General features: G+C 32.7%; 57 protein-coding genes (2 of these 57 running past the window's edge). 16 read left to right on the top strand and 41 right to left on the bottom strand.

Annotated features, from left to right (window positions below):
* From OS191_RS02140 to OS191_RS02115, 6 genes are all read right to left on the bottom strand, one after another.
* Positions 1-1460, bottom strand: partial view of a ligand-binding sensor domain-containing protein gene (locus OS191_RS02140; RefSeq protein WP_267154060.1) — the start only. Its footprint begins 1573 nt before the window's first position; 1460 of the gene's 3033 nt are visible here — the first part of the coding sequence; it begins with the start codon at positions 1458-1460; the stop codon falls past the left edge of the window.
* Between the two features lie 136 nt (positions 1461-1596).
* The gene (locus OS191_RS02135; RefSeq protein WP_267154059.1) at positions 1597-2631 is read right to left on the bottom strand and encodes a DUF4347 domain-containing protein; all 1035 of its coding nucleotides are present in this window, start codon (positions 2629-2631) and stop codon (positions 1597-1599) included.
* Between the two features lie 10 nt (positions 2632-2641).
* On the bottom strand, positions 2642-3550 hold the full coding sequence (locus OS191_RS02130; protein WP_267154058.1) for an SH3 domain-containing protein: 909 nt from the start codon (positions 3548-3550) through the stop codon (positions 2642-2644).
* Between the two features lie 25 nt (positions 3551-3575).
* Positions 3576-4151 carry a hypothetical protein gene (locus tag OS191_RS02125; RefSeq protein ID WP_267154057.1) on the bottom strand — a complete coding sequence of 192 codons (576 nt, stop codon included), beginning with the start codon at positions 4149-4151 and terminating at the stop codon, positions 3576-3578.
* Positions 4152-4454: 303 nt separating this feature from the next.
* The gene (locus tag OS191_RS02120; protein WP_267154056.1) at positions 4455-6608 is read right to left on the bottom strand and encodes a VIT and vWA domain-containing protein; all 2154 of its coding nucleotides are present in this window, start codon (positions 6606-6608) and stop codon (positions 4455-4457) included.
* Positions 6609-6844: 236 nt separating this feature from the next.
* A complete protein-coding gene (locus OS191_RS02115; protein ID WP_267154055.1) occupies positions 6845-8035 on the bottom strand; it encodes a CynX/NimT family MFS transporter in 1191 nt (396 codons plus the stop codon).
* Positions 8036-8253: 218 nt separating this feature from the next.
* Here OS191_RS02115 and xdhC point away from each other — a divergent pair, with 218 nt between their 5' ends.
* From xdhC to OS191_RS02100, 3 genes are read left to right on the top strand one after another with little or no spacing between them, the layout of a single operon-like run.
* Positions 8254-9057, top strand: coding sequence for a xanthine dehydrogenase accessory protein XdhC (xdhC, locus tag OS191_RS02110; protein WP_267154054.1), 804 nt, complete (start codon positions 8254-8256; stop codon positions 9055-9057).
* Between the two features lie 51 nt (positions 9058-9108).
* Positions 9109-10113 (top strand): hypothetical protein, encoded by a 1005-nt coding sequence (locus OS191_RS02105; protein ID WP_267154053.1) that lies wholly within the window; start codon positions 9109-9111, stop codon positions 10111-10113.
* Complete coding sequence (locus OS191_RS02100; RefSeq protein WP_267154052.1) at positions 10110-10595, top strand: nucleoside-triphosphatase; 486 nt, start codon at positions 10110-10112, stop codon at positions 10593-10595. The genes OS191_RS02105 and OS191_RS02100 overlap by 4 nt, the downstream gene beginning before the upstream one ends.
* Positions 10596-10622: 27 nt before the next feature.
* On the opposite strand, the gene OS191_RS02095 is transcribed toward OS191_RS02100, so the two are convergent.
* The 7 genes from OS191_RS02095 to OS191_RS02065 all read right to left on the bottom strand — a co-directional run bounded on the left by OS191_RS02095 (position 10623) and on the right by OS191_RS02065 (position 19193).
* A complete protein-coding gene (locus OS191_RS02095; RefSeq protein WP_267154051.1) occupies positions 10623-11192 on the bottom strand; it encodes a GNAT family N-acetyltransferase in 570 nt (189 codons plus the stop codon).
* Between the two features lie 9 nt (positions 11193-11201).
* Positions 11202-13538: a xanthine dehydrogenase molybdopterin binding subunit gene (locus tag OS191_RS02090; RefSeq protein ID WP_267154050.1), complete on the bottom strand. Its 2337-nt coding sequence runs from the start codon at positions 13536-13538 to the stop codon at positions 11202-11204.
* Positions 13531-14943, bottom strand: a complete 1413-nt coding sequence (locus OS191_RS02085) for an FAD binding domain-containing protein (protein WP_267154049.1) — start codon at positions 14941-14943, stop codon at positions 13531-13533. The genes OS191_RS02090 and OS191_RS02085 overlap by 8 nt, the downstream gene beginning before the upstream one ends.
* 78 nt (positions 14944-15021) lie before the next feature.
* Entirely contained in the window at positions 15022-15492 is a 471-nt protein-coding gene (locus OS191_RS02080; protein ID WP_267154048.1) for a nucleoside deaminase, read from the bottom strand.
* Positions 15493-15689: 197 nt separating this feature from the next.
* Positions 15690-15869 carry an adenylosuccinate synthetase gene (locus OS191_RS02075; RefSeq protein WP_267154047.1) on the bottom strand — a complete coding sequence of 60 codons (180 nt, stop codon included), beginning with the start codon at positions 15867-15869 and terminating at the stop codon, positions 15690-15692.
* A gap of 88 nt (positions 15870-15957) precedes the next feature.
* Entirely contained in the window at positions 15958-18453 is a 2496-nt protein-coding gene (locus OS191_RS02070) for an ABC transporter permease (protein ID WP_267154286.1), read from the bottom strand.
* Between the two features lie 38 nt (positions 18454-18491).
* Entirely contained in the window at positions 18492-19193 is a 702-nt protein-coding gene (locus OS191_RS02065; protein ID WP_267154046.1) for an ABC transporter ATP-binding protein, read from the bottom strand.
* A gap of 27 nt (positions 19194-19220) precedes the next feature.
* On the opposite strand from OS191_RS02065, the gene OS191_RS02060 reads away from it, so the two are divergent.
* Positions 19221-19964, top strand: coding sequence for an arylesterase (locus tag OS191_RS02060; protein ID WP_267154045.1), 744 nt, complete (start codon positions 19221-19223; stop codon positions 19962-19964).
* On the opposite strand, the gene OS191_RS02055 is transcribed toward OS191_RS02060, so the two are convergent.
* The 3 genes from OS191_RS02055 to OS191_RS02045 all read right to left on the bottom strand — a co-directional run bounded on the left by OS191_RS02055 (position 19965) and on the right by OS191_RS02045 (position 23293).
* Positions 19965-21086 (bottom strand): SO2930 family diheme c-type cytochrome, encoded by a 1122-nt coding sequence (locus tag OS191_RS02055; RefSeq protein WP_267154044.1) that lies wholly within the window; start codon positions 21084-21086, stop codon positions 19965-19967.
* Complete coding sequence (locus OS191_RS02050) at positions 21061-22329, bottom strand: parallel beta-helix domain-containing protein (RefSeq protein ID WP_267154043.1); 1269 nt, start codon at positions 22327-22329, stop codon at positions 21061-21063. Before OS191_RS02050 ends, OS191_RS02055 begins: the two co-directional genes overlap by 26 nt.
* 151 nt (positions 22330-22480) lie before the next feature.
* Positions 22481-23293 carry an RDD family protein gene (locus OS191_RS02045; RefSeq protein ID WP_267154042.1) on the bottom strand — a complete coding sequence of 271 codons (813 nt, stop codon included), beginning with the start codon at positions 23291-23293 and terminating at the stop codon, positions 22481-22483.
* A 21-nt stretch (positions 23294-23314) separates the two neighbouring features.
* Here OS191_RS02045 and OS191_RS02040 point away from each other — a divergent pair, with 21 nt between their 5' ends.
* From OS191_RS02040 to OS191_RS02015, 6 genes are all read left to right on the top strand, one after another.
* Complete coding sequence (locus OS191_RS02040; protein WP_267154041.1) at positions 23315-24280, top strand: stage II sporulation protein M; 966 nt, start codon at positions 23315-23317, stop codon at positions 24278-24280.
* On the top strand, positions 24280-24999 hold the full coding sequence (locus OS191_RS02035) for a hypothetical protein (protein WP_267154040.1): 720 nt from the start codon (positions 24280-24282) through the stop codon (positions 24997-24999). Before OS191_RS02040 ends, OS191_RS02035 begins: the two co-directional genes overlap by 1 nt.
* A gap of 35 nt (positions 25000-25034) precedes the next feature.
* A complete protein-coding gene (locus OS191_RS02030) occupies positions 25035-26204 on the top strand; it encodes a DUF4350 domain-containing protein (protein WP_267154039.1) in 1170 nt (389 codons plus the stop codon).
* A gap of 5 nt (positions 26205-26209) precedes the next feature.
* Positions 26210-27214 carry an AAA family ATPase gene (locus tag OS191_RS02025; protein ID WP_267148526.1) on the top strand — a complete coding sequence of 335 codons (1005 nt, stop codon included), beginning with the start codon at positions 26210-26212 and terminating at the stop codon, positions 27212-27214.
* 4 nt (positions 27215-27218) lie between these two features.
* Entirely contained in the window at positions 27219-28553 is a 1335-nt protein-coding gene (locus tag OS191_RS02020) for a DUF58 domain-containing protein (protein WP_267154038.1), read from the top strand.
* A gap of 73 nt (positions 28554-28626) precedes the next feature.
* Positions 28627-29019: a DUF805 domain-containing protein gene (locus tag OS191_RS02015; RefSeq protein WP_267154037.1), complete on the top strand. Its 393-nt coding sequence runs from the start codon at positions 28627-28629 to the stop codon at positions 29017-29019.
* Positions 29020-29126: 107 nt separating this feature from the next.
* Here the strand turns inward: OS191_RS02015 and OS191_RS02010 are convergent, their stop codons facing one another.
* From OS191_RS02010 to OS191_RS01995, 4 genes are all read right to left on the bottom strand, one after another.
* The gene (locus OS191_RS02010; RefSeq protein WP_267154036.1) at positions 29127-30077 is read right to left on the bottom strand and encodes a hypothetical protein; all 951 of its coding nucleotides are present in this window, start codon (positions 30075-30077) and stop codon (positions 29127-29129) included.
* 187 nt (positions 30078-30264) lie between these two features.
* Entirely contained in the window at positions 30265-31461 is a 1197-nt protein-coding gene (locus OS191_RS02005; protein ID WP_267154035.1) for an acyl-CoA dehydrogenase family protein, read from the bottom strand.
* An 83-nt stretch (positions 31462-31544) separates the two neighbouring features.
* Complete coding sequence (locus OS191_RS02000; protein WP_267154034.1) at positions 31545-31964, bottom strand: c-type cytochrome; 420 nt, start codon at positions 31962-31964, stop codon at positions 31545-31547.
* Between the two features lie 120 nt (positions 31965-32084).
* Entirely contained in the window at positions 32085-33221 is a 1137-nt protein-coding gene (locus tag OS191_RS01995) for an endonuclease/exonuclease/phosphatase family protein (protein WP_267154033.1), read from the bottom strand.
* Between the two features lie 331 nt (positions 33222-33552).
* On the opposite strand from OS191_RS01995, the gene OS191_RS01990 reads away from it, so the two are divergent.
* The 3 genes from OS191_RS01990 to OS191_RS01980 are packed head-to-tail and all read left to right on the top strand — an operon-like array spanning position 33553 to position 36332.
* Positions 33553-34140 (top strand): TetR/AcrR family transcriptional regulator, encoded by a 588-nt coding sequence (locus OS191_RS01990; RefSeq protein ID WP_267154032.1) that lies wholly within the window; start codon positions 33553-33555, stop codon positions 34138-34140.
* Between the two features lie 13 nt (positions 34141-34153).
* Complete coding sequence (locus OS191_RS01985; protein ID WP_267154031.1) at positions 34154-35152, top strand: NADP-dependent oxidoreductase; 999 nt, start codon at positions 34154-34156, stop codon at positions 35150-35152.
* Between the two features lie 19 nt (positions 35153-35171).
* The gene (locus tag OS191_RS01980; RefSeq protein WP_267154030.1) at positions 35172-36332 is read left to right on the top strand and encodes an iron-containing alcohol dehydrogenase; all 1161 of its coding nucleotides are present in this window, start codon (positions 35172-35174) and stop codon (positions 36330-36332) included.
* Between the two features lie 136 nt (positions 36333-36468).
* Here the strand turns inward: OS191_RS01980 and OS191_RS01975 are convergent, their stop codons facing one another.
* Complete coding sequence (locus OS191_RS01975) at positions 36469-36975, bottom strand: hypothetical protein (RefSeq protein ID WP_267154029.1); 507 nt, start codon at positions 36973-36975, stop codon at positions 36469-36471.
* Positions 36965-38644, bottom strand: a complete 1680-nt coding sequence (locus tag OS191_RS01970; protein WP_267154028.1) for a patatin-like phospholipase family protein — start codon at positions 38642-38644, stop codon at positions 36965-36967. The genes OS191_RS01975 and OS191_RS01970 overlap by 11 nt, the downstream gene beginning before the upstream one ends.
* A gap of 365 nt (positions 38645-39009) precedes the next feature.
* Here OS191_RS01970 and OS191_RS01965 point away from each other — a divergent pair, with 365 nt between their 5' ends.
* Positions 39010-39579 carry a Crp/Fnr family transcriptional regulator gene (locus tag OS191_RS01965; RefSeq protein ID WP_267154027.1) on the top strand — a complete coding sequence of 190 codons (570 nt, stop codon included), beginning with the start codon at positions 39010-39012 and terminating at the stop codon, positions 39577-39579.
* Between the two features lie 82 nt (positions 39580-39661).
* On the top strand, positions 39662-40402 hold the full coding sequence (locus tag OS191_RS01960) for an acyl-CoA desaturase (RefSeq protein ID WP_267154026.1): 741 nt from the start codon (positions 39662-39664) through the stop codon (positions 40400-40402).
* Positions 40403-40489: 87 nt separating this feature from the next.
* On the opposite strand, the gene OS191_RS01955 is transcribed toward OS191_RS01960, so the two are convergent.
* The 17 genes from OS191_RS01955 to OS191_RS01875 form a co-directional block, all read right to left on the bottom strand.
* Positions 40490-42334, bottom strand: a complete 1845-nt coding sequence (locus tag OS191_RS01955) for a PLP-dependent aminotransferase family protein (RefSeq protein ID WP_267154025.1) — start codon at positions 42332-42334, stop codon at positions 40490-40492.
* Between the two features lie 162 nt (positions 42335-42496).
* The gene (locus OS191_RS01950; protein WP_267154024.1) at positions 42497-42946 is read right to left on the bottom strand and encodes a phage tail protein; all 450 of its coding nucleotides are present in this window, start codon (positions 42944-42946) and stop codon (positions 42497-42499) included.
* A gap of 10 nt (positions 42947-42956) precedes the next feature.
* Positions 42957-43388, bottom strand: coding sequence for a phage tail protein (locus OS191_RS01945; RefSeq protein WP_267154023.1), 432 nt, complete (start codon positions 43386-43388; stop codon positions 42957-42959).
* 128 nt (positions 43389-43516) lie between these two features.
* Positions 43517-44122 (bottom strand): bifunctional nicotinamidase/pyrazinamidase, encoded by a 606-nt coding sequence (gene pncA, locus OS191_RS01940; protein ID WP_267154022.1) that lies wholly within the window; start codon positions 44120-44122, stop codon positions 43517-43519.
* A 10-nt stretch (positions 44123-44132) separates the two neighbouring features.
* Positions 44133-45530, bottom strand: a complete 1398-nt coding sequence (locus OS191_RS01935) for a nicotinate phosphoribosyltransferase (RefSeq protein WP_267154021.1) — start codon at positions 45528-45530, stop codon at positions 44133-44135.
* A gap of 227 nt (positions 45531-45757) precedes the next feature.
* The gene (locus OS191_RS01930; RefSeq protein ID WP_267154020.1) at positions 45758-46543 is read right to left on the bottom strand and encodes an alpha/beta fold hydrolase; all 786 of its coding nucleotides are present in this window, start codon (positions 46541-46543) and stop codon (positions 45758-45760) included.
* A gap of 173 nt (positions 46544-46716) precedes the next feature.
* Positions 46717-47166, bottom strand: a complete 450-nt coding sequence (locus OS191_RS01925) for a KTSC domain-containing protein (RefSeq protein WP_267154019.1) — start codon at positions 47164-47166, stop codon at positions 46717-46719.
* A gap of 80 nt (positions 47167-47246) precedes the next feature.
* On the bottom strand, positions 47247-48560 hold the full coding sequence (locus OS191_RS01920) for a DEAD/DEAH box helicase (protein WP_267154018.1): 1314 nt from the start codon (positions 48558-48560) through the stop codon (positions 47247-47249).
* Positions 48561-48565: 5 nt separating this feature from the next.
* Positions 48566-49897: a DEAD/DEAH box helicase gene (locus OS191_RS01915; RefSeq protein ID WP_267154017.1), complete on the bottom strand. Its 1332-nt coding sequence runs from the start codon at positions 49895-49897 to the stop codon at positions 48566-48568.
* Between the two features lie 156 nt (positions 49898-50053).
* Positions 50054-50272: a cold-shock protein gene (locus tag OS191_RS01910; protein ID WP_267154285.1), complete on the bottom strand. Its 219-nt coding sequence runs from the start codon at positions 50270-50272 to the stop codon at positions 50054-50056.
* A gap of 359 nt (positions 50273-50631) precedes the next feature.
* On the bottom strand, positions 50632-51717 hold the full coding sequence (locus OS191_RS01905) for a hypothetical protein (RefSeq protein WP_267154016.1): 1086 nt from the start codon (positions 51715-51717) through the stop codon (positions 50632-50634).
* Positions 51718-51720: 3 nt separating this feature from the next.
* On the bottom strand, positions 51721-52068 hold the full coding sequence (locus OS191_RS01900) for a hypothetical protein (protein WP_267154015.1): 348 nt from the start codon (positions 52066-52068) through the stop codon (positions 51721-51723).
* A gap of 326 nt (positions 52069-52394) precedes the next feature.
* Positions 52395-53021 carry a peptidase associated/transthyretin-like domain-containing protein gene (locus tag OS191_RS01895; protein ID WP_267154014.1) on the bottom strand — a complete coding sequence of 209 codons (627 nt, stop codon included), beginning with the start codon at positions 53019-53021 and terminating at the stop codon, positions 52395-52397.
* A gap of 150 nt (positions 53022-53171) precedes the next feature.
* Positions 53172-53654: a CIA30 family protein gene (locus tag OS191_RS01890; RefSeq protein WP_267154013.1), complete on the bottom strand. Its 483-nt coding sequence runs from the start codon at positions 53652-53654 to the stop codon at positions 53172-53174.
* Positions 53655-53669: 15 nt separating this feature from the next.
* A complete protein-coding gene (locus OS191_RS01885) occupies positions 53670-54152 on the bottom strand; it encodes an SRPBCC family protein (RefSeq protein WP_267154012.1) in 483 nt (160 codons plus the stop codon).
* 17 nt (positions 54153-54169) lie between these two features.
* Entirely contained in the window at positions 54170-54631 is a 462-nt protein-coding gene (locus tag OS191_RS01880) for a TspO/MBR family protein (RefSeq protein ID WP_267154011.1), read from the bottom strand.
* Positions 54631-55110 carry a glutathione peroxidase gene (locus OS191_RS01875; RefSeq protein WP_267154284.1) on the bottom strand — a complete coding sequence of 160 codons (480 nt, stop codon included), beginning with the start codon at positions 55108-55110 and terminating at the stop codon, positions 54631-54633. Before OS191_RS01875 ends, OS191_RS01880 begins: the two co-directional genes overlap by 1 nt.
* Before the next feature lie 422 nt (positions 55111-55532).
* Here OS191_RS01875 and OS191_RS01870 point away from each other — a divergent pair, with 422 nt between their 5' ends.
* Entirely contained in the window at positions 55533-56441 is a 909-nt protein-coding gene (locus OS191_RS01870; RefSeq protein ID WP_267154010.1) for a LysM peptidoglycan-binding domain-containing M23 family metallopeptidase, read from the top strand.
* Positions 56442-56504: 63 nt separating this feature from the next.
* On the opposite strand, the gene OS191_RS01865 is transcribed toward OS191_RS01870, so the two are convergent.
* Together OS191_RS01865 and OS191_RS01860 are read right to left on the bottom strand one after the other, a co-directional pair.
* A complete protein-coding gene (locus OS191_RS01865) occupies positions 56505-57026 on the bottom strand; it encodes a hypothetical protein (RefSeq protein ID WP_267154009.1) in 522 nt (173 codons plus the stop codon).
* 195 nt (positions 57027-57221) lie between these two features.
* Positions 57222-57671, bottom strand: the end of a protein-coding gene (locus OS191_RS01860; protein WP_267154008.1) for a tetratricopeptide repeat protein. It continues 1185 nt past the right edge of the window; the window shows 450 of its 1635 coding nt (coding positions 1186-1635); its start codon lies off the right edge, out of view; its stop codon occupies positions 57222-57224.

Genomic DNA, 57671 nt, shown 5'->3' with positions numbered 1-57671 from the left:
TTTTGAGAGTCTAATGCAAGATCGTTTATGTATAAATCTGTGATGCCAGATTTTTTGCCATATACTTCTTGAATCACGACACTATCTTTATCTGCGTTATAATGGAACTGAACCAAACCACTGGAATAGGTTGCTGCCCACATGGTGTTTTTTCCTTTTACAAGTTTTCTAATCCAATCGAAAGGGAAACCGTTTTCTGAATTTAGCACCTGATTTTTAATGACCGTTTTCGGAAACACTTTTGTATTAATGTTTAGAGAATCGGTATTATCAAGCACCAAACTATCTACTGTTTTGGTAGTTCTTAAAAGTACCCCTAGCCCATCTGATCCTGCCCAAATATTGCCTTGATCGTCACTTGTAATCGTTTTAATTTTGACGTTTGAAAAGCCTTTAATTTTAGGAATATCGTGAATGCCTAAAGAATCTATTTTTGTTAAACCTGCTTCGGAATTAGAGATCCAAATACTATTATTTACATGATGTACCGCATAAATACGATTGCCCTTTAATCCTGAGGAGGCATCGATATGATGAAAATTGTTTTGAAAATATTTATAGAAACCACCACCTGAAGTCGCTATCCAAATATTTGATTGTCTGTCTGAAAAGGTTTTTCTGATATGAGACACCGAAAGTCCTGATTCTTTATCAATATTTCTTTTTTCGGAATAATTTTCAGCATCAATAATGGTGATGCCATCATTATCGGTTGCCACCCAGATTTCATTTTTATTATGAAGAGTCATAGCATTAACACCAAGAGGTTCTCTTAATAAAATAGGTGCTTCTTTTTGTTTTGTATCTAGTATTAAAATACCATCTCTATAAGTAGCAGCAAAAATTTTATGGTGACTATAAACAATGGATCTAAAGTTATTTGTTTCTATTTTCTCTATTTCCTGTACTGTTCCCTCTAGTCTATTTGCTTTCCATAAGCCTGTATTAGTAGCTATCCAATAATGAGAGCCATCAAAAACAAGCCCATTTACTATGCTAGAATCTATGTCTGGGTGCAGGCTTAATCTTTTTAGTTTATCTGAACTTGAATAGCTATACAATCCTTGTTTTGTTCCCAGATAAAGTGTGTTTAGTGATTTATAAAATAGGTTGACTTGCGGACATTCAATATTAGAAAATTTATTTTTTGTTTTGATGGACAAACCGAGGTTGGTTCCAATATATAGACTATCACTACTGGTATATAAGGCATGAATATAATTGGAAAGTAGGCCATCATTTTCGTTCCAAACAGAAAAACCTGTACCATTAAATCTACAGAGTCCACCACCTTGAGTCCCTAACCATAAATAACCGATATTGTCCTGGATGATATCATATACCTGAGATTGAGGTAAACCATCTTCTATAGCATACGACCTTAATTGACTGTTTTGCGCACTCAGAAACGGGCTTAAAAAAAGCAGAATTAAAAGAGAGTATATTGGGTGATTTTTCAAATGGGGTTTGGTTTTACTTCAAATTTAAATGATGTCATAATCATTATAACTAAGCCTTGTATTTTGTTAGGAATACAAATAACAGCTCTTAGTAACAAATATATACAAACAGAGCTAATAGTTTTATGGCTTTCATTTATAATATCTGATATAAACTCGTGTCACTAACTATTGGACTTTTATATTCTGTTGTATCATTTTTCTGCAAAATTGGTTCCAAAACGCAAAGCACTGTTGTTTTTCCTTTAATAATGAGTTTGTTGCCACGGATGTCGCTCTTCCAACGGTATTTTTCTAAGGGAATATTTAGTTTATATAAGATGGATGCCATTTCTGGAGATTCTGAAACCCAATCCATAATAGCTTCTCTGTCTGTAAACTCAGGAATATCTGCTTTATCATCGAATGTAAACTCCCATTCGACTGGAATATTAAATTTATAACTATACACGTTGCCTAAAGTTGTTTCTTTTCTTGTTTTTAAAGCTGTAAACCAATCTATATTTGTGTTGGGATAACTGGCTTTAAAATCTTTAGACAGAGCTGTTGGTCCAGGAGATTCGGCCGTTGGATAATAACCATAATAAGGTTTCGCTAAATAATGTCCGGCATATTTACCTCCAAAGACATTAAAATAGGAAGAGGCTATTATTTGTGGAGTTTGTGTGGATTCTTCGGTTATAAAAAGTTGTTTCAATGCGAGTAACAAATCTTTATTCTCACCTATACCACAAGAATGAAAGATTATTTGGGAGGCATTATTCATCGCATGATTCAAAGTGGGCATGTTATTTTTAGCTTTAGACAAGCTTTCTACGGTTAAACGTTCGCCGTTTTTTGTGGTTTTTAAAGATATACCCATCCAAGGATTGCTATGACTTACAATATGAATCTTATCATATGTTTTCCTAGTGTCTTTATTTAGAAAGTCAATAATTTCAGCCATGGAAAACAAGTTGTCTATTACCTGAATGTTTTGTGCTTTAAAATAGTTTTTAGCTTGGGTGTAATAGCTATTATCACCTTCATCATAGCCGGCAATAAACACAATTGATTTTTCAGACATTGAAAATGCTATAGGGATAGCAAGTGCCGTTTCCGGGGTTTGCGAAAACGGCTTCTTGCAACCTAAGATTAGAATTAATAAGATTAAAAAAGGATATGGTTTCATTAATTCTTTTTTAGAAGTTATTCGTGATCTTATTATCAGCAGACACTATGTTTCCGGTGATTTTCGGAGTATCTTCCATTTTCACTAATTTGTATCCATTCCATTTGTAATGGCTAATAATTAGTCTTTTATTGTCTTGAGGACACTCGTTTTGGGTTGTGGTATAATGATCGGTAATAAAGGTTTCTAAAACCAGTCTGCTTTTTACGCCTTCCATATCTGAAGGAAAAATAAAGGACTCGGTTTTTGTATAAGACGCATCTGAGTGATTTACTAAACTAGCGACATTTGTAAATTTTCCATTGTTCCAAAAAATGTACATTTTTCCTTTAACACCCTCTCCATTTGCTCCTGGAATATCCAGAGCAATGATATCTTCCACATTAAACAGACCTTTGTTACCTATATTTTTCATTTTTAAAGCCATGGCTTGATGTCCGTTAAACACAATTTTATCTATTTGAACTCCGTTTTTGAAGGCTCTTAGTTGATGTTTTTGTTCTAAAACCCCCTCATCATTTATTGTAGCGCTTTCAAAACCATAGGCGAACTTGATATTGTGACTTGCTTCACTGCCAAAGGTTTTTTGAGCAATTAATCCACCCCAAATCCAACCAGAATCCTGACCAATACTTACGCGATACCAATGGCTTTTTATCCCATTCATACTGTCTTCATTTTTACTTTTTTCTTGAATGACTAATTTGGTTCCAATAGGTAATAATGCGACTGTTTTCCCTTTTAAAGAAGGGGTTTGTCTTAAGTACACATCGTTTGCAAGCAAGTATTGGTACGAGACTTTGTCTATGCCAGAACTCGGTATTGCTGTTGCGAAATTTACTTGTGGTGTTGTTTGTCCAAACATGGTGGACATGGCTACTAGGCATAAACCTAGGATACTGCTTTTTACATTTTTCATTTTGATTAAATTTAAAGATTACTAATTAATTATTGTCAATACCTGTATAGGCTATTGATTCGTTGTGATTAAAGTCATTGTCATTCCACGCAAAACGTTGTAGAATTTTAAGGCCTTTCATGGTATGAGTTTCTGTAAAGCTGACTTCTGTTTTTAAGATGATGGCTTCTTTACCAAGTGCTTGTACAGGAAATATGTATTGTATTTCAGATTCTGTATTCTCACAATAAATGTTTTCTACAGCTGGTAAGGAAATAGATTGGTTAGAATAAGTTACCATGAAATAGTGCGTTTCTGCTAGGTTGCAACAGGTGCTATAATTGATGTCTACTTTTATAATTTCATTAATATTATCAAGGTTTGGGTCTTTTAATAAACTAATCGTAACGTCTTCAAAAAAATCCAGATCGAGAATGTTTAAGCTTGCTATTTTTAAAGAAGGGTCTTCTGTGGCTACAATATCGAAACCAACTGAAGCATAAGCTTCCTGTTTGGTATCTATTCTATTTGCAACTGTATATTTATTGGTTGCAATAAACTCTTGTGCGTGTGCAAACTGAAAACTGATTGCTACGATTAAAAAAGTGATTATATTTTTCATGATGTATTATTTAGGTTGATATAATTCTATACCTCAAAATTACGAGAGAATTCATGTGTTATCTGGACGCTTTTAGTATTCGTTGACTATTAATTAGTATTCGTAGAAGAATGTTGTTTTTAGTTATTTTTATGTTGTTGCTTTTGGTTAATTTTTTTGATTTATTCATAAAAGAAAAACCTGTAAGAATTTTAAATCTCACAAGTTTTCTACTCTCAACATTTTGAGAGACCCACTCACTAAACAACATAATATAACTATTGATGGTTTTTCTCTAAGATCATGATTATAATGCTTTTAAGGCTATCTATTTAAAGTTAAAGTGATACTTTTATTTATATGGAAGGGTTTTACTGAGAGTCCTGTAAACTCTTTAAGAATATCTAAGTCATTCACCCAGATTCCATTTTCTAAAGTTTCAACTCTTGTAATTTCACCTGCTGTATTACATTTAATACGCAGGCTTACATATTGTTTTAAGTATTTGGTAACTAAGGTTGCGTATCTTGCATTAAATTCCATCTTTATTTTTCTTTGATTGGTTTTCAATATATTTTCATTTATAGTTATCGTAAAAGACTTCTTAAATGTTGTTTTTTTAGAGACCTCTGCTTCTGCTCCAACCGCCATATTACTAACGTTATTAGGCATTGGAAGAGCTTGTTTCACCGTTTTTAATACCCCATCTTTATTAACAATGGTTTCATCTACAGCAACAAAAGAGGTATAATTGGTGACCAGATTGTACTTTAAACCTAAAGCAATAACACTGTCTTTGACATTGCTGTAAAACAACCTATTATAATCGTCTAGTTGCTCTATTTTTTTTCTAGCCCATAAATAGCGTAAGGCTTTGTTTTTAGAACTCAGGTTGCTAGCAGACACCTTAAATTCTTGTTTGAATTTTTTTTTGCCCTGGTAGCCAGTAATTACAATACGTCCTTCTGGTTTGCCGTGGTATTTTCCATAAACAAGCACTGGTCTCCTTGCAAATACATCAGGAATAGTACTTGGAGCCATATCATAGATTTCAAAACTTTTTGTTTTAAGCTTTACCTGAGTTAATAAAGGTGTTTCTATATAATTTTTAAATGCTTTTGCTACTTCTAAAGCTTCCGTTTTTGAGGTTGCAATAAAAGATTCGCTATTAGAGACCTTTGCCATTCCTTCAATTAAGTATCGGTTAACACTAGAACCTATACCAAAAGTGAAGACATTTGCTTGGTCTAGATTGTTTTTAATAAGATCGAATGCTTCCTTTTCCACATTTACATATCCATCGGTTATTACAACCATAGAACGTGAACTACTTAAGTCTTTTCTTGGTAACTTATACCCCTCTTTTAAAGCGCTGAGTAATTCTGTTCCACCTCCACCTTGTCCTTCTGATAGAAAGCGGATGGCGGCTTCTATGTTTTGTTCGTTTGTTTCAACAGAGCTTGTACTAAAAACTGTAGAGCTAGAAGCAAATAATAGGACGTTAAAGGTATCTGTAGCTCTAAGATCGCAAAGTAAATTTCGCATGAGTTCTTTTGAAACTGTCAAGGGATAGCCATTCATAGAGCCTGATACATCCACAATAAAAAGGTATTCTCTTGATGGGATATCTTTAGAATGGATGTTTTTAGTAGGTTCCATTTGAAGAGCAAAGAAATTCTCCCCTTCATGTTCATATAATAACAAGCCCGATTGGATGCTATTCCCTCTTAGATTATAGTTTAAAATAAAATCCCTATTCCCAGGGTTTATATTGCTTTTTGATAAAAATATGTCGGCTGTTTTTGTGTTCGTATACTTAATATTTACTTGATGACTTGTGCTATTTATATTTTGTATAATCATACCAGCTTGAAGCGATACTTTTATATCGTATTCAAACGTTTCTGCCTCTCCTTTTAAGGTATATGGCATATTAAAAGCCTTTTCAATTTGTTCACTTTCTCCTGTAAATCTGGGTCCTACTACTGCTGGAGCAACAAACTGATAAGTACCATTTAGAGGTACTAATAGTTCCGTATAATAGATAGTAATGGTAATTTGATCACCAGCCATAATATTCCCAACATTCATTTGAAACACATTAGGTCTATGTTGGTCTAGCTTTGCTGCTCGCTGGCCTTTTTTCACAGCTGTTTCATATACTTTTTTAGCTTCTTGTTTTTCGAATATTTTAGCATTTATAATACGTTCGCCAATTTTCATCTGCATGTCATGCACTGCAGCTTGCGTAGAAAGTGGAAAAACATATGTAGCTTCTAAAGGCACATTCCCTTTGTTTTGGTAGACTTGAGTCAGCTTTACGTGTGCAATGGTTCCAGAAATCTCTACTTCAGTTTGAGATGATTTTAAAGGAATAACAGCATCTTTGGTAGATACAGACAAATAAGGGCTATCACTTTTTTGAGCAAAGCCTACGGAGATGGAACAAAAAAGTAAGAGTATTGCTAGATATTTCATGGTTTTAATTTTTAGATTGTTGTTATTGATACATCAAATCTAAAAGAGATGCCATGCTATATTAGACAGGTTTTAGAATTCGTAAGGATCCAAGTAGAATTCGTTACCTGATTATGTTATTTGAAGGAAAAAACAGTGGTATATGGTGAGCCAAAGCAGCAATTGGTATGTTGGATTTTTCGAAACTATATATTTAATCTAAGTTATTGCTTAAGTGGATTAAATACCTATTATACTTAAACTTTTATATCTTTTCCAACACCAATTCCCATAATTAATTTAATGATTGTAACGAATATCAGTAGTATTAAAGCATAACTCCATATATCTGTTAGGTCATAAATAAGCCCCACAATAAATGGACCTGTTGCTGCTATAAAATAACCAATGGATTGTACAATGCCAGATAATTCGGCAGCTGTTTCTGCATCATCTGATCGTAAGACAATTAGTAATAATGCTAATGCAAAGGTTCCTCCTAAAACCAATCCAATAAGTCCCACCCAGAGTTCTGTTAAGCTCATTTCTGGAAACAGTAAGCCTATAAACGCTATCACTTCAACCACAACCAATGAAACAATAACCAAGCGCTGATCTTTTCGGGAACCTGCCCAAATAGGAATAAAAATAGCACCAATAATTCCTGTGGCCTGCGATAAGGAGAGCATCCATCCTGCATAAGAAGCATCATAACCACGATCCATTAGTATGGCAGGTAACCAGGCTAAAACTACATAAAAGGCGAAGGATTGAAGTCCCATGTATAGAGCTAATTTCCAAACCAACTTGGAACCACTCAGTTTTTTAATGGCTTCACTAAAACTTCTATTTGGAACCGTGCGATTAATACGTTTTAAGTTTGGAATCCAGATTATAACAGCCAGAACAGCTAAGACTGCCCAAATGCCTAAAGATCCACGCCAACCTAAATTAAGATCCATTGCTAAAGGTACAGACAATCCTGCAGCAAAAGCAGCACCTAAAGACATGATTCCAGAATATAAACTGGTAACTAAACCCGCTTTATGAGGAAAATTTCTTTTTATTAAGGCTGGAATTAATACGTTTCCAAAGGCAATGGCTATTCCTAAAAATACAGTACCTAAATACAATTCAAAAACACTTCCAACAGAACGGATTATAATTCCTAAAGCCAGAAGTATTAAAGATCCTAATAGTGTATTTCCTATTCCAAAACGCTTAGTAAATAAAGGTGTTATTGTAGAAACGATTCCAAATGCAATAAGTGGTAGTGTTGTTAATAATCCTAATAAAGTATCGGAAAGGCCAACATCCTCACGTATCATATCGATTAAGGGGCCAATACTCGAAAGTGCTGGTCTTAAATTTACCGCAATAAATAAAATCCCAACGAGTAATAATATTCGTGAGGTTTTATTTAATCCGTTTATTTCTTGGTTTTCCATAGATTTTAATTACAGCAACTAAACCTCCTACTAGCAAAATATGAAGTTTCGTCTCAAAAAATTAGCTGCCTAATACAAAAAGCAAAAGTAGTTTATTGTTATGAAACGGGACACCTTAGATTGCTTAATGTTTTTGAGAGTTATTTAGGCGAGCTCTTCGCTTTAAATATAGAATTTAGCCTAAAAAACCTTACTTTTAAAGTCTCTTTTTATGAACTATGACGAATTGGATTGAACTCTTATCGGAATTTAAAAGAAATCAACAAGCTGTTGCGCTTGTTACAGTAACAAGATGTTTAGGATCAACCCCTTGTGTGGTAGGTTCACGGATGCTTATTACGAAAGATGAAAAACTATATGGAACCATTGGTGGTGGCAAACTAGAGTTTCAAGCCACCAAAGAAGCGATGAATTCATTGCGCGACAACAAAATTATAGAATCCAGTTATATATTGGGACCCGAATTTGAACAATGCTGTGGCGGAAAAGTTGAATTTATGATAGAACCTATGAATCAGAATCCAGAATTATTCCTATTTGGCGCAGGGCATATTGGAGTTGAAATTGTTAACTTATTAATTGATACACCTTTTAAAGTAATACTAATAGACTCGCGAGATGATTGGTTTAATAATTTGGATTTAGACTCCAGGATTACTACCAAACAAGTCACTGAAAACGATTTTAAAACCTTCACGGAAGCTGTAACATGGGGAACAAATTGCTATGTTTTGGTGTTGACACATAATCACGCCATTGACTTCGATATTATTACCATGGCCTTAAAAAGAGACACCAAATTTTTAGGATTAATAGGAAGTAAAACCAAGAAAGTACGCTTTCATAATATGCTTGTAAAAGACATGGGTATTCCAGAAGGGATGACACATGTGGTTTGCCCAATTGGATTAGATATTGGTGGTGATACGCCTAAAGAAATAGCCATAAGTGTTGTTGCTCAACTGCTTCAGGTGCATTATCAGTCTGAAAGCAATTTGAGAAGCAAGACGTCAAGCTTTTGAAAGTACTGTTGAATAAATTATATAGAGATTCCCGTTTTCACGGGAATTAGTATGAAAAACAATAAATCCATAATAGATAAACTCACAGCACTTTGGGCCTTAAACGAATCTGGTTTAGGGGGTTTTTTACATGTGTTTAATTCGCCATTCACGGGATTAATCGTTGGAGGAATCGCTATTTTACTCATTAGTCTGATTGCATTTTATGCCGAAAATAAATGGCAATCTATTTTAAAAGCATTGGCCATTGTGTTGATTATTAAAATGGCTGTTAGTCCCTACTCTCCTTTTACAGCCTATATTTCGGTGAGTTTTCAAGCTGTGTTGGCAGCATTTTTATTTACTAATTTCTCATGGAATGGTTTTACCTTAATTGTTTTAGGAATGGTAACTTTCTTGCAATCTGCGCTTCAAAAATTATTAACGTTAACCATTATCTATGGCACTGAATTTTGGGAAGCCATCAACATCTATGGAGCTTGGATTCAAAATAAAATGAATCTTATTACTGAAACATCCACTACTTCTATTCTAATAGGACTTTATCTATTTATATATGGCATATGTGGCTTATTGGCTGGACTATTTATAAAACGTATGATTGATATTATCTCAATCAAACCCAACATAGATTTTTATTTAGAACCTCATGCTGGTGCCCATACTAAAAATTTAAAAATCAAATCTAAATCCAGAATACTTTGGGTTTGGCTGATTACGATTGCAGTCATTATTTTAGCATTTTCAATTTTTGGTGGCGCGTTGTTTGGGTGGAAAAAAGCACTTTATATTATTCTACGTAGTTTTTTTGTGTTAATGCTTTGGTATGTGTTTTTGGGGCCTTTAGTTTTAAAATTAATCCAACAACATCTTCGTAATAAAGAATCTAAATACCAAGAAGATATATCTAATGCCATGGATTTATTTCCGTATTTCAGACAAATAATGATATATACCTGGAAAGAAACCAACCATTTAAAAGGCTATACACGCTTTAAATATTTTATGGCGAATAGCATCTCTAATTGTATCCATTTTAAAATAGCTTCAAAATGATTTACATATTAACTGGCGCTATTCGGTCTGGAAAAACGACAGCCTTACAAAAATGGATAGCCAACAGGAAAGATGTCGATGGTTTGTTATGTCCTGATGACGACAAAGGCAAGCGATATTTTTTGCAGGTTAAATCTAAAATTGAATATGAGCTTGAAACTGAATTTGAAAATAAAGACATTATTGAAATAGGGAACTTTCGATTTTTAAAGTCAGCTTTTGATGAAGCTAATGATTATTTGATTTCAAAAACTTCAAAAAAGGAAAGTAAATACATTATTATTGATGAACTAGGGAAATTAGAATTGAGAAACGAAGGTTTTCATGTTTCTGCTGAAAAATTGATTCCTGATTATGAATGTAACCAACAAAAACATCTCATTCTTGTGATTAGAGAATCATTAATCGAACCTGTTTTAAAAAAATATTCCATTTCTGAATATACTATTTTGACGAAAGAAGATTTAAATTCCTTTTGCTGATTCTAAAACAACGTAGCCAAAATTTACTTATTTTAAATCAGACTTTATTAAGCAATAAATCTCGCTGTCTAAAAATTGACCATCATAATAGAAGCTCTCTCTAAAATAGGCTTCCAATTTAAATCCAAATTTAAGCAATAATGCTTTTGAATTTTCATTTTCTGTATTAACATTGGCTTCAAAACTATGAAGGTTTATTTCCTTAAATCCAAAATGAATTAAGGTATTCAAAGCTTCAGACATATAGCCTTTTTTCCAAAAATCGGGATGTAGAATATATCCAATCTCACCTCTTGCGTTTTTGGTATCAATATTCCAAATACCAAAATCACCAATTAGAATATTACTTTCTTTTTCTATAATTGCCCAAGTAATGCCTCTTTTTTCAGCAAAAGCATGTTGGTAGCCTTCAATTCTCTTTTTGGTATCATCAGAATCCTTCGGAATAGCAGTATCCATATACTTTGAAACCTGGTTATGACTTCTTATACCTAATAAAGCTTTAGCATCTTCTGTTTTGTAAGCTCTATAAGTAAGCCTTTCACTTTCCAGTTCGGGAAATGATTTAAAAATACGCTCGTTTATTTGAGTCTCCATAATTTAGAATTAATTATGCTCTTGCTTTTCATATAAACTCATTAATACTTTTTCTGGTGTCATTGGAGCGTGAAACTTCAAGTTATAATTTGGATTAAACGCTTTTATGGCGTTTTGAAGTGCAAAATAAGCTCCAATTCCATACATTAAAGGAGGTTCGCCAACGGCTTTCGATTTTAAAATTGCTTGGTCATGCCCTTCGGTTTCAAGTGGGATGGTTTCAACATTTTTTGGCACGGAAAAGATATCCGGAACTTTATAGGTTGACAGCGCATTGGAAAGCAATTTCCCTTCATGACTATAAGCAATTTCTTCCATAGTCATCCAACCTATTCCTTGAACAAGAGCGCCTTCCACCTGGCCTAAATCAATTCCTTCACTCATACTTTTTCCGTAGTCGTGAACCATCTTCACGCTATCAAATTCATAAGTACCACGTATGCAATCTACGGTTGCAGTTATAATAGCCGTTCCGTACACATGATAAGCAAAGGGATGTCCTTTTTCTATGGTTTTATCGAAATGAATTTCTGGTGTGGCATAATGGGCATTTTCCGTTAAAGCCACTCGTTTTAACATGGCTTTAGAGATGAGTTCTGTCCACGATAAATCGGATTTTAAATCATTGATATAAACGAATTCATTTTTTAGAATAATATCTTTTTCAGACACTTGTAAATCTTCTGAAGCAACTGCCTTGAGTCGATCAACTAATGTATTACAAGCCATTAGTGTTGCTTTTCCATTTAAATCTGCTGTTGAACTTGCAGCAGATGGTGATGTGTTGGCTACTCTTGTAGTATTTGTGGTTTCAATTTTAATTTTGTCAATAGGAATTGAAAATACATCAGCTGCAATTTGCATCATTTTGGTATTGACACCTTGCCCCATTTCTACTGCTGCTGTGCTGATTCCCACACTGCCATCCAAATAAATATGGACTAAAGCACGTGCATGGTTCATGGGTGTATTGGTAAACGAAATACCAAAGGTAATTGGCATTAAGGCCATACCTTTTTTAAAGATTTTATTAACTCTATTAAACGCTTCCACCTCCTGCTCCAATGTTTCCAAATGGTATACTGATTTCGCCGAATTCCAAGAGTTTTTAGCTTCTACTTGTTTGGCAATTTGCCCATAGGAAAACGTGTCATTTTCATCCAACAAATTCGCTTCTTGAATGGCTCTTGAAGGCACTCCAATTTCATGAGCCGCTTTTGCTATAGCAGATTCTATAACAAACATGCCTTGTGGGCCACCAAAACCTCGAAACGCTGTGTTAGGTGGTAAGTTGGTTTTACAGCTTAAAACTGTTGTGGTTACATTGGGAACATAATAACTATTCGTCGCGTGAAATAGCGTTCGCTCTGCAATGGCAGGTGATAAATCGGCTGCTGCACCAGAGTTTTGAAGAAACTCAGCTTGGTAAGCTAAAATTTTTAAGTCTTTAGAAAGTCCGATTTTATATGAACTTTCGTAAGGGTGCCGTTTGCCTGTCATGCGTAAATCATCATGACGATTCAAGACCAATTTAACCGATTGGTTTAAGTGAAAGGTTGCTAAAGCAGCCATTACAGCCCATGGTGTAGCCTGGTCTTCTTTCCCACCAAATCCACCACCAAGTCGGGTGACATCTATTTCAATTTTATGCATGGCTACTCCTAGAACTCTTGCTGTTGTTGCTTGAACAGCTGTTGGACCTTGAGTTGAGGAGGTGATTTTTATATTGCCATTTTCTAATGGTTCGGCATATGCACCTTGTGCTTCAATGTATAGATGTTCTTGTCCGTTTGAAAAGGTTTCGCCTTCAAAAACATATTCACAATCGGCAAATGCTTTTTCAGTATTTCCTATACTAAAGGAACGTGGTGCATTTATAAAACTCCCTTTTGCTTTGGCTTGTTTGGCTGTAGTGATTACAGGTAATTCGTCAATGTCTATTTTAATTAATTGTCTTGCTTGTCGCGCAATAAATTCTGTTTCTGCTACAATAAGTGCAATTGGCATGCCCCAAAAATGGACGTCATCTTCTGCAAATAAGGGTTCATCTGCAATGATGCCACCAATTTCATTTTCTCCAGGAATATCTTTATAAGTAAAAATACGTTCGACACCTTCCAATGCTTCAGCTTTAGAATAGTCAATGCTTTTTATTTTTCCATGTGCTTTTGGCGAATCAAAAACCACTGCATGAAAAGTACCTTGCCTGATATTTACATCGTCTACATAAAGTGATTCGCCACGAACATGGGTATAAGAATCCATATTTTTGATGCTATGTTTTAAACTAGTATTAACATCTTCCAGTTTAGATTCTAGCTGATTATTTGATTTATCTTTATACATGTTGAACAAAATCGTTTAAAGTGAATTGTTTTGGAAAAAATTCTATAAAATGTGCAAAGAATAATTGTCTTGCCAACAAACGTTTATAATCGCTTGTACCTCGAACATCACTTATGGGCGAGATTTCTGATTGAAGCACTTCGTTGGCTTCTAAAATAACTTCAGAAGTCAATGGTTTTCCTTTTAAAAAACTGGATGTTTCGTGCAGGTACTTTGGAATGGCAGCAACGCCTCCAAGGGACACATGGGCTTCTGATATGGTATTATTTTCAATAGATATATGAATAGCTGAATTTACGCTAGCAATATCTAAATGTGTGCGTTTGCAGACTTTTTCGAAATTGAAATAGGCTGTTTTTGTTGGCACTTGGAAACGAATTTCTTTTAACAATTCACCATCCTTTAAATCAAATGTTTTGTAACCTTGATAGAAATTTTTGAGAGAAATGGTTCGTTCGTTGTTATTTTCGTCTAAAATTATCACATCACTATTTAAAGCTAAAAAGAAAATGGTCATATCTCCAATTGGTGAGGCATTTACTAGGTTTCCACCAAAAGAAGCCATGTTTCTAATTTGCTCTGAAGACACCAACTTTAGGTGTTTTCGTAAATTGGGTAATATGTTATTTAGTTCTGTATGATTCCATAAGTCTGAAACGGTTGCATTAGTTCCAATGGTACATATTTTGTCTTGGATGGTGATGCCTTTTAAATAGTCTTTTTCTGCAATTAAATGCACATCATTATCTGCTAAATGATCGGCTTGTTGCACATATAAATCGGTTCCACCTGAAACAAATTTTCCTTTAGGCTGATTTAAATCTTTTGCTTCAATAGCTTTTAAACGCTGTGGTATACTTTTAAAATATGCTGGAATAAACCCATGATCTATTAACCATCCAAAAGACTGACCCTCTTGATGTTCTAATTTTTCTACAACTTGATGCGTTGCTCTTTCAATAGATTTATAACCTGTACATCTACAAATGTTTCCACTAATAGCATCTAAAGCTTGACTGTAATTTTTATCTGAATTAGATAAAGCAAAACCTGTTAGCGCTACAACAAAACCTGGTGTACAAAATCCGCATTGGGTAGCATAATTTGCATTCATGGCTTCTTGCTGTTCAGTAAGCTTATCTTTTAAATTGGTACCTTCAACGGTAACAATATGTTTTCCATGCGCATTTCCCAATGGCGAAATACAGGAGGTGACGCTTTGGTATTCTATAAGGTCATTATCTTTTAAAGTGCCCACTAAAACGGTACAGGCACCACAATCACCTTCACGACAGCCAATTTTGGTACCCGTAAGACGTTGTTGGTAACGAATAAAATCCAATAAAGTCTTTCCAGAATGTTCTGGTGTTTTAATGGTTTTATTATTTAGGATGAAGGTTATCATGTGTTCATGTTTGAAAGTGTTTTGTATAGCGCTCTTTTATAGTTCAACTAAAAAATCAATTGCATCGTCAACTTTGATTTAATACTCCGTTTTATCCACTTTTTTTGTCCATTCCTGAAATGGCTCCAAGGCAATATCGCGTGCCAATTGTTCAAAAGGAATGCTTCTTTCTGCATAAGGTAACGGAATTTCTTTATAAATAAACTCGTCATCAAAGCCAATATTAGCAGCATCTACTTGATTGCTTCCGTAGTATACCTTATCTGGTCTCGCCCAATAAATAGCACCTAAACACATAGGGCAAGGCTCGCAGGATGTATAAATTTCACAACCATCTAATTGGAAAGAACCTAAATTTTTACAAGCATCTCGAATAGCTGTAACTTCTGCATGTGCTGTAGGATCGTTAGTAGATGTTACCTTGTTGTTTCCACGACCTACTATTTTTCCATCTTTGACAATGACGCAACCAAAAGGGCCACCTTCGTTATTAGTCATTCCTTTTAAAGCTGCGTTTACAGCTTCTTTCATAAATTGTTTTTTACTCATTATAAAAATTATTTTTTGAAAAATACAAATCATTTCAAATATTTTGAATGATAAACGCTGTTATTTATGAACAGTTTTAGTATAGACCATGCTTCTTACAATAGGCATTTAAAACCTAATGAGATGGCTTGATTTTTATTCATCTCGTTTTATACTTTTTAAAACAATCAAAACAGCTTTATCTTAAAGGTGTAATTTTAATCTTCATCTTGTTTTTTGGTTCTTTTCCAAATAAAGTAAAGAATCACTAATATGATAGGCAGAATAACGAAAACAATTAAATCAAATGGTTTTGATAAATCTACAGTACCACTGTCACCTGGATTTTGAGTAAAGGAAGATTTTTGAATTACTAATGAATATAATATGTTACGCATTGTTTTTTATTTAAATAGTATTAACTCAATCTACGGAATTATTAGCTGAAAGCATCATAAATTCTAAAAAAACACACATCAAATTATGCTAAGCTTCTCTACGTAAAACCTCTAAAGGCGAACTTCGTAAAACAGTTTGAATATTAGTTAAACCGATGGCCAAAACCAACAAGGTAATTCCTGGTAAAAAGATTATAAATGGAATTGCCGAAGGGATAAAAGGTTCTTTAAAAACAAATATAGCCAAACATAAACTACTAATTAATGCTAATATTAACCCAACCAAAGAACCTAAAAGTCCTAAAAAGAGATATTCAAAAGCTGAAATTTGCAAGATCTGTTTGTTTTTAGCCCCAAGGGTTCTTAGCAAGACACTCTCTTTAATCCGTTGATATTTGCTGGTTCTTACAGAACCAATCAACACAATAATACCTGTAAAGATGCTAAAGAATGCCATAAAGTTAATAATCCAGGACACCTTATCTAAAATATCATCTACAAGGGTAAATACTTGTCGTAAATCGATAATCGAGACATTCGGGAATTTAGATACTAAATCCTGTTGCAGTGCTGCAGAACTCGATTCGTCTGGTACCATAGTAGTTAATACATTAAATTGCGGTGCTTCTTCTAACACTCCCTTTGGGAATACTATAGTAAAATTAAGTTGTATTTGCGACCAGTCCACTTTTCGAATACTTCCAACAGTGGTTTCCATTAAAACGCCTTGCACATTAAATACCACGGGATCTCCTACACTTAAATGGGCATCGGCAGCAAGGTTATCTGAAATAGAAATACTAACAGGCTCGTTTGGTGCTAATTTGGGGTGCCACTCCCCTGCTATTAATTCTTCAGAAGCTGTTAGAGTATCTCTATAAGTGGTTCTAAATTCGTGATTTAAAAGCCAACCTCGTATTTGACGTGTACTATCTTGGCGTATATCATTTACCTGTCGTCCATTAATACTTTGCATTCGCATAGTTACTAAGGGAATGTTATTTAAAACAGCTAAATCTTTTGATTTGATGGTTTCCACTACGGCTTCACGTTGTTCTGGCTGGACGTCTAGGATGATTATATTTGCATTTTGAGCTGTTTGTCCGACCTCTGTTTTTGCTAATAAAATATCCTTTGTAAAATATAAAGTACTTATTAAAAAGGTTCCTAAACCAATAGCCACTACCAATACCACTGTTTGATTATTGGGTCTAAACAGGTTGAGTAAGCTTTGTCGGGCTGTAAAGTTCCAATGTTTTGGAAAAACCCGTTTAATAATTTTTATAAAACCCAAAGCTACTAGAGCCAACATGGTGAAGGTTAGCATGGTTCCAAGAACAAAAGCTAAAGCGTAAAGTGCGTCTTTAATTAACCAGAGTGAAAATAAAAACAGGAATATTAAAATGATTCCAAATACCAGAAACCGAATATATTGTGGCTCCTGAGAAGCTTTTTCGTCCACACGTAACACATCTAATGGCGATACATACCAAGTGCGGAGCAATGGTAAGAGCGCAAAGAGTACCGACATAAAAAGTCCGAGGAAAACACCAATTAATATTGGTTGAGCTGTGATAGAAATTTCTAAGGTAAAAGGCAGAAAATCTTTTAAAAGATATGGAAATACCGATTGCAACCCGACGCCAATAAGCGAACCGATAGCGCCTCCAATAATACCAATACCTGCAATTTGAATTAAGAAAATTAAAAAACTTTGCAGTCTGGAAGCACCCATGCATTTTAAAATAGCAATAGGCCTTAATTTTTCTTTTATATAAATATGTACCGAACTAGCAATTCCAATACACCCCAGTAATAAGGCAATAAAGGCTGCTAAATTCAAGAACTTGCCTACATTATCGTAGCGTCTGCCTAAACGTTTGGTTGTGCTGGTATGCGTATCTAGGTCGGCATTTTCTAAATCGAGTGCTGTCTCTAATTTATCTTCCAGTCGCTTTAAATTTAAAGTATCGGAAGCTTTATAGAAATATTGATATTCTTTTCTACTGCCAAACTGTAACAATTTAGTAGCTTCTATAAAACCGTATGGAATGACTACTGGTGGCGCTACGGAGCTAGAAACAGCTGAATTCCCAGGCATGGATTTTAAAGCTCCAGCAATAGGTAACACGATCTCTCCTATTTTTATAGAATCTCCTGGTTGCACATTAAACTGAAGCAATAAAGTAGCATCAACTAAGGCTCCTCCAGATGTTTGATAGGTATCTGCAGCTAAACTTGGCTGGGTTTCTATTTTTCCGTAAAAAGGAAAGTCGCCTTCAAGCCCTTGCACCTTTACTAATTTGGTGCCTCCATTTTTTGGAAAGGCAATCATAGAGACAAAATTGACTTCTTTTGCTCGGGGTTTTAAGGAGTCAATGATAGCTTGAGCCCGTTCTGTAGGTTTCTGTTTGGAATCGATAATAAAATCGGCACCCATTAAAGTTTTTGATTGACTCTGGATATTATCCTTTAAATTGGTACTAAATAATTGAATGGAGACCACAGCCGCGATCCCAAGAATAATGGATGCCATAAATAAAAGCAGACGTACTTTACTAGCCTTGGCATCGCGCCATGCCATTTTAAACAACCAACTTATTTGAAGATTTTTTATGTTATTCACAGTGCTGTTGTAGGTTGGTTTGTAGAAAGGTTTGAAACTATTTTTCCGCCCTTAAGCTTTAATATTTGCTGCGTTCGGTTGGCCAACTCTAAGTCGTGCGTAATAATTACTAAGGTGGTACCATTTTCTTTGTTTAATTCAAACAACAGCCGAATTACTTTTTCTCCAGTGTCATCATCTAAATTTCCTGTAGGTTCGTCTGCAAATAAAATAGTTGGTTCATTTGCAAACGCACGAGCCAAGGCAACACGTTGTTGTTCGCCACCCGACAGCTGAGACGGATAATGATGTACCCGATCTGCAAGACCCACTTTTTCTAATAAGTTTAAGCTTTTGGTCCTAGCGTTTTTAGCACCTTGTAGTTCTAAGGGAACACTCACGTTTTCAAGTGCTGTTAAGGTTGGGAGTAATTGAAAATTCTGAAAAATAAAACCGACTTCCTTATTTCGTAATTGTGCTCGTTGATCTTCATTTAAAGATTTTAAATCTTGACCACATAGTTCTACCGTCCCTGCATTTGGCTGGTCGAGCCCAGCACAAAGACCTAGTAAGGTGGTTTTACCACTTCCAGAAGGTCCAACAATAGAAAAGGTTTGTCCTTGTTCGACTTCAAAAGAAATATCCTGTAAAACCGTTAATTCTTTATTCCCACTGGTATATGTCTTTTCCAACCCAGTAATCTTTAATATCTTTGACATATAAATTTTTAAATTAATTATAGACACATGTCCGAGGCTCAAAATAATCAATTACGCGCATATCTACCAATCTTAAACGGGTTCAAACTCATAAAGTTTTGTTATTTTATTTTAGTGATTCTTCTCTTTTCCTGTGGTGATGGAAAATCGGAGAAAGCCACGGAAGTTCAGTCGACTGAAAACCAGGGAGAAACAACTGAAACACCTCAAATTAAAAGTAAAACTATTTTGTGTTTTGGCGATAGTATTACTGCTGGATATGGGCTAGACGATACCAGTGATGCTTATCCTGCTATCTTGCAACACACCATAGATTCCTTAAATTTAGATTATACCGTTATTAATTCTGGGGTAAGTGGCGAAACGAGTGCAGGTGGAAAAAGTAGGATTGATTGGGTGATTAAACAAGCTCCTACGGTATTTTTATTGGAACTAGGTGCTAATGATGGATTGCGTGGCGTGCCTTTAACCGAAACACGAACTAACTTACAAGCCATTATTGATGTGGTGCGAGAAAAAAGCCCGGAAACCATTATTGTGCTTGCTGGTATGGAATTACCACCAAATATGGGGCAGGATTATACTACAGAGTTTAGAGAGTTGTTTGCTGATTTAGCAGAAAAAAATAAGCTTGCGTTTATACCTTTTATTCTAAAAGATGTTGGTGGTATTGCCTCTTTGAATCAACAAGATGGGATTCATCCAAATGTTGCAGGGCATCAAATAGTGGCTAGTAATGTATGGGAAGTTTTAGGTCCCATAGTTAAGTAACTAGTTGGCTAAAGAACGGATCCAGGCATCCACAAGCTCTACACCTTCTGTATGCACCAAGTTTTTACCAATTTCAGGCATTACAATATCGGGTTCTACATGTTTCATTCTATAGAGTAAAATAGATTCTTCTGGTTTTCCAACAACCACATCATAAGCTAAATCTCCAGATCCTTTACCTGCAGCTACTGGAGGTTTATTAACACCCAATTTGTATAAGTCTTGTTCTTGATACATGAGATGTAAGCCAGATGTTTTGGCAGAACCTCCGTCTTGATGACAATGAGCACAATTAACATCTAAATAAGCCCTAGCTCTGTTGTTTATGCTTTCTGATACATCTGAATAATTGGGGAGTTTTTCAACCTCTGAAAGTGTTGGAAGATTATGTAACATGTTGTTCTCTATGAGATAAGCCAACTGGTTCTGACTTGTTCCTTGAAGCATTTGTTCTCTATGTAATTGTCTTGGCGTTGGACCTAAAGGAACTAAATCCTTGTCCTTGACATGGCAATTCTTACACATATTAATATTAGGCACCGAATAACTAAATCTTATTTGTTTTGTTCTCTCGGTTGTGGGTTCTAAAACTAAATCAATGTCTTTTCCTAAAATATATAAATAGGCTTCCGTTTGTTCTTCGTTCCAGATATAAGGCAGTGTTATCCACTCGCCTGCCTTCTTAATTAATAAACGGGTTTCTAATATAATATCTGATGTGCTTGTTTTTAATTCCTTATTGGTATAATAAAAGTTTTTAATAAGGGTGGTTCCTTCTGGGAAATCCAAATAGCTTTCATCAGACACATAATTTGCAGCCGTCCCTTCCGGGAAGACTATAAAGCGTTTTTTAGATGCGTAATCGGTAAATAAAGGTGAATTTAAATCGTAAGGCACAATTTGCTTGGAGGCAGGAATTAATTGGTTTAGTGGCTGTTTAAAAAAATGATAATCCGATAGTTTTTTCAATCCTAAATCATCATAACTAGTTAGCGTGTCTTGACTTGTTAGCAAACCAGAAACACTTATATAGGCTTTGTTTTCAACTAGGCTTTCTTTTTTCTTACAACTAAAAAATAAAGAAAAAACGAGTAAACTACTTACAACTATATTCCGATACATCACTGGTCGCATTTTTAAAATCATTTAAAACATCTAATCCGAAGAAAGATACTCTTTCAGTCCCTTTTTCAAAACAAATAGTCGATTCAGAAGCTTCATCTTCCAGTCCGTCCCAAAGCACATCTACTGTTTGAAATGGTTTTTTAATCATCAGAATTTTTCCAAAATCGTTATTAATGGTTGGAAATAAATAGGAATTAGAAAAATTATTTTTTCCAATTCTTATATTCCTTGGATACGGATTATAGTTGGTGTCTGATGTATATTTATCATTTATAACCTGCACAGAACCCACCACGTCTTCGCCTTCTTTTTGCTCTTTTTTATCACGTTTACCTAATTCGTAAATCAACTCGTAACTAGCAATAGCTATAGAAGCTGTTTTATTATCTTTAAAGGTATTGTCATAAAAATAAACACCTTCTGTACTTAAAACCAGACTTCCGGTTCCACTTGGTACTTGACCTACAATGGCTCCTGCTTTTGCAAAATTTTTGGTATTATTTTCATAAACCAAATTGTTATACACTTCAATATTAGATCCATATTGGGTTAAACCTGGTAAATCGAAAACCAAAATACCTCCCGTATTTTCGTAAGCTTTATTACCAAAAATCTTAACGTTTATCGAGTTCTCACTTTCTATTCCGGCCACATTGTAAAACGCTTCGTTATTACTTATTACCACATCCACCGATTGACCAACATAGATTCCTGCATCTGAGGAGGCAATTGCCTTGCAATTATCTATCAGGACATTTTTGCAAAGGACTGGATAAAAAGCATAAGCTCCATTATCTTCACTTACCTCTCCAGTCCAGGAACTTTCCACATGTTTAAAGCTAATTCCATCGGTGTCCATAACTTTTATATTATCTCCTTTAGCATTTTCTACAGTTAAATCCTGAATTGTAATATTGCTACTATTTGTAATTCGTATTCCTTCTGCACCTTTGGTTTGTCCTTTAAAGTTTAAAACCGTTTTACCCATCCCTTTTCCTCTAATAGTCACATGGTTTACTCCATCTAAAGACAACGACTGCTTCAAGGTGAAATGCCCTTCAGCCAACTCAATAACGGTACTGTCTTTAGCTAATAAAAATTGCGAGAGAATGGCATTTTCTTGCCCTTCTATATAATTTCTTTCTGGTTGATATGTTGGCGTTGGTTCGCTTTTTATAACGACATATAAGATGGCTAATCCAGCAATCAGGAAAGCTACTATGTAAAGGAGTTTTTTCATGATAGGTTAAGATTTACTATAAATAAAAATGAAAGCCTAATTTAGAAAAAATATCAGATAAAGCGGAATTTCAATAAAAGAAAAAAGAGAAGTATCAAAAACTTAAGCTTCTATTGGTTGAGTTTTTAAATATTTCTTTTGACCAGAGGTTTTACATACTTTGGGTGTAATAATTGTAGTCTTTTAATACGGCATCAATAAACTCTTTATCGTTATTATGTGAAGATTTAATGCCAGTAACTTCTATAATTTTAGAACGTAATTTAATAAGCGTTTTATAGTCGTTAGATTTAGTAGCAGATTTAAAAGTTTCCTTTATAATTCTGGCATCATTATCAGACAAGCGAATAACTGCTGGGTAAACAGGCTTATAGGTATCTGTTATTTTTTCTAAAATTGTATCTGAAAATTTGGCTTTGTCTTTTAAAGAAACCACTACGGTATTAGCCATAATATCTCCAAAACGCTGATTTTTTTTAGTAGATACAATCAATAAAAATCCTATAAGTTTTCCTATTAAAAAGATAACAATTAGAAGTCCGTAATTTGTATCTAAGCCTAAAGAGGCAACATAAATAAAAATTAAGGAGAAAAAGTTAAAATCGATAACTCTTAAAAACCATCTAATCACATAATCGGTAATAGACGGTTTAAAACCATCCACATTTATTACCTTGATATTAAGTAGCTTCTTACCAATGGTTTGTCCGTTTAATAATATTTCAGAATATAACGAATAGAAAGTAACAGGTAAAAAGATTAAAATATCTATCGCTTTTATAGACCAATGATCATTATTAAATGTATTTTCGATAAGTTGAAAGTTTAAAAACTCAATTGCAAAATAGAGATAAGCAAATTTAATAATGTTATCTATTGCAAAGGCTAATAAACGTTGCCCAACATTAGCTAAGGTAAATTGTATGTCTACATTTTGTGCAGTTTTTATTTGGAGTCTTTTCATGCAATGTCTAAATTCGCCCTGATGAGAGAAGTCGCTTTTATTAAGCAAAATAAAGAAAAATGGCTTGAATTTGAGCAAATAAGTTCGAATAAAGAAAAAAAAAGCCCTGACGATATAGCTAACCTACATATCAAGATCATGAACGATCTGGTGTATGCGCAAACCTATTATCCTAAAAGTAAGGTGACTACCTATTTAAACAAGTTAGCTAAAAGCAGTTTTAATAATGTGTACCACACCAAAAGAAGAAAAAATAATCGTGTATTAAAATTCTTTTTAGATACCGTTCCTCTTCTTTGTTATAAACATAGAAAATACATTTATATATCGTTTATATTTTTCTTTTTATGTTTTTTTATTGGTTTACTTTCTACTTTTAACGACGATACATTTGCCAGACAAATTTTAGGAAACAGCTATGTAGATCAAACCTTAGAGAATATAGAGCAAGGAGATGCCATGGCTATCTACAAAGGTGGAAGTAATTGGGGAACCTTTATTGGAATTTACGACAATAACCAACGTGTTGGCCTAAACATGTTTTTATCGGGAATATTTTTAGGAATAGGCACCGGTTTTTATGTTGTTTATAATGCTGTGATGGTAGCCGTATTTCAAGCATTTTTTTATCAACATAACAGTTTATTTGATAGTTTAAAAGGCATCTGGATTCATGGAACTTACGAAATCTTTGGAATGATAATAGAAGCAGCAGCCGGCTATATAATTGGAGCTAGTATTTTATTTCCTAGCACTTTAAAAAGATTTCAGTCTTTTAAAATCGGAGTTCGAGAGGCATTCTATATTTTTTTAAGCACCATTCCTTTTACCATTATCGCAGCTTTTTTAGAAGGATATGTTACAAGATATTCCAATACGATGCCAGTAATTCTATCCTTTACAATTATTTTATTTAGTTTATTTTCCATTAGTTATTATTATCTAATTCTACCTTTTCAAGTAGCTAAAAAACATGATTTAAGATAATGAGAACCTGTTTGCTCCTTTTATTATTTTTAAGTTATCAGGTTGGGATTTCTCAATCTAACGATGATATTCTACTGGCAACCGGAGATGAAACCACCTATACAAAGAACACAGATATTGAAGAGAAGTTGTCTTTTAAAACAGAATTAAAAGACAAGTATAACGGTAAAGATTTTGTATATATAGACGACTTAAAAACGAAAGAACCCATAAAACCGGAAACACACTCTCCTTCTAGCATGGGGATTTTGGCATTATTTGTCAGTTTTATGAGCTATATTTTCCCGTATCTTTTAGGAATAATTGTTGTTTTAATTATACTAAAAATCCTTTTAGGCTCGGATATGCGTTTCTGGAATTTTAAAAATTCATCTAAAAAAACAGCAGAGCTATTAATGTATGAAGATGAAGATATCCACGAAGCAGATTTTAATAAACTTCTAAAACAAGCTATTATTAATAAGGACTACAGATTGGCAACGAGGTATTATTATTTGTCCATACTACAAAAATTATCAGATATTAAAACCATAGAATATCATAAAGATAAAACCAACACAGAATACGTATTCGAAATTGAAGATAAAGATCTTAGAAATCAGTTTTCTGAAGTATCATATATTTACAGTTATGTGTGGTATGGCGAGTTCCCAATAAATTCAAATAATTTTCAGACCATAGAAAAAAAATATAAAACCCTTTTTAATTCCATTTCTTGACTTTCTTTAAACACATAAACAAATATCTTTTTCTAATGGTTTTATTCAGCTTAATAAGTTGTAGTAAAACCAATTGGAACGAGAATTTTAAAGAAAAAAACAAAAGTCCATTTGGTACATACATCCTATTTCATGAAGCCGAAGCACTTTTTAATAATAATGAGGTACACTATTTAAAAGAAAACATTTACGATTACCTTTTTCACCATGTTAAAGATGACGATTTTGGCAATTATATTTGTATTAAACCTACCGCTTATAAATTAGATAAAGATGGTTTGAGTTATCTGTTGGGTTATGTGGAAAATGGTAATAATGTGTTCTTATCTCTGAATTATTTTAGCGAACATTTAAGAGATTCTTTACAGTTTACCACCAATAACCTAGACGAGCATGTGTACACTCCCGAAGACTTAAAGTTATTGAATGGAAAATTGTATTTAGAGAATAAGGATTTTAAAAATCAACCCTATTTGTTTGACAGAAATATTAGAAGAAATTACTTCGATAGTTATAATGAAAATAATACGATTGTGTTAGGAACCGTTGAAGTAAATAACCAAAAACAACCCAATTTCATTAAAATATACTATGGAAAAGGAGCTGTTTTATTACATTCTAATCCAGTAGTTTTTACTAATTATAATATGCTAAATGGCAATGAGGAATATGTAGAAAACATCCTGTCTTATTTACCTTCTAAAGATGTTCTTTGGGATCCACAAATAAAATTCAGTAAGTATACTAATACACCTGAAGAAAAACAGGATTCTATTTTTAAATTCTTCTTGCAACATCCTAGTTTATCCTGGTTTTTAGCTGTTTCCTCAATAGGTTTACTGCTGTTTCTGTTATTTAACTCTAAGAGAAAACAAAGAGCCATTCCAATAATTAAACCCTTACAAAATTCTACTGTAGAATTTACTCAAACTATTTCTAATGTGTATTTAAAGGAAGAAGATCACAAAAATCTAGTCGATAAGAAAATTACTTACTTTTTAGAAAAAATTAGAGAAAAATATCTGATTGATACTAGTAATTTAAATAAGGAATTTATAAAGACCTTAGCTTTAAAATCTAATAACGACTTAAATGGCACAAAATATTTAATAAATACCATCATTGCATTAAACAAGAAATCGGAGTGTACCGATGTTGAATTGATTGTTTTAAACAATATGATAGAAAAATTCTTTAAAAAATAACCCCTATGGAAGAACAAATTAATCAGGACCCTTCAGAAAATTTAGAGTTTAAAAACAGGCTTGATGTATCCGAGCTTCAAGAAGCCGTTAATGATATTAAAAACCAATTAAAGAAAGTTATTGTAGGTCAGAAAGACATGATGGATCTCCTGATTGTTTCTCTACTGGCAAACGGACATGTTTTAATTGAAGGTGTTCCAGGCGTTGCTAAAACCATTACAGCTAAATTACTTTCTAGAACCATGGATGTCGATTTTAGTCGCATTCAGTTTACTCCAGATTTAATGCCATCAGATATTTTAGGAACCTCTGTGTTTAATGCGAAGACATCGGACTTCGAATTTAAAAAAGGTCCTATTTTTTCTAGTATGATTTTAATTGATGAAATTAACAGGGCTCCAGCTAAAACCCAAGCAGCTTTATTTGAAGTTATGGAAGAAAAGCAAGTTACTATAGATGGAGAAACTTATAAAATGAAAGAACCTTTTATAGTTTTAGCTACTCAGAATCCTATAGAACAAGAAGGAACATATAGATTACCAGAGGCACAATTAGACAGATTTTTATTTAAGATAAATGTTGAATATCCTACCGGTGAAGAAGAACTAGAGATTATTATAAGAGAACAAGCCTTACAAAACGCCACAAAATTTGAAAAAATTGAGGCTATAATTGATGGTGCGAAGATTGAAAAATACAGAGCTTTAGTAAATCAAATAAAATTAGAAGAGAATTTATTGAAATACATTGCTAATATCGTGGTGAATACCCGGTCTAATTCGTTTTTATATTTAGGTGCATCTCCAAGAGCCAGTATTGCTATTTTAAAGGCTTCTAAAGCTTTTGCTGCCATAGCAGGAAGAGATTTTGTAACTCCAGAAGATATAAAAAGAGCTTCCATTCCTGTATTACAACACAGAGTAATTGTTACACCAGAAAGAGAGATGGAAGGATTAACCAGTAAACAGATTATTGAACAAATTATTGAATCTGTAGAGATTCCAAGATAGATTAATGACTAAACTATTCAGTACTTTATTTTTAAACAAGAGACTATTCTACATTTTAGCAGGTATAGCTGTTTTATTTGTGGTAGGCTTTTTTGCGCCAATAGTTTTTTATATATCTAAAATATTACTGTTTGTTCTGGCTCTTTTATTATTAATAGATGTATTTATTCTATACAACAAGAAAAACGGAATACAGGCAGAACGGTTTTTACCTGAAAGACTATCGAATGGAGATAATAATAAAATCACTCTTCAAATAAAGAATAACTATTCATTTGTAAGTCACATCTCTATTATTGAAGAACTTCCTTTTCAGTTTCAAAAACGCGATTTCATTTTTGATTTAAAATTGAACTCAAATCAGGACAAAACACTTCATTATAAAGTATTGCCTCTAGAAAGAGGGCTTTATAGTTTCGGACAAATAAATGTTTATACTTCTTCTCCGCTACAATTAGCCACAAAAAAATATGTATTAGGTGAAACGAAAGAGCTAAAATGTTATCCGTCGTTTTTAAAGTTAAGAGATTTTAATTTTAAAGCATTTACAGACGCAACATTTTCTTACGGAACAAAAAAAGTAAGACGGATTGGACATTCTTTAGAGTTTGAACAAATAAAAGAATATGTTTCTGGAGACGATATTAGAACCCTAAATTGGAAAGCCACTGCCAAGAGTAATCAATTAATGATTAATCAATATGTAGAAGAAAAATCCCAACCCGTATATGCTATTATCGATAAAGGCCGTGCCATGCAAATGCACTTTAACAATATTAGTTTGCTAGATTATGCTATAAATGCCACTTTAGCTATTAGCAACGTTATTTTAAGAAAGCAGGATAAAGCTGGAATGTTATCGTTTTCTAAGACAGTTGAAGATATTATTGTTGCTGAGCAAAGAAACTCTCAAATGAACTTAATTTCTGAAGCCTTATACAATATAAAAACAGATTTTTCAGAATCGGATTTTAGTAGTTTATATGCTGTTGTAAAACGAAAAATAACCAACAGAAGTCTCTTAATTTTATATACAAATTTTGAAACTATGGATGGTTTAAATAGACAACTCGCCTATTTAAGAGCCTTGGCAAAAAACCATTTACTATTAGTTGTTTTCTTTAAAAATACAGAGTTAGACCATGTAATACAATCAAAATCTGAAAACATACAAGATGTATATGATACCATTATTGCAGAAAAATTTATGTATGAAAAAAAGAGAATTGTCAAGGCATTAAAAAAGTATGGTATTCAATCGGTATTAACTGAGCCTCAAAATTTAACAGGAGATACCATTAATAAATATCTAGAATTAAAGTCCAGAGGTCTTTTTTAATTAAAAAGGAATTTATAGTAAGGAGAGATAATTTTATTACATTAGCAAAATTAACCTACAAAAAACAACAAAAATGAATTGGTATTTAAAAGTATTAAAAGAACATTACGCAGATTTTAACGGAAGAGCAAGGCGAAAAGAGTATTGGATGTTTGTTCTTGTAAATTTAATTATTTCTTGGTCTTTAGCACTTTTAGATTATGCTGTTGGCTCAGGAATATTTAGCATAATTTCTACTATATATTCATTGGTTATTTTTGTTCCAAGTTTGGCAGTTGCCGTAAGAAGATTACATGATATTGGTAAAAGTGGCTGGTATTATTTACTCATCTTATTACCTATTATTGGTTGGATCTGGCTGATAGTTCTTTTCGCTACAGATAGTCAACCTGGACCAAATAAATGGGGAAACAACCCTAAGGAAATTGGTAATGATAGTTTAATAGATTCTATAGGTACAGAATAACACGTACAATATATATTGACAATTAATACTTGTTTATTTTATTAGCAGCTACCAGGTTACTTTAATAAAATAAACAAGTGTTAATTCTAACTTCATTGAGTTTTGGCTTAATCCAAACTAATCACTTCGCTCTTTAAAACCCATTTACCATTCACTTGTGTACTACGTGTCACAGTTATTTTATTGGGACCTGTCTTTTTAAAAACATCAATTAGCTTGAGATTTTTATGAACGTTGGTATTAATTACTATAGGTTCGCAAAACAATTCTCCATTGGTAGCGTTAAAAACATAGAGCGTCTTAGTTGTTGGTTTTATATCCCAAAAACCAATGTCGTCTGCCCCATCACTATTTAGATCTTTTAAATTTTCTAATGCCGATTGATACGCACCTTCAATGGTAATATCTTTTAGATCTAAACTACTAAAGGTGATAATACTCCTGCATCCTCCTGCACAGTCCTTAACTTCGTTACTTGGAGTCTCGTTTGTTTTATTAGAAATTATTTCTGGTGATATTACTGTGGCATAGTCTGATAGTCCGTCGCCATTAAAGTCGCCAAACAGTTGCCTGTTTTTAGAGATGAAAGCTCTGTTTTTTCTCGCCTTGGGAAAAATAGGTAAATCTATATTATTAGCTTGTTCAATAACACCTTCTCTTTGTATTTTAAATTTCCCATTTTTAAGAATCAATGATAAGTACAAAGTATAATCAGCTTCTAGTCCATTGTAATTAACCAGATTAGTAAACGTAACCAAATAGTTTCCTGCCTCTTTTGTAATTACAAATTGGTTATCTAAAGCTTGTTGAGTATAATCTGGAAATTGCTGAAACAATAAGTTCTTATCTTGCTGCACTTGGGTATTGGTGCGCTCGTTTCCGTAATAATTAACTACAGGCATATAGTCTCTTTCCAAGGAGGGTGCCTTAAGTAGCGTATGCGCTTGATTCCACTCTTTAACAAACGTACGGAGTTCTTTTTCTCCTTTAGGTTTAACCTCATTGCAACCAAAGAATAATAAAACAAACAGGCAAGATATAAGTGGAAAGTATTTCATAGATATAAAGGAGTTTTAGCTTAAAAAATGAATGCTAAAGGTACAGGATTTTTTGGGGACTTCAAGTTTCTATCACAAACTTAAAATCTTTGATGAAACCTATTGTATCTTAAGAAATCCCATAGACTAATTAGTAATATCCACTCAAGTAAGAAACTACTTTCCATAGTTAATTTACAAGATTTTATTATTTTTTTTTCATGGCTTTCATCTGCTGAAACAACTCTTTAAACAACCCGCGAGCAATCAATATTTTCATAATCTCATTGGTACCGGCATAAATTCTTGCCACCCTATTGTCTGCATACATTCGGGCAATTGGGTAATCCCAGATATAACCGTAGCCTCCAAATAGCTGCAAACATTCATCTACTACTTTACTGTGCAATTCGGTTGCCGAGTACTTTGCCATAGAAGCACTTTCAGCAGTAAGCTCATGGTTTGCAAGCAATAAGGTACAGCGATCTAAAAAAGCCTGATGAATTTGTAATTGGGTAGCACATTCAGCCAATTTAAATTGGGTATTTTGAAACCCAGCAATGGGTTGCTTGAAGGCAGTTCTTGTAGAAGTATATGCAATGGTTTTTTCAATAGCTCCTTCTGTACCACCAATAGCATTAAGCGCTACGGTTAAACGCTCTCGGGCCAGTTCAGTCATCATAATTTTGAAACCAGAGCCTTCTTCTCCTAATAAATTTTCTTTTGGAACTTTTACATTATCAAAAAACAACTCGCAGGTATCTTGGGCTTTCATCCCTATTTTCTTAAATGGAATTCCCTTTTCAAAACCTTCATAAGTACTTTCCATAATTAATAGAGAGACACCTTCTTTTTCTGTGCCAATATTAGTTTTTACGGCTACAATAGACATATCAGACATATATCCATTAGTAATAAATGTTTTCTGTCCGTTTACCAAATAATGGTCTCCTTTATCAACTGCACTTGTAGTAATAGCTTTAAGATCACTTCCGCAATTAGGCTCAGTCATCCCAATAGATGTTATCATTTTTCCGGTAGCCATTAGTGGTAAATAGGTTTGCTTTTGTGCCTCGGTTCCATATTTCAAAAGATAAGGAGCAACAATGTCTGAATGCAATGAAAAACCTGGGCCATTAATTCCTTCTCTTCCCAATTCTTCAATAAATAAGGCGCTAAAGCTAAAATCTAAACCACTTCCCCCATATTCTAAAGGCATATCAATACATAACAATCCCAAAGCTCCGGCACGTTCCCAGACTTCTCGACTCACCATGCCGTTTTTTTCCCATTCATCTGTATGATCAATAATTTCATTTTTAATGAAATCCCTAATCATTTCTTGCATCATTTTATGTTCTTCCGATGCGTATATGTCGCGTTCTAATAAAATATTTTTTAACATAGTATAAAGGGGTTAATGAGATTTTATTCTAGATACAACTAATTTTAAACGCTCTAAATATTTATTAGAAAACCTATATTAAATTATTGATTTTTAGTCAATTCATCCACATGCATCATATAGGTTGCAATGGCATTTAACTCTACATCCGTTATCTTTTTTAAAAACCCATCAATATTCGCTTGCATAATGGCTACTTGGCTGGCAGTAGTATCCACAATTGGCTTCGAGTGACCTTTTAAAAATAAAACAATATCAGCATGATTCCTTTTATAAACACGCATGATTTCAACAACTGAAGGTGCTTTTCTCTCAGCATTGATTGCATGGCAAGTAATACAAGTTTTTTCTGAAAACAATCTATTGCCAAGAAAAATTTTTGATTCTTGACTTAACTCCGGACTTTTTGGTACTTCATGTTCAATAGCATTAAGTGTGTTTTTATCTGTTTTACAACTGTTAAGTAATAAAATTATTATCAGGTATTTAAATAAGTACTTCATTTTAGACAATTTTGAATTCATTATAAAAGAAGATGACTTTAAATATATGATTTTAAGACCAAATAATCTCTTTTAATATTTAATTATTAAATATAAAATAACACGAAGTAAAGAGTCTCTTTACATTTTGTTTAACTTTATAGTAAGAAACTCATCACTACTTTCTGTTTGCAGTTCTAACCAAATGGGCAAATGATCGCTCATTTGATTTCTTTTCCAGTATCTGTTAAAATAGGATGTAAATTTTGAAGCATCTGTTAAAGTACTTGGGTTATCTTTATGTTCCAGCATTAGTTGATGATACTTGGCTATTTCAACTGGATCATTAATATATACATAATCAAATAAATTGAACACGCCTCCTTTTTCTATGCCATAATCATCTTTAGCTATTTTAAAGTAATCGTCGACATTTAGGAAAATCCGATCGTAGATTTGATTTAAACTGGTATTGGTAAATTTTCCGGATAAGCCATCACTTTCTACAAAGGTCTGATTGGTTATAAGCTCTACAATATCTTCGTCGTTTTTATACAGATTTGTATCTCCCAGAATAATCATGTTTTTATATTCCACTTCGCTAAGCTGTAATTTTCTTTTAAGTATTTCCATTAGTAATCGGACTTCCTCTTTTCGAATGGCTTTGTTTAACGGACCATCCCCGGGATGCAAATGCACACTAACAATGGAAAATTTTCTCCAACCACTTTCAAAGCCCGTAAAAGTTGGGGTTCGTTTTAACTGACTGATAATAGCATTGTTTTCTATGAGCTCTGGCGGAATTACAATTTCTCCGGATAAACCAGAATGTATTACACGCCTAGAATCATAAATAAAACCAAAGCGCTCATCGTTTCCGTAACTCCCTTCAGTAACATCACTGAGCGTGTATTTCCAATGACTTCCTAACAACCTTAGTACTTTTTTAAAGTCGTCTAAATCGCTATTAACTTCTTGAAGCGCAACAATATCGAAAGCATTTATTATTTCAGCTATATAATATAAGGATTCTGCTGTACGATTTTTTAAGGTGCCAAAATTCTTGATATTCCATGAACATAATAACAGATTTGTATCAACTGTCTTTCTTGGAACCAGCTCTAAAAGACCTTCTCGCAATTGGAGTAAATTAGACAAAGTTCGTTTTTTATCAGCATCAGTCAACATCCGTTTATAATAGTTTTTTGAGTCGAGCATGATTAACGAATACCGATCGTTAAATAATTCGCTGTCTGGTCTTAAATCGTTATACCACATATGAGATGTTGTTTATTGTGTTTGTATATACATATGAATAAATCTGTACGAAAAGTTATTCATAAAGAACTATTAATATTAGAAAAGAGGAATTATACAATTGAATTATAGATGATTATATAAATATAGTGAAATATATGATTGAAAATAAATTCCTTTTAGATTAACCGGAATACTTCAATAAATCAGACTTTTATTACTCAATAACTCTTCTTCTCTATGCATTATCCACAACTTTATTATGTAATGTTTTTACTTTCATTTAAATCTTTGTTAAAAAAAAGAATGAACATTCATTTTTATATATCTTTGTACTATAATTAAACAAAGAATGGCGAAACTTCAAAAAAGTATTGATAAACGAAATGCTCTGATAAAAGCAACTATTGAGTTAGTAAACAACAATGGTTTCCATGCAACTCCTATGAGTAAAATAGCTAAGATGGCCAAGGTTTCTCCTGCAACTATTTACTTATATTTTGAAAATAAGCAAGATTTAGTAAACAAAACTTATATAGAAGTTAAAGCGGAATATACAGATTATGTTTTTGCTAATTATAAAGAAAGTATGTCTGTAAAAACCGGATTTGAAACCATTTGGAAGCGTATAGCTGAGTTTAAGTTGAACGAATATGAACATGCTATGTTTTTAGCGCAATGTGATAATACACCCATGATAGACGAGCCTAGTCTAAAGGAAGGCATTAAGCATCTGCAACCCCTACTCGACCTATGGGAACGTGGAAAGCAAGAAGGAATTATCAAGCCAGTTTCTAATTATTTACTGTATGCTTATGCGGTTAGTCCTCTATCTTTCTTAATGATTGCTCAGAAGCGTGGCGCTTTTCAATTAGATAAGGAACAAATAGAAGAAGCCTATCAATCGGCTTGGAGTAGTATAAAAAAATGTGAACAATAATTTATAACACAAGATGATACAAACAATTTTATTAAAAAATAGACCAGAAGGAAAACCAACTCTTTCGGATTTTAAATTTATAACAGAGGAACATAATTTAACTACTCATACAGGGGAGATTCTTTTAGAAACTATCCATGTTTCTGTGGATCCTTATTTAAGAGGAAGAATGAGCGATGCTAAATCTTATATTCCCCCTTTTGAGTTAAATAAACCTTTGCAATCTGGAGTAATTGCCAAAGTCATTGATTCTAAAAACGACAACTTTAAAGTAGGAGAATTTGTTTCTGGCATGTTAGATTGGAAAACCAAGCAAGTCTCAACAGGAGAAGGTCTTATAAAAGTAGATTCTAACAAAGCTCCTTTAAGCGCTTATTTAGGGATTCTAGGAATGACAGGTTTAACAGCTTACACCGGATTAACTCAAATAGGGAAACCTGTGGCGGGTGAAACATTAGTTGTTTCCGGAGCTGCTGGTGCTGTGGGCTCTGTTGTTGGTCAAATAGGAAAAATTCTTGGCTTAAGAGTGGTAGGAATTGCTGGAACTGACGAGAAGATAGATTTATTAAAATCTAAATTTGGTTTCGATGCTGGTATTAATTATAACATGAGTACAGATATTAAGACGGACATTGCCAAAGCAGCACCAAATGGCGTTGATATTTACTTTGATAATGTAGGTGGCCCGATTTCGGACGCTATTTTATTTAATATTAACAAGTTTGCTAGAATCATTAATTGTGGTGCCATTTCTGTATATAATAATACGGAACTTCCAAAAAGCATTAGTGTACAACCATTTTTAGTTAAAAACAGCGCTTTAATGCAAGGTTTTATTGTTTCTAATTATGCCGATAAATTCCCAGAAACTATGAATCAGTTAGCTGGTTGGTTGGCAGAAGAAAAACTTACATACACAGAAACTATAGTAGAAGGATTTGATAATATTCCAAAAGCTTTTATCGATTTATTTGAAGGTAAAAACAAAGGAAAAATGATTGTCAAAATATAAATAATAAAAGAAAAGTAAAATGAACAATTTTGAATTTAAAAACCCTACCAAAATTATTTTTGGAAAGGATAGTATAGAAAAATTATCAAAGGAAATTCCTGAAAACGCAAAAGTATTATTGCTTTATGGCGGAGGTAGTATTAAAAATAACGGTATTTACAAGCAGGTAAAAACGGCTTTAGAAAATGTTACTGTCATTGAGTTTGGAGGTATTCCTGCAAACCCAGAATATGCCGTTTTAATGGAAGCACTTGAGGTTATTAAAACTGAAAACATCACTTATTTATTAGCTGTTGGTGGCGGATCTGTTATTGATGGTACTAAGTTTTTATCGGCTGCTGCCTTATACGAAGGTCATTCGCCTTGGAATATTTTAACCGATAATATTAGAACTGAAAAAGGTTTGCCATTTGGTACCGTTTTAACCCTTCCTGCAACAGGATCTGAAATGAATTCGGGAGCTGTTATTACTAGAGCAGAAACTAAAGAAAAGTTAGGAATGGGCGGTCCAGGTTTATTTCCTGAGTTCTCCATCTTAGACCCACAAGTTATTACTTCAATTCCTGAACGTCAATTAGCAAACGGGTTAACAGATGCGTTTACCCATGTTTTGGAACAATATATGACTTATCCGATAGGAGCTTTATTGCAAGACCGTTTTGCAGAAAGTATATTACAAACTTTAATTGAAGTTGCGCCAAGAGTGCTAAAAGATCCAACAGATTATGAAGCGGCATCCAATTTTATGTGGAGCTGTACAATGGCTCTAAACGGACTTATTCAAAAAGGAGTTCCAACAGATTGGGCTGTTCATGCTATGGGGCATGAATTAACAGCTTTATTTGGTATTGATCATGCACGTACCTTAGCTGTAATTGCACCTAGTCATTATAAATATCATTTTGAAGCAAAGAAAGAGAAACTAGCACAATACGGAGAACGTGTTTGGAATATAACTGAAGGTAGCACAGACGATAAAGCCTATGCAGCTATTGAGAAAACAGAAGCTTTTTTCCATGAATTAGGAATTAATACAAAGTTATCTGAATACACGAAAGATTACGAAGGAACAGCTGAAACTATTTCACAACGCTTTACAGAACGTGGCTGGTTAGGATTGGGAGAACATAAAAACTTAACACCTGATAAGGTTGAAAAAATTGTAAAAATGGCTTACTAATTTTAAAATGAGAAGTAAGTTAGATAATCTTTAATAAGAAAAAGGAGCTTTAAATAGCTCCTTTTTCTTATTAAAAGTATTTGTTATTTATTTAAGGTTTTTAAATAGCCACAAAAGTTGTTATCACTATAATATTTTAATCAACCACCGAATTGACACCTCTTATCAAATAATATACTAGAATTGTTAAATTAATTAGAACAAACGGAATAACAAGTGTCCATTTTGCCCTAACAACAAACCAAAACGCATTGAACATCCAGGTACTTTCAGAATGGGTTAATAGATTAAGTAATAGAATGTTTTCAATAATATCAAAAACTCCAGGCGCCAAGCATAAAATAATCCATAATTTACTTACCCGTGTACGCGTAGAAGATTGGAAAACACGATAAGTCGTATAAAACAATAAAGAATAGATTATGATAAATCCAAAATCGTAATAGGTGTTATTTCTAAGGTTTTTATAATGTTCTTGGATATTACTATTAAAATTACTCAAAGTCTGAGAAAACTGAATTTCTCCTATATTTTTCACTTCTATAGAAGGATGCCAATAGAATAGACTAGCCATACCTGCCATAATTAAAAACATAACAAACCATTGATTTGTTGCTTTAATAAGTTGTCTATCAGATTGCATCTTTTGCGAGTTTAATTCTTAAATCCTTATAAGTTTTCCAATCAAATTTATCGAGTTGTCTAATAGCAGCTTCGGCACCTCTTATAAAAAGCAAACGCTTATCCTCTGTGGTCATCCAAAAATCTAACCAGTTAATTTGAGCGTCGCTTTTTTCTGGGTTTCTGCGTGTATCTACCGTTACTACTCTATCTCTTATTTCTTCATTATCAATTAGAAAATCGTTGTCATAGAAATTTCTAAAGGTTTTTACATAACTGCCAACATAGTTTAACAGAGAATTTCTTTGACCTTCTAAAATATCTTCAGATTTTATTTCTGAGCGTTTAGAAAGCAATACTCCAAAAGTTGGAAAGCTAGGAGCTTTACTACTACTTCTATGGAATTCACGAATTGGGAAATTAGACAACATACCTCCATCCACCATTCTTGCTTTTAATTTTACCTTATTTTTTGCATCGTCAAAAGCTTCATAATGTGTTGTGCTATTAGGAATAAATGTGTTGAAAATAAACGGTAAAGACATGGAAGCTCTAACGTAAGCAGCTGGATGAACCTTTAAGTGATTTTCCCAATACTCATTAGCTCGTTTTGGAAATCTAACTATTCTATTATGCGATAAATTTGACGTAATTAATACTATTTTTGGGTTTTCTACTTTGTAGTATTTAGATGAATCAACAGCTAGTTGCTGAGACACTTTTTCTGATATAACAATAGGTTTTTCTTCTGTTTCGTCTGAACTATTTGGAGTCTTTAGATTATTTGACTTTATCCATGTTTTTAAATCTCCTTTTAAATCGTCTGTATCTACATTTCTAATAAGTTTCGTTTCAGAAAGACAGTCGTATAAATCTTGAGTAGAATTTACATGTAATTTAGCTAAGTTTTCCCTTACCCAAAACAAGAATGGGTTTCCAGTATTGAGTCCAAAATTCTCTCCTAATACTTTCGCAAATAATATATAAATCAAAATAAAAAAGGCAAAAATATTACAGGTTCCAATAATAAAAGAAAAATACCGAACATCGGCAACGCTCATATTATAATCATTTAACAATAATCCAGCCGAAAAATACATGCCTATGATTATGATTAAAGAGGCTAATCCTAAAAAAATTGGCAAGCCTTTAGAATTAATATTTTTAAACAGCGTTTTCTGAATTTTCCCTACAATGCCACCTCTATTCATAAAGGAAGAAAAATCCATATTGGAAACAATGAGCGTCAATATTTCCGATTTCAAAGCCCCTCGATTAGAATCTGTTTCTATAATAGGGGGTTCTTTATAAACATCGGCAGAGATGGAAGCTAAAAATAACGCGTTAATAGCACCAGCACTTGTACCACCATGGCTATAAAAACGGATTCCAACTTTTTCTAAAATATAACAATAGCCAAGTAATGCAATTCCCCACATGCCACCTCCTTGTTGGACTAAATCGATAATTGGCCGTTGTTTTTCAATAATATTTCCAGCTTTGTCTTTAGTTTTTTCAATTATAGTCGCATCAGAAATCCATTTAATATCAATTTCACCGTCTTTATTAATTTTTGTCTTAAGAGATAAATCATCGTTTTTTATAGCGTTGGCTAAAATGACATCGGCTGCATCAAAATAGGTTTTAGCTATTTTTTTTTCTTCTTTAGAAAAGTTAAAATGATTGAACATCTATTATAAATTATAAAATGACATATTGTTTTTATTAAGTCCATAAATGACTTTAAGAATCCAAGAGCTACTAAAATTTACTTTTGAACTAATTATTAGGTCGGGAGAGTTTAATTGTTAATAATTAGATGCTTAGATAAATATATAAAAAATAATTGGATTATATTTCACACAACATACTAATCGCGATTTAAATACATGGACTTATATTTATAATTAAATACCTTCTAATTAAAGAACTCAAAAATAAGGCAGAACTAAATAGGACCGACCATATAAAAAATAGAGAAACCGGTGAGTGAAAAACTAATTTTCATCCTTCAAATTCCCTATCTTTGTTAGTTCTATATTCAGAATTTCGAAGGGTGCAACAAATAAAATCTCATTTAGAACAAATAGCGACGATATCAGATGCTGACTGGGACTTTTTTACGTCCAAATTACAGCGTCGTAAGTTTGCTAAAAAAGATGTTTTTTTAAAACTACATGAGATTGAAAATCATATTTCATTTATAGAATCTGGGGTGGTGCGCTTATTTATTCCTAAGGAAAATCCGGAAAAAGAAATTACTTTTGGATTTAGTTTTACCGATCAGTTTATAAGTGCCTACGATTCTTTTTTAACGCAAACTCCTTCTGCTTATCAGCTACAAGCTTTAACAGATACAACGCTTTTAAGTATTAATTATAAAGATTTACAGGATGTTTATAAAACCACACAAATAGGGAATCTTATTGGTCGACTTACAGCAGAACGCCTGTTTTTATTAAAGTCAAGACGCGAACAGCATCTCTTAAACCTCACTGCCGAAGAGCGCTATTTAAAATTATTTAAAGAACGTCCGGAATTATTAAAGGAAGTTCCTTTAAAATATATCAGTTCTTATATTGGAGTGACGCCACAAGCTTTAAGCAGAATCCGAAAACGCTTGTAAAACGCCTATAAAGGGTCATTTTCTTAATTTAGGTTCATTGTTTCTCGTTAAACGACAAATTATCTTTGCAAAAACAAAAGATATGGCTGTTGTTATTTTCGTAATCGTGCTTTGGTACGGAGGTTTATTTTTTCAATCTTTCTTTTTGCATCGCTATGCTGCACATCAAGTATTTGCTATGTCTAAAACAATGGAACGTATTACCTTTGTTTTAACCTGGATTTTTCAAGGTTCCAGTTATTTAAGTGCTTATGGCTACGGCATCATGCATAGAATGCATCACGCTTATACGGATACCGAATTAGACCCACATTCTCCTTCTTACGATGATAATTTATTTGCCATGATGTGGAAAACAAAAACTATTTATCAGGATATTAATCAGCAACGTATAGAAGTAGATTCAAAATTTACTAAAAACGTTCCACAATGGAAAGCCTTTGATAACTTTGCAAGCTCTCGGTTTTCTAGATTGCTTTGGATTTCTTTATATACTCTATTTTTTGTGTTTTTTGCTACAGCTTGGTGGCAATGGCTTTTATTGCCAATTACTTTTTTAATGGCGCCTATTCATGGGGTAATTATCAATTGGTTTGGACATATTTATGGCTATGTGAATTTTAAAATGAAAAACACGAGCAAAAACCTCTTTCGCTTCGATTTTTTAATGATGGGTGAAGGTTATCATAACAACCATCATAAATTTGCAAGTCGTGCTAACTTTGGCGTAAAATGGTACGAGATTGATATGACCTACTTAATTATCAGGGTTTTAGATGCCGTTGGAGTTATTCAACTTAAGAGAATAGAAAATAGAGGATAGAGGGTAGAAAATAGAATATATAAAAAGTGCTTAGAATTTTAATACAATTTTCTAAGCACTTTTTCTTTCTATAATAATTTATCTGCCTTAAATACTATCAACGAAATCTAAAAAGACTTCTTTATGACGTTCTAAATCTATATTTGGAGATAGAGAAGCACGAATAATATAATCCTTATCGCCTTCTTTAGTCGTTCCTTGGGTAGATGTTGCAGGAATGGTCCAATAACAGCCTTTTAATTGTCCGTAACTCACGCAATACTTAGATTCATCAGGAATTTCGGAAATCATTAAATTGATTAACTTTAAATTTAAAGCTCTTTTATAGGTTTCTTTTTCTTCAGGAGTATTCCCTTTGGTTGGAAGATCAAGTGAAAAAACCGATGGTGTAAAACCTTCTTGTGCTAATGACTCCGACACGAAATTAATTTTTGCTTCTGGTAAAGCCTTATGGATAAAGTTTACAAAATTGCGGGTATTAACGTAAGCATCTGCAATTCTTTGATTCATAGAAGGCAATTGTTTGGCTAAAATTTCATACTGAAGAGCCGTTGCTTCGTTATCGCAAAGATTTAAATGACTTTCTATTGTCTGCATCAAGTCTTCCGTTCTTTTGTTTCCTACGCAATACCCAGCCGTACAAAGTCCACCACTTGGGAATTTAGAACCCGAAGCAAAGGAAATAGTTCTAACCGTTGAAAGTATGTCGTTCTCACCCAAAAAGTGCACATTCGGACAAAACGTTTGATCTAAAATAAACACGGGATCAATGGCCGTTTTACCACTTGCTGTTTGACGTTTCTTACTTAAAACATTTTTTAAATGGTCCAAATTAGGAACTTCAACTCTAGGGTTGGTTGGGATTTCTGCAATGATGTATGGAATGGCATCCTCTTTAGCAATTTTGTCTAAAACGCTATCAATACTTGCAACCATTTCGTTATCGCCATCCACCAATAAATCTTCAATTTCCACATGCTTTAGGCAAGCAGCTACTCTCCTAGCCTGATCGTTTGTTCCACCATAACAATTTGGAGGAACAATAAACTTAATAGGCTTTCCAGGATGATTCTCTTGGGCATCGTGAATCAAACCCATCATAATGGCATATTGAATAGAAAGTCCGCTTGAAGCCACTAAGGGTTTTGTATCTGCGTTAGTAATGTCTTTTATAGAAGTTAAAACAGCAGTTTTGTTTATTTCCTTATCTCCTGATTCAGTCTTAATTAATGTTTTATTTAATAACAACTCCAAAGCTGTTAGTGAGTTAGCCGGAGTCATGGCAATAGTTTCTCTACGTCTTACATGTTGAATATCGGAAATATAGGATTCGTTTTTCTTCCCATTTGCAATTAAAACACTTCCTAAGTCATTATATAAACTGATATAAAAATCAACTTTAGAGTTTAATTCACTAGTAGAAATAACATCATCTTGGGAGATATAAACAGTACTTCCATCGAATTCAGAAATCTGGTTCACATTTTCAACTTTCTTTAATTCGAACTTATAGCCATACACGTTCTTTAAAACTTCTGAATCAAAAAAATTTGGTAAACTGCTTGAATAAACAATCTGTGTGTTTTTATTTTCTAATAAGTTTGTTCTTAAAATGGCTAAAACAGGAATACTCTTCGATTGAAAACTGATGACATTCTCTGGACTTATATTATTCAATTTAGCAATGCTCCATTCTAAAACACAGGATAAGGGATGGCCTAAACGGATATAATCGTATGCCGTAGGTAGCTGATTGAGTGCTTCAGTTTCATAATTATTATTTTCGTACAGCCTTTCAAACTGATCTAAGAATTGGGTTTTAGCTAATTCCTCCTCATAAATATCTAAACGATGGGTTGTTGTACTTAACCAACCAGTAGGCATATTTTTTAATGTTTTTTCAATATAATTAAGCATCGTGCTTTCTTTCATAATTCTTCCTTTTAATAGTCTTGCAAGGTACAATAATTAGAGTTTTTCTGAAAGCGTTCCGAGGATGGTTTTGTAGGATTGTGTTTAATTATATCTGGGAAGAAAATGGGCTATTTTATTAGTTATAAAGATAGCTTTAGAAACCATACTTTGATAGCATATTTACTTTTTCCGAATGGGAGATTTGACGTTTCTTTTAGTTGTTAACACTTTAAAGCGCAGGTATGAAAGTTCTATAGTTTCAATCAGTATTTTAGTGTCTTGGGCATGTAGTTCGTCAACGCCCCAAGCAACTGGAACTGCTTTTTCTATATTCCACGCACTCAGAATCTCATGATCTGCGTTTAAGAGTTTTACAGTTAAATTAATGGGTTTAATTTTATGATTATTAATGGTATCCATGCACCATTTTACAAGATGAGATTCCGGTTGATACGCTCTTTTTAAAATTATATTATCAAATTTGACATAAGTACCTTTTTTATTCTCGTTTTCACAAACTCTAACTTTTAGGCCTTGAACAGATTGAAAGTTTTTATCATCCCTAAGTTCCTTATAATCAAAATCAACAGCAAAATGCATATTAAGTGGTGGATATGTGGATCTTGGCAAATTCATGAATTTATAAGTTCTCTGTTTTAAGTCCTTCGTGAGCAATCTCCAATCTTTCAATCAGTACTTCACTTTTCATGGCATTAAGTTCTGCATACTTTAAAGAAATTGGCCAAGCATTTTTAACTTTCCAAACCATTATAGGTCTGTGTTCTTCGTTCAGCAAGGCAATGGTGATATCGCGTCTTTCAATATGCCCCAGAGAAAAGGAGTTCATCCAACTAAAAAAGTCATTATCACCTCTAAACGCACCTCGTTTAAAAATGATATTCGAATACTTACGCATTCCAGGCATCTTAATGGTATTGTAATCTGGAGAAGCTCCATCTCTATACTCAATAATTTCGTGTTCTACTGAAAGTCCAGATACTTCAGAAAAACCAATTCTGTTTCCACCCCATTCTACTTGAAAATGAAAACCAACTAAAGGATAATTACTCATGACATTTATTTTGTTGATTATAAACTACTTAGAAGTAAATATACTAAAAATAATCTTGAAGACAGAATGCTTTATTTAATCAAGTTATATGTTCCTATGAGTAAGTCTGATTCTGTTGAAAATATATTTTAAATTTCATCAGAAGTAATAACTTGAATCCCCAAATATGTCATTTTCTTTTTTAATTCTATAAAATCTTTAGAGTTTAAAGGTTGTGAGGCATCATCTATAAAAAAACATGCAAAACCTTCTTTAAAAGCATCATAAGTGGAAAAGTACACACAGATATCTGCTGCTAGTCCACATAGAAAAAGTTGTGTCGTTCCTTTTTCTTTTAAATATCCTGTTAATCCAGTGGATTTTAAATGGCCATTATCATAAAAAGCGCTATAACTGTCTATTTCTTTGTCGGTTCCTTTTCTAAAAATAGCTTCCCATTTTTTGGTGTCAAGATTTGGATGAAACTTAGCACCTTCCGTACCTTGTACACAATGATCTGGCCATAAGGTTTGTGGTTTTCCATGAAGCTCTATCTCATCAAACGTAGACTTTCCTTGATGATTTGAGGCAAAACTAATATGGTCTTTTGGATGCCAATCTTGAGAAGCTATTACCAAGTCGAATTTATGTTGCATTTTATTGATAATAGGAACAATTTTATCTCCTTCAGGAACAGCTAATGAACCACCAGGCATAAAGTCGTTTTGAACATCAATTATAAGAAGTGTTTTCATATTAATAACTTTAGAATCTATGTTTTTGGACTAACTTGTCTCGTTCTTGCTTTAGTTGTATACTCAGACCAATTTTGTATATATGTGGGTTTTGAAAACGCTTATATTCTTCAGGAAGTTTTTCTAAACGAGATTTCGAGTAGGCAGCAATTTCCGATACCGTTCGTGGAGATTTTATTCGCTTTCCATTTTCCATAACCTTTTCCAACAAAGGTTCATGTGTAAAACGATCGAGATTTAGACTTTTTCTAGAGTCGAATGGATGCTCCATATTCGTCACGTTTTCTTCAGTAAAACCTGCTATGGCATCTGCACCATAAAACATTCCGTTTTTATCTAACATTCTATACACTTGTTTTTTAAAAGGAAGAGAAACTTTAATAATGTTTTCAGAAAGTTTAATTCTTGGTTCGCCATTAAATTCCGATAATTTATAAACTCCATCCAAGGCTGCATCTGGTTTTCCTGTGACTAAATTTGTTCCAACACCAAAAATATCAATAGACGCTCCTTGTTCTTTCAAACTTTTTATGACATATTCATCCAATTGATTAGAAGCCACAATTTTTACATATTCCAAATTTGCATCGTCTAATATTTTTCGTGTTTTTTTGGATAAATAGGATAAATCTCCACTGTCTAATCTAACTCCCAATAACTTTTCCCCTCTACTTTCCATCTCTTTAGCTACTGTTATGGCATTTGGAAGTCCGCTTTTAAGCGTATTATAGGTATCAACTAAAAGCACACAATTTTTAGGACGCAACTTAGCGAAATCTCGAAATGCATCTAACTCATTCTCATAGCTTTGTATAAAAGAATGTGCCATAGTTCCAGAAGAAGGAATCTTATAATCCTCGGCTGCTTTTACATTACTGGTACTATCGAAACCGCCTATTGCAGCAGCTCTCGATGCATAATATCCGCCAGTGGCATGAGCACGACGTAAGCCCATATCTAATAGAATAGCATTTTTTGCACTATATCTTATTCGACTAGCTTTTGTAGCAATTAAGGTTTGAAAATTAAGAATATTTAATAAAAGAGTTTCTATTATCTGTGCTTCGATAATATTAGCTTCTACTTGCAAAATAGGACGATTAGGAAAAACAACATCTCCTTCTTTACATGAATAAATAGTTCCTTGAAAACGAAAGTTTTTTAAATAATCTAAGAAGTCTTTTTTAAAACCATGCTGTTCCAAATATGCGATATCTGAAGCCGTAAACTCCAGATTTTCCAGAAAATCTAAAATATCCTCCAATCCGGCAAAAATTGAATAGCCACTATTAAAAGGATTATTTCTAAAATAATAATCAAAAACTGCTTTCCCGTCGGGTTTTGTCCCAAAATAGACTTGAGACATAGTTAGTTGATAAAGATCTGTATATGCAGCAGTTATATTCATAGGGCATTAAATTTAATATCGTCTTTTAATTATATCAAGATATCTAAAAATGATTTTCACTACAAATGAAAAAATTATTAATTAGGTATAAAATTAGATAAAAAAAACTGTTTTTGAGAGTAATTGTGTATTGAAAACGAAATAAGACATTTCCATGGGATACATAATGTTTTTAATAAAATAGTTGATTAGTTATTTGAAAAATAAATCAGACAATAGGAATCTCATTATTTGCTATAGAGTTTAAGAAATGAAAGGACTTCCGCATTAAACTCAATGGGTTGCTCTACATTAACTACATGTCCACAGTTTTTTATGATATGTAATTTTGCACTTAAATGTTTTGAAATAACTTCTTTAATGGCAGGTAAGAATAGGTGATCTTGTTCTCCCATAACATAGAACGTTGGGATGTTTATGTCGTTCATTCTAAAGACTTTTAACAATGGTGTTAATTCAGCTGTTAATTTGTACCATCTTTTAAATTCCTTTTGATATAATTTTTTTGCTTCTTTAACGAATAGGGACCTTGATTCTTTGTGATTCTTTTTAGGCATTATTATAAATGCAAATAACTTATATAAAAAAATATAAGGAACAACAGATTTAAAAATATTTCCAAAACCAATTAAAAATTTGGATCGCGTATTCAGTTTTAAAATAGCGCCTCCCATAACCATACTCTCCACTTTTTCCGGATTGCTCTCTGCCAAATTTCTAATTAATATAGTTCCTAAAGAAATTCCGATAAAATGAGACTTTTCAATTTTAAGATGATCTAAAACTTTTAAGATATCGTTTGAAACCACTTCAAAGGTATATTTTTTAATATTTTTTTGATTTATCATGGTTTGGCTATTTCCATGTCCTCTAAGATCAATTAATAGTATATTAAATTCTTCTTTAAAAGCTCTAATCTGTCTAAACCAAATGGAGCTGCTTCCTCCTGCTCCGTGAATAAAGGTTACCCACTTGGTGGTATTTTTATTTAAATAAACAGAATAACTCAACATAATTTTTTTAAATAATGATTTTATACATGCTAATACAAGCGGTTATAAATATTCTTGCAAGATACGGAGAAAGTAATAAGGATACGATTGCTAATTTATAATAAAAAAGGGAACAAGTTTTTTTGAACTTGTTCCCTTTTACATATTATACGTTTATCTTTAGTATGATCTTATTAAGCGTTTTCTAAAACTCTTTTAGTTTTTCTATAGGTATAATTAGGATAAATATTACGTTTTGCAAAACGGTTTACTTTATCACTATTAATCATTTTAATATAGACAGGTTTAGTTACTCCAAAATACTCGTAAATAGAGCCATCTACAAAGGTAATTTCTAATAATAAACCTTTATGAGTATAATCTGCAATCCCAGAATTGGTAATTGTTTCTGTGTAAGCTTCTAGATTAGCTTCAATAGTTTCTGGTGCCATACTTACTAAAAAATGATACCCATCAATTATCTTTCGGCTTTGAATCTCTGCTTCTTCCTGTAAGGCGTCACCATTTTGAAATTTGTCTGGATGCCATTCTTTCACTAAGTCGCGGTAAGTTTTTTTTAAAGTCTTTAATTCAAGGTCGTTTTCAACTCCAAAGAGTTTCTTATATTCATTTATACGCTTCATACCAAATTTTATTTGAGGGCGCAAAAGTACGTGTTATTTACTAATGAACAACTATAAGTATGAAACTAAAAATAAAACAATTATAGAATGCTTATACGAACCTTCTTCTTTTTTAATCTGCTGTTGTTCAGCTTGTCAACCAAAGTAGCTGAAAGACTAAGAGGAACAGCTACAAAGGCACAATCCTGTTTTAATTCTATAGTTCCTAATTGGTCTTTATTTAATCCGCCTTCTTTAAAAAATAAACCTGCAATATCCCCTTTAGAGATTTTATCTTTTCTGCCACCAGAAATAAATAAGGTTTCCCAGTATTGCGGTTTTAAAGGAGATTTTTTAGAAATATCTTCTGCTTTTATTTGGCCAATAAATTCGGGTAGGAATTCTTTCTCCCATTTTAAAATATAGGCAGTTCCTTTGGCATTTACTCTAGCTGTTCTCCCATTTCTATGGGTGAATTCTTCTAAGGCATTTGGAAGTTCATAATGAATGATGTAATTCAATTCAGGAATATCAATACCTCTAGCTGCCAAATCTGTTGCAATTAAAACCTGACTAGTACCATTTCTAAAGGTAATTAAAGAACGTTCTCTGTCTTTTTGCTCCATAGCACCAGAAAAACAGGTATGACTGATTTTGTTTTTCTCTAAAAATCTACTTACCAAATCGATACTATCTCTTAAATTACAAAAAACAATGCCTTGTTGGTTTCCAAGGTGCATAAGTAAATCTAATAAGGTTTGTAATTTATTGCTAGATGGAGACAACACCATTTTAATGGTTAGTTTCGATTTTTTATCATCGTTTAAATAATTGATCATTGTGGGATGATCCAACCTTACAAATTCTGGAATCTTAACACCTTGAGTTGCTGAAGTTAAAATGCGTTTATTTACTCCAGAAAGTTGACCGATAATTTCTTTCATTTCTTGCTCGAAACCCACTTCCAGAGATTTGTCGAATTCATCTAAAACTAATGTTTTGATACTGGTCAAGGAAAATCTCTCACTTCTAAAATGGTCTGCAACTCTCCCTGGAGTTCCTATTAGAATAGCTGGTTCGTGTTTGATTTCAATTTTATCTTTAGACATGGGTCTACCACCATAAACGGCATTCACCTTAAAGCCTGAACCCATGTCTCTAGCCACTTGTTCAATTTGAATAGCTAACTCTCGTGAAGGCACTAAAATAAGAGCCTGAATGTCTTTACAATCTAAGCTAAGCGAGTTTATAAGAGGCAATAAAAAAGCCAATGTTTTTCCAGAACCTGTTGGAGATAGCAAAACCGTGTTTGTAGTTGTTTCGATAACCGAAATAGCCTCCTCTTGCATTGGGTTTAACTGATGAATATTTAATTTTGCTAAAATATCCTGCTGATCTTTGATGTTGTTTGTCATGAGGACTATTTGTTTTTTGCCTTATCAGCTTTTGAGTTACCCAAGTTTGTTTGAGAGAAGTAATCGGCAATCATTTTTTCGATTAATTCTTCTTTGGTTAGATGATGAAAAATGGTTCTAATTTTCGTTTTATACGCTTCAGTAAGTTCTCGATTGGGTTTGGTTTTAAAGATTTTCTTAGCCCAAAGTAAACCATTGTTTTCTTCTATACTTTGTGCATCTGCTTTTACAAACTGATTGAAGGTAATTCCTAATTCCTTTTCAAAGTCTGCAATATCCACAACTTCTTCCTGTTGTAATACCGTTAAAGAAAGTCCCTTAGCTCCTGCTCTTGCTGTACGTCCGCTTCTATGCACATAAGCATCGTAAGTATCCGGTAAGTGATAGTTAACCACATAAGATATTTCCTTAACATCGATTCCACGAGCAGCTAAGTCTGTTGCTACCAAAATATCGATATGTCCTTCTCTAAACTGCTCAATTATACGATCCCGAATTCCTTGAGTTAAACTTCCATGAAGTGCGCCAGAAGAAAACTTATTAATGGCCAATTTTTTAGCTAATTTATTAACAGCTGCTTTTGTTTTACAAAAAATAATACCCCTTTCTTCTTCTTTAGAGTTTAAAAAATGAAGTAAAACTTCTAACTTTTCAATAGGTTCAACTACCACGTATTGATGGTCGATTCCTTGATGACCAACGGTTTTCATATCAGCTTCGATATGAATCACATGTTTAGACATGTAGTTTTGAACCAGCTGTTTTACAGCTCCTGGCATAGTAGCCGTAAAAAGTAACGTTCTTTTAGATTTTGGGATTTCTTTGATAATACTATCTAGACCTTCTTTTAATGCGCTCACCATTTCATCTGCTTCATCTAATACTAAGTAAGAGATATTTTTGATGTCTATAGCGTTCCTGCTTACTAAATCGGCCAAACGTCCTGGAGTTGCCACAATAATATGTGTTGTTGTCTGCAAGCGTTCTATTTGAGGTTTTATTGGAATACCACCAAAAAGAGGAGCAATCGATATTTCTGGGCTATAGGACGCAAAAGATACTAAGTTAGTATAGATTTGCTGTCCTAATTCTCTTGTAGGAGCTAGTATAATAGCTTGTATGTTAGAAGACTCAACGTCTATTAGCTGTAATAGTGGCAAACCAAAAGCAGCTGTTTTTCCCGTTCCAGTTTTTGCAATGGCAACCACATCTTCTTTATTATTGAGAAGAACTGGTATTGTTTTTTGTTGAATATCTGTAGGTATAGAAATCTGTAAAACAGCTAAACTTTTCTGTATTTGTTGTTTAATTCCTAAATCTGAAAACGTTTGTGACATCTAATTATTTTCTGCAAAGATAGTTAGAGTTGCACGTGATGTATCTCCATTTATAAAGATATATTTTTAAAGGAGATTGCTAGAACTAGTATCTTTATTTATTAAAAGAAAAAGCCATCAAAAAATGACAGCTTTTATAAAATTTATGTTTGTTGGTTATGCTTTTTTTACATTTACAGCATTTGGTCCTTTAGGGCTTTTTTCAACATTAAAGGTGACTTTATCATTCTGACGAATTCGGTCTTTAAGTCCGTTTTTATGCACAAAAATTTCCTCTTCTGAGTCTGTAATTGTAATAAAACCAAAGCCTTTAGCATTATTAAAAAACTTTACGGTTCCTTCTTTGGTTTGATTTACGTTTTTTGGTTTAAAAATTTTATTAATTAAGTTTTTAATCATTTGTTTTGTTTTAATTTAAAAATTGTTTTCAATAGCTATTAATATAAGTTTATAGTTAGCCTCTATCCTCAAATACTTATAGATACTTAAATGATAATAGTTTAAAGATGTAATTCCTTTTAGATGCTAATTTTAAGATTATATGGGATGTCTAAAACAAAGAAATCAGAAAATTTGATACATAGAGTATCTACTTTAAAATGTTATTATCATATTGAAGAAAGCAAAGATAAGTGAAAATAATTAATGTTATAAATAAAACACGTAAAGTATGAGGATTTCTTAAACATTTAAGCTTGATTATTTTCATGAAACAGGTGCCTCTAGATGAGACATTAATTAAGGCTTACTTTGTTATTCCCTGTATTTATACCCCAATTTATCCCAATAATAGTAAGAAGGTTCTCACCATCTGGACCTTCAAAATCCTTCCCAAAACCACCCGAAATACTTATATCTTTAGTAATGGTAAACCGGATGTTTCCAACTGAACGTTCGCTATTAATTACTCCATTTCTGGATATATATTCATAACCAAAACCTACTTTACCGAATTCAAATTCAAGTTTTCCACCAAGATCCCTGTAATAACTGGTAAAATAGTTATTTGCAAAGGCATTAAAACCATCTTCAATATAACGTGCTGTAAGTAAAAAATTAAAATAGTTGTTTGTTTTGGCTTCACTTCCTTCATTAAGAATCAAACTTGTTTCTGCTGTTAACCAAACTCCTAAACGGTTTGCTGTTCCAGAGTTTGTTTTATTCTCCTTAAACAAGACACTATAACCCATGGCTGCATCTAATCGGAATAAGGGTTTGATTTGTTTCTGAAAAGGTTCAATAAGTGCGTTAATTTCATCTTGATGCTCTTGATAATAGTTTTGAATGGCTTCTTCTCCTTGTAGTAACACTTCGCTTGGAACTGTAATATTGGATAAAGCAGTTGCCATTCCAATTGTATTGGCATGCACTTTGTCTTTGTTATAAAACCGAAGAACCGTTGTTCTTATCCCTAAAGAATAGGTTTTATGCTCACCTTCCAAACCTGCAAACTCTTTGTCCACATAAGCAAATGATATGGTTGTGGTGTTGAGACCGCTAAATGGCTTTTGAACAATTTCATCACTTTTAGGATCATGTAACACACCAATATACTTCTGATAAGTACGATCTTTCCGTTGTTGATTGATTAGAAAATATGGCGTAGCTTCTATAGAAATACTTTCACCAAAATTCTCCTGCACATGCAAGGTTAGTGCTTTTAGATTCTCGGGTGTATAAATTTCAGTTGGGGTTTCTCCAACCAAAATAAAGGCAGGACTAGAACCATTAGATAAGGTAAACTTGCTTAGATCTATTTGTTGTGCTTGACCAATAATAAACATCAAACAGACAATACATGTTGTTAGTTGTGTTTTCATGATCTATTCCTTTTCTAATTTTAATACTATAAAAGCCATAAACAACATGGTGTTGAGCTTAACTTTTTCAGCTAGAATATTTACATTCGTTGTTTCTGATGAGATAGTAATTTCAACTATCGTTGTTTCTATTATAGCATCTATCTTACTATGAGCAAAAAAGTTGGACACAACGGACAAGATGTTGCCATCTATCTGGTCTATACTTCCTAGAGACACCGTAAAATTAGTAATGGTACTCTTTCTAATAACCACATCGTTAAGGCTCACATTCGAGCCTACGTTGGCATCTGAGCTAATTTTTACCGCAAGTTTTACTTGCTCTCCTGTTTTAATTTTAATGATTTCCATTTAATATATATTTAATTATAAGGTCCTTAGATATTTTTCTTCTTAAAAAAAGGTTTTGACTTATTAACTAAAAATAGGGATGCTGAAAGATAGTAAATTTTTGAGTAGCACAATTCCGGTAAATTATTAAATAATAATGGTTTATGGTATGTTTTATTATAATTAGAATAATTATAAACTGTAATTAAAAGATTAAAAAAACTTTTTGCCAGCTTTATTCACCATAAATACTTTATGGTTATTGAAATTTCATCAAGCATATAAACTAATAAAGGCAAGTAGAAAACTTTTTCTACTTGCCTTTTATTTTTATTAAATTTTGATAATTATTTGGTTTCAGCTAGTGCTTCAGGTAGTATAATATTATAATTAGAGACATACATATCTTCCTTTTTTAAAGTAGTAAGGATACTAGTAAAACCTTTTTTATTTAATCTTTTTCTACATGCCTTAGTTAAAAAAGGGTCGTCTTCAAATATTAAAGTATTTAATTTATATTCTGGTTTTCCTGCTTCTTTAACTATTGGGTGAATGTGCCTAAGTTCCTTACTATGTCTGTAAGACCCCGGAATAAAAGTATAAAATGTATAATGTCCGTTAGCATCTGTTTTAATCCATGCTCTATGGTTTACATAGCGTTTATCGTTTTCAAATTTTAAATCGTATTCGCCATCTTCGTTTGGTTGTTCAATAAAAAGAATAACGTCTTTTGCAGGGGTTACACCGTCACTTTGGAAAATAGTACCAGTAATTTTTAATTTATTTTCTTGGGTCTGAAAACTAGGAATGGTGTCCGTATTATTTAACTGTTTTTCAGAATAATCATAAATAGGACTTCTAGTCATATAATCGAATGGAATTTCTTCCAAAACATTAGCTGAATCTTGTGCCAATAATTCCATATTAGAACTAAAAAAACAAGAGATAATTAAAATAAACAATAGCTTTCTCATGAGACTTTAAATATATAATTCGTTTAAAACTATATATTTAGAAGTATTGCTTCATAAAAAATCTTATGAACTAAATAATTTTACGATGAAATGAAAAAAAATTGCAAAAGTATCGATGTAATACACTTTTTATTTTAAAGATTTTAAAAATTATTCTAACCAAATCTGAGCAATTTCCAATTTAAAGTCTTGAGTTTTTTTATTAGCGATTAAGAAACCGATTTCTTCCAAAAATTTACCTGGATATTTTGAGAGCTGTAAATTTCTACCTCGATATCTTGGATAAAACTCAGTTAAATCAAATTCAATTTCTTGCCAATCACCGGACGTTTTGAAGTAGGATACATAAGAATGTCTGTCGGTGATATTAGATTTTAATCGGAATTGAAATCGACATGGTTCAGCTTTAAATTTTAAATGAATTTTATCATAGTTATCCACATCTAATAGACTAAAGCTGTATTTAACGCTAGAAAATCCACCATTATTTTCTAAAGAAACGTGTCCAGAAAACTCGCCAAAACCAGCCTTATTTAAAGCAAATTGTGCATGAGAGCAGCCTCCCATAACCACATCATTAACTACCTGCCATTGAGAGAGATTGGTTTTAAATTTAGAATTATAAAGTACCATGTATATTAAAAGTTATTAGCATAATTTCCCAAAGAGTTCGTTTAGTTTATTTGTACGATAGTTAAAAATCTCGATGAGTTTTGGTTTTACTAAAATTGGATGTACTAATCTACCTAAAAAGCCAAACGGAATTTTATAATCAATAATATCTTCCATTTCCACACCTCCATCAATTTCTTTTAAAAAGTGTTTGTGGTGCCATAAAGAATAGGGACCAAAACGCTGTTCATCGACAAAATATTTTTTATTTGTAACATGCGTTATTTCGGTTACCCATTGAGTTTTAATTCCTAACACAGGGGTAACAATGTATTGAATAATCTGTCCAGCAAACATTGGTTTCTCTGCGCCAGAGATAATATGAAACCCCATATAGTTTGGTGTAATAGTTTTTAAATTTTTAGGATTTGATAAAAATTCCCAAGCGTCATCGATTGAAATGGGTAATTTTTGTTTTGAAGATAGCGTGTAAACTCTGCCTTTTGTAGAAAAATTCATGTACTACTAGAATTAAATTAATTGTTATAAAAAATATACGCATTTAAACTTGTGGCAATTAATAACCATACCAGATATGGAACAATCAACCAGGTTTCTAATTGTAAAACCGCCATATATTTAAACAAAAGAAAGGCAACAACTAGCGTTAAAACAACAATGATAATGAGTCCAATTACCACCAAATGTTGATTAAAAAAAGCATAATTCCATAAGATATTTAAAGATAATTGCAGGACAAACAAACCTATTACATAATAATTAACATGACTCTTCACCAAACTTGCCATATAAAAAGAAAAGCAAACCATTATAAGAGTCCAAGCAGCGCCAAAAACCCAGCCAGGAGGTGTCCAAGGTGCTTTATTTAAACCCAAATACCAATCAGATGTTGCTCCAGATCCCATAAACCAACGCCCAAGACCTAATGCAAAAAAATTAATGACTAAAAACAGAATAATTAAAACAGCTCTACTCATTATAGTAACTTTGTGATTTTTGAGCTGTTAGGCTTGGTAATTGAATAAAAGTAATCAATATAATTACCTTCTTCATCTATTAAATACTTTTGAAAATTCCACTTAACCGAGGAGTTTTTCTTACCATTTAACTCCTTTTTTGTTAACCACGCATACAAAGGATGTTGATTACTTCCTTTAACATCTACTTTCTCTGTCATTAAAAAAGTAACCCCATAATTCTGTTTACAAAAGGATTGTATTTCTGTGGCTGATCCTGGTTCCTGACCTCCAAACTGGTTGCATGGAACTCCTATAACTACCAATTTATTTTGATAGGTATTGTAAAGCTTTTGCAAACCTTCGTATTGTCCCGTAAACCCACATTCGGATGCTGTATTTACAAAAAGAATTTTCTTCCCTTTAAAGCTGCTTAAATCTATAGGTTCTCCTGTTAGACTATTAATTGAAATGTTATAAAGACTTTCTGTTGTTTGCATGTTTTGATTTGATTTAAAACTATAAATAATAAAAAAAGATATAAATGGAATGGAAAATAATATGAGTTTATTCATAACTGCTTTGTTATTTGTGTTTAACTTTTTGATATGCAAAGTTAGACAAAATTGTTATGATTTCATATTTTTTCTATATCAAATATTAATTATTTAATAGATATACTCTATGTACATGAAAATATATTTTGTTAAATACTTATACTCAACGCACAATACAATGTATATAAAATCAACATATTAACTGCTTTATAGAATAATAAGTGTTAAATTTTATCAAAAGCTAGGCTCAAAATACAATACTGTGTGTAATTTATCGTTGTTTTTATTATTTTCGTCGGAAAGATATGTAACATCAACAGCAAATCACTAAAAAAATGAGTTAGTGATTTGATAATTAATAATATATGAAATTAATAATTGCCCTTGTATTTTTGTGTGTATCCTACAATACATTAGCACAAAATAAATCTCCTGAAGTAAATTCACCAGAATCATCACAATTTATAGATAGTTTAAGTCAATATTTAGCCACTTTCAATAATCAGCCAGAAACAGTAGATATTACTGCAGATTTTTGGGATACCAGCAAAATAAAAATTGATTATGATACTGAAGTTGCTTATCCTATACATATACAATTTAAAGATTCTAATTATGTATCTCCAATATCAAAGAAAAAGGTTGTTACCTCTCGTTATGGTTGGCGTTGGGGTCGTGCTCACAAAGGCATTGATATTGATCTTGTAACTGGAGATAGCTTGTTTGCTATGTTTGATGGTGTAGTTCGATTTGCTGATTATAGTTCTGGACATGGCAGAACAGTTGTTGTCAGGCATCATAACGGTTTAGAAACACTTTATGCACATTTGTCTAGATATGGTGTTAAAGAAAACGATACAGTTGTTGCTGGATCATATTTAGGAAAAGGAGGAGCTTCAGGAAATGCTAGAGGGAGTCATCTGCATTTAGAAATGACTTATAATGGGATCCATATACATCCTGAGAATTTGTTATATTTTGATGAAGATAATCTAGTTAAATCTAAAGATCTTTGGATTACAAAAACATCAACAAGACCAGAATTACACAATAGTAGACGACAAAGTAAATTAGAGATATTTTCAACCGAAGAGGAGGCTTTAGCAAGTATGAATAGGGCTCCTATAGTATATATAGTTAAAAAAGGTGACACTCTTTCTAGAATCTCTTCAAAGAACAATGTAAGTATTTATTCTTTGTGCAAAACCAATCATATAAGACAAAATTCTACGTTACGTATTGGTCAAAAATTGGTTATTGAGAAAGTTCTATAACATAAAACAGAACCTATTTATTTCAAATAGGCTCCGTTTGCCAATAATTAACTAAAAAATTGGTTAGATGTTTATAGTCACTTTTTTGGTTTTTTTACCATTATTTAAAACAACTCTATAGACAATTTGAGCATCTACACCCTTGGTGTATTTAATATTGCAATATACCTGCTTTAAAGCCCATCCTGGATTGTCCTTAATTAATTTGGAACTCACTTCATAAGGCAACTTAATAGCTTGATAATTCTCATGACTACTTAATAATATACCATTTTCATCATATATTGCTTCTAAAAAATTATCACCTTCTGTAAACGTAACAGTATAGGTAGTGTTGGCCTTTGAATTATAAACTTCAGCAGATATAATGTTATAGTTAGCTATTATATTTTGAAGTTTTAATATTTTTTTTGAAATACTTTTATCAGTAGTGTGATTTACATATTCCTGATTAATAAATTTATTGTTACTATTGTTTTTGGAATATGACATCTCGTTATTGATATCCAAAAATACCACATCTTGTTGTGCAGTTACTAGGTTGGTAAATCCTAAAAAAATAATACCAAATACAAACGTTTTCATAATAATATGTTTTTATTAGTTATACAATAAATGCTATTAATACTTCTCTGAATTTTGATGAAACTAAAGTATTATGAAAAACGCCTGTTACCTAAATTTTTGAATAGACTGCTAATGAACAAACAATAGACTTTTAATAGACAAATAATATGTAAATGTTAATTTATACAATATAACCTGATGATAATCATATTGTTATATGTTTTGAATGAAGTCATCCAAATCAATATTTTCTTGAAGATTTAATTTTTTACGAAGTCGGTAGCGACTTGTATTTAAGGAAGCTAAAGTTATATTTTGTAAGGTAGCTATACTTCTACTATCCATTTTTAATCGAATTAATGAGCAAAGCCTAATTTCATTTTTACTTAAATTTGGAAATTGGTGAGTTAACTCTTTATAAAATGAATCGCTTAACTTATCCAAACGCTCATAAAAATCTTTGGTTTCAATATCAACCTCAGTTTTATTTTTAATGTCTTGTTCCAGATCTGCCAATAAAGATTTTTGTTCATTAGAGCTAGCTTTATGGATGTCTTTAATTTTTTCTGCTAACTCTTTAGCCCATTCTTGGTTCTGCGTTAAATTAATAGCAAAATCTGACAAATCTCTTTGCTTGGATTCAATCTCAGATTTTAGTTGTGT

The organism is Xanthomarina sp. F2636L (assembly GCF_026410195.1).
Classification (GTDB): Bacteria; Bacteroidota; Bacteroidia; order Flavobacteriales; family Flavobacteriaceae; genus Xanthomarina.
Note: the sequence above shows the minus strand (reverse complement) of the source record. Positions and strands in the feature narration are given on the sequence as shown.

What these genes read in the sequence shown, in the direction of transcription:
- OS191_RS02135 (WP_267154059.1), bottom strand. Translation starts at nt 2,631, where the DNA reads ATGAAACCATATCCTTTTTTAATCTTATTAATTCTAATCTTAGGTTGC.
- OS191_RS02130 (WP_267154058.1), bottom strand. Translation starts at nt 3,550, where the DNA reads ATGAAAAATGTAAAAAGCAGTATCCTAGGTTTATGCCTAGTAGCCATG.
- OS191_RS02125 (WP_267154057.1), bottom strand. Translation starts at nt 4,151, where the DNA reads ATGAAAAATATAATCACTTTTTTAATCGTAGCAATCAGTTTTCAGTTT.
- OS191_RS02120 (WP_267154056.1), bottom strand. Translation starts at nt 6,608, where the DNA reads ATGAAATATCTAGCAATACTCTTACTTTTTTGTTCCATCTCCGTAGGC.
- OS191_RS02115 (WP_267154055.1), bottom strand. Translation starts at nt 8,035, where the DNA reads ATGGAAAACCAAGAAATAAACGGATTAAATAAAACCTCACGAATATTA.
- xdhC (WP_267154054.1), top strand. Translation starts at nt 8,254, where the DNA reads ATGACGAATTGGATTGAACTCTTATCGGAATTTAAAAGAAATCAACAA.
- OS191_RS02105 (WP_267154053.1), top strand. Translation starts at nt 9,109, where the DNA reads ATGAAAAACAATAAATCCATAATAGATAAACTCACAGCACTTTGGGCC.
- OS191_RS02100 (WP_267154052.1), top strand. Translation starts at nt 10,110, where the DNA reads ATGATTTACATATTAACTGGCGCTATTCGGTCTGGAAAAACGACAGCC.
- OS191_RS02095 (WP_267154051.1), bottom strand. Translation starts at nt 11,192, where the DNA reads ATGGAGACTCAAATAAACGAGCGTATTTTTAAATCATTTCCCGAACTG.
- OS191_RS02090 (WP_267154050.1), bottom strand. Translation starts at nt 13,538, where the DNA reads ATGTATAAAGATAAATCAAATAATCAGCTAGAATCTAAACTGGAAGAT.
- OS191_RS02085 (WP_267154049.1), bottom strand. Translation starts at nt 14,943, where the DNA reads ATGATAACCTTCATCCTAAATAATAAAACCATTAAAACACCAGAACAT.
- OS191_RS02080 (WP_267154048.1), bottom strand. Translation starts at nt 15,492, where the DNA reads ATGAGTAAAAAACAATTTATGAAAGAAGCTGTAAACGCAGCTTTAAAA.
- OS191_RS02075 (WP_267154047.1), bottom strand. Translation starts at nt 15,869, where the DNA reads ATGCGTAACATATTATATTCATTAGTAATTCAAAAATCTTCCTTTACT.
- OS191_RS02070 (WP_267154286.1), bottom strand. Translation starts at nt 18,453, where the DNA reads ATGGCATGGCGCGATGCCAAGGCTAGTAAAGTACGTCTGCTTTTATTT.
- OS191_RS02065 (WP_267154046.1), bottom strand. Translation starts at nt 19,193, where the DNA reads ATGTCAAAGATATTAAAGATTACTGGGTTGGAAAAGACATATACCAGT.
- OS191_RS02060 (WP_267154045.1), top strand. Translation starts at nt 19,221, where the DNA reads ATGTCCGAGGCTCAAAATAATCAATTACGCGCATATCTACCAATCTTA.
- OS191_RS02055 (WP_267154044.1), bottom strand. Translation starts at nt 21,086, where the DNA reads ATGTATCGGAATATAGTTGTAAGTAGTTTACTCGTTTTTTCTTTATTT.
- OS191_RS02050 (WP_267154043.1), bottom strand. Translation starts at nt 22,329, where the DNA reads ATGAAAAAACTCCTTTACATAGTAGCTTTCCTGATTGCTGGATTAGCC.
- OS191_RS02045 (WP_267154042.1), bottom strand. Translation starts at nt 23,293, where the DNA reads ATGAAAAGACTCCAAATAAAAACTGCACAAAATGTAGACATACAATTT.
- OS191_RS02040 (WP_267154041.1), top strand. Translation starts at nt 23,315, where the DNA reads ATGAGAGAAGTCGCTTTTATTAAGCAAAATAAAGAAAAATGGCTTGAA.
- OS191_RS02035 (WP_267154040.1), top strand. Translation starts at nt 24,280, where the DNA reads ATGAGAACCTGTTTGCTCCTTTTATTATTTTTAAGTTATCAGGTTGGG.
- OS191_RS02030 (WP_267154039.1), top strand. Translation starts at nt 25,035, where the DNA reads ATGGTTTTATTCAGCTTAATAAGTTGTAGTAAAACCAATTGGAACGAG.
- OS191_RS02025 (WP_267148526.1), top strand. Translation starts at nt 26,210, where the DNA reads ATGGAAGAACAAATTAATCAGGACCCTTCAGAAAATTTAGAGTTTAAA.
- OS191_RS02020 (WP_267154038.1), top strand. Translation starts at nt 27,219, where the DNA reads ATGACTAAACTATTCAGTACTTTATTTTTAAACAAGAGACTATTCTAC.
- OS191_RS02015 (WP_267154037.1), top strand. Translation starts at nt 28,627, where the DNA reads ATGAATTGGTATTTAAAAGTATTAAAAGAACATTACGCAGATTTTAAC.
- OS191_RS02010 (WP_267154036.1), bottom strand. Translation starts at nt 30,077, where the DNA reads ATGAAATACTTTCCACTTATATCTTGCCTGTTTGTTTTATTATTCTTT.
- OS191_RS02005 (WP_267154035.1), bottom strand. Translation starts at nt 31,461, where the DNA reads ATGTTAAAAAATATTTTATTAGAACGCGACATATACGCATCGGAAGAA.
- OS191_RS02000 (WP_267154034.1), bottom strand. Translation starts at nt 31,964, where the DNA reads ATGAAGTACTTATTTAAATACCTGATAATAATTTTATTACTTAACAGT.
- OS191_RS01995 (WP_267154033.1), bottom strand. Translation starts at nt 33,221, where the DNA reads ATGTGGTATAACGATTTAAGACCAGACAGCGAATTATTTAACGATCGG.
- OS191_RS01990 (WP_267154032.1), top strand. Translation starts at nt 33,553, where the DNA reads ATGGCGAAACTTCAAAAAAGTATTGATAAACGAAATGCTCTGATAAAA.
- OS191_RS01985 (WP_267154031.1), top strand. Translation starts at nt 34,154, where the DNA reads ATGATACAAACAATTTTATTAAAAAATAGACCAGAAGGAAAACCAACT.
- OS191_RS01980 (WP_267154030.1), top strand. Translation starts at nt 35,172, where the DNA reads ATGAACAATTTTGAATTTAAAAACCCTACCAAAATTATTTTTGGAAAG.
- OS191_RS01975 (WP_267154029.1), bottom strand. Translation starts at nt 36,975, where the DNA reads ATGCAATCTGATAGACAACTTATTAAAGCAACAAATCAATGGTTTGTT.
- OS191_RS01970 (WP_267154028.1), bottom strand. Translation starts at nt 38,644, where the DNA reads ATGTTCAATCATTTTAACTTTTCTAAAGAAGAAAAAAAAATAGCTAAA.
- OS191_RS01960 (WP_267154026.1), top strand. Translation starts at nt 39,662, where the DNA reads ATGGCTGTTGTTATTTTCGTAATCGTGCTTTGGTACGGAGGTTTATTT.
- OS191_RS01955 (WP_267154025.1), bottom strand. Translation starts at nt 42,334, where the DNA reads ATGAAAGAAAGCACGATGCTTAATTATATTGAAAAAACATTAAAAAAT.
- OS191_RS01945 (WP_267154023.1), bottom strand. Translation starts at nt 43,388, where the DNA reads ATGAGTAATTATCCTTTAGTTGGTTTTCATTTTCAAGTAGAATGGGGT.
- pncA (WP_267154022.1), bottom strand. Translation starts at nt 44,122, where the DNA reads ATGAAAACACTTCTTATAATTGATGTTCAAAACGACTTTATGCCTGGT.
- OS191_RS01935 (WP_267154021.1), bottom strand. Translation starts at nt 45,530, where the DNA reads ATGAATATAACTGCTGCATATACAGATCTTTATCAACTAACTATGTCT.
- OS191_RS01930 (WP_267154020.1), bottom strand. Translation starts at nt 46,543, where the DNA reads ATGTTGAGTTATTCTGTTTATTTAAATAAAAATACCACCAAGTGGGTA.
- OS191_RS01925 (WP_267154019.1), bottom strand. Translation starts at nt 47,166, where the DNA reads ATGAAGCGTATAAATGAATATAAGAAACTCTTTGGAGTTGAAAACGAC.
- OS191_RS01920 (WP_267154018.1), bottom strand. Translation starts at nt 48,560, where the DNA reads ATGACAAACAACATCAAAGATCAGCAGGATATTTTAGCAAAATTAAAT.
- OS191_RS01915 (WP_267154017.1), bottom strand. Translation starts at nt 49,897, where the DNA reads ATGTCACAAACGTTTTCAGATTTAGGAATTAAACAACAAATACAGAAA.
- OS191_RS01905 (WP_267154016.1), bottom strand. Translation starts at nt 51,717, where the DNA reads ATGAAAACACAACTAACAACATGTATTGTCTGTTTGATGTTTATTATT.
- OS191_RS01900 (WP_267154015.1), bottom strand. Translation starts at nt 52,068, where the DNA reads ATGGAAATCATTAAAATTAAAACAGGAGAGCAAGTAAAACTTGCGGTA.
- OS191_RS01895 (WP_267154014.1), bottom strand. Translation starts at nt 53,021, where the DNA reads ATGAGAAAGCTATTGTTTATTTTAATTATCTCTTGTTTTTTTAGTTCT.
- OS191_RS01890 (WP_267154013.1), bottom strand. Translation starts at nt 53,654, where the DNA reads ATGGTACTTTATAATTCTAAATTTAAAACCAATCTCTCTCAATGGCAG.
- OS191_RS01885 (WP_267154012.1), bottom strand. Translation starts at nt 54,152, where the DNA reads ATGAATTTTTCTACAAAAGGCAGAGTTTACACGCTATCTTCAAAACAA.
- OS191_RS01880 (WP_267154011.1), bottom strand. Translation starts at nt 54,631, where the DNA reads ATGAGTAGAGCTGTTTTAATTATTCTGTTTTTAGTCATTAATTTTTTT.
- OS191_RS01875 (WP_267154284.1), bottom strand. Translation starts at nt 55,110, where the DNA reads ATGCAAACAACAGAAAGTCTTTATAACATTTCAATTAATAGTCTAACA.
- OS191_RS01870 (WP_267154010.1), top strand. Translation starts at nt 55,533, where the DNA reads ATGAAATTAATAATTGCCCTTGTATTTTTGTGTGTATCCTACAATACA.
- OS191_RS01865 (WP_267154009.1), bottom strand. Translation starts at nt 57,026, where the DNA reads ATGAAAACGTTTGTATTTGGTATTATTTTTTTAGGATTTACCAACCTA.